This is a genomic window from Streptomyces sp. NPDC087420, assembly GCF_044744165.1.
GTDB lineage: Bacteria > Actinomycetota > Actinomycetes > Streptomycetales > Streptomycetaceae > Streptomyces.
Genome location: NZ_JBIUXU010000007.1, coordinates 172,216 through 228,658, shown reverse-complemented (window position 1 = coordinate 228,658; position 56,443 = coordinate 172,216). Strand labels below are relative to the sequence as shown.

The 56,443-nt window shown below is 71.5% G+C and carries 49 protein-coding genes and 1 pseudogene (1 of these 50 cut by a window edge); 18 read left to right on the top strand and 32 right to left on the bottom strand.

Annotated features, from left to right (window positions below; genetic code table 11):
- The first annotated feature begins 11 nt into the window (after positions 1-11).
- A complete protein-coding gene (locus tag ACIO1C_RS16380) occupies positions 12-1,088 on the top strand; it encodes a cytochrome P450 (protein ID WP_401863630.1) in 1,077 nt (358 codons plus the stop codon).
- Positions 1,089-1,131: 43 nt separating this feature from the next.
- Here ACIO1C_RS16380 and treY read toward each other — a convergent pair whose 3' ends face one another.
- From treY to glgX, 3 genes are all read right to left on the bottom strand, one after another.
- Entirely contained in the window at positions 1,132-3,582 is a 2,451-nt protein-coding gene (gene treY / locus ACIO1C_RS16375; RefSeq protein WP_401863627.1) for a malto-oligosyltrehalose synthase, read from the bottom strand.
- Positions 3,583-3,696: 114 nt separating this feature from the next.
- Positions 3,697-4,473 carry a GNAT family N-acetyltransferase gene (locus ACIO1C_RS16370; RefSeq protein ID WP_401863624.1) on the bottom strand — a complete coding sequence of 259 codons (777 nt, stop codon included), beginning with the start codon at positions 4,471-4,473 and terminating at the stop codon, positions 3,697-3,699.
- A 66-nt stretch (positions 4,474-4,539) separates the two neighbouring features.
- Complete coding sequence (glgX, locus tag ACIO1C_RS16365; protein ID WP_401863621.1) at positions 4,540-6,660, bottom strand: glycogen debranching protein GlgX; 2,121 nt, start codon at positions 6,658-6,660, stop codon at positions 4,540-4,542.
- 364 nt (positions 6,661-7,024) lie between these two features.
- Here glgX and ACIO1C_RS16360 point away from each other — a divergent pair, with 364 nt between their 5' ends.
- The 3 genes from ACIO1C_RS16360 to ACIO1C_RS16350 all read left to right on the top strand — a co-directional run bounded on the left by ACIO1C_RS16360 (position 7,025) and on the right by ACIO1C_RS16350 (position 10,670).
- On the top strand, positions 7,025-8,257 hold the full coding sequence (locus ACIO1C_RS16360; protein WP_401863619.1) for an SAV2148 family HEPN domain-containing protein: 1,233 nt from the start codon (positions 7,025-7,027) through the stop codon (positions 8,255-8,257).
- Between the two features lie 915 nt (positions 8,258-9,172).
- Positions 9,173-9,730, top strand: coding sequence for a DUF6932 family protein (locus tag ACIO1C_RS16355; RefSeq protein ID WP_401863616.1), 558 nt, complete (start codon positions 9,173-9,175; stop codon positions 9,728-9,730).
- Positions 9,717-10,670, top strand: a complete 954-nt coding sequence (locus ACIO1C_RS16350; protein WP_401863613.1) for a hypothetical protein — start codon at positions 9,717-9,719, stop codon at positions 10,668-10,670. Before ACIO1C_RS16355 ends, ACIO1C_RS16350 begins: the two co-directional genes overlap by 14 nt.
- Before the next feature lie 506 nt (positions 10,671-11,176).
- Here the strand turns inward: ACIO1C_RS16350 and ACIO1C_RS16345 are convergent.
- Together ACIO1C_RS16345 and ACIO1C_RS16340 are read right to left on the bottom strand one after the other, a co-directional pair.
- Positions 11,177-11,626 (bottom strand): ATP-binding protein, encoded by a 450-nt coding sequence (locus ACIO1C_RS16345; protein ID WP_401863611.1) that lies wholly within the window; start codon positions 11,624-11,626, stop codon positions 11,177-11,179.
- Between the two features lie 510 nt (positions 11,627-12,136).
- On the bottom strand, positions 12,137-13,348 hold the full coding sequence (locus ACIO1C_RS16340; protein ID WP_401863608.1) for a helix-turn-helix domain-containing protein: 1,212 nt from the start codon (positions 13,346-13,348) through the stop codon (positions 12,137-12,139).
- A gap of 99 nt (positions 13,349-13,447) precedes the next feature.
- On the opposite strand from ACIO1C_RS16340, the gene ACIO1C_RS16335 reads away from it, so the two are divergent.
- The gene (locus ACIO1C_RS16335) at positions 13,448-14,122 is read left to right on the top strand and encodes an HAD family hydrolase (RefSeq protein ID WP_401863606.1); all 675 of its coding nucleotides are present in this window, start codon (positions 13,448-13,450) and stop codon (positions 14,120-14,122) included.
- Positions 14,123-14,228: 106 nt separating this feature from the next.
- Positions 14,229-14,951, top strand: a complete 723-nt coding sequence (locus tag ACIO1C_RS16330) for a 3'-5' exonuclease (RefSeq protein ID WP_401863603.1) — start codon at positions 14,229-14,231, stop codon at positions 14,949-14,951.
- A 7-nt stretch (positions 14,952-14,958) separates the two neighbouring features.
- Here ACIO1C_RS16330 and ACIO1C_RS16325 read toward each other — a convergent pair whose 3' ends face one another.
- On the bottom strand, positions 14,959-15,822 hold the full coding sequence (locus tag ACIO1C_RS16325) for a phosphotransferase enzyme family protein (RefSeq protein ID WP_401863600.1): 864 nt from the start codon (positions 15,820-15,822) through the stop codon (positions 14,959-14,961).
- Positions 15,823-15,987: 165 nt separating this feature from the next.
- Here ACIO1C_RS16325 and ACIO1C_RS16320 point away from each other — a divergent pair, with 165 nt between their 5' ends.
- The 4 genes and pseudogenes from ACIO1C_RS16320 to mgt all read left to right on the top strand — a co-directional run bounded on the left by ACIO1C_RS16320 (position 15,988) and on the right by mgt (position 20,380).
- Positions 15,988-16,944: a carbohydrate ABC transporter permease gene (locus tag ACIO1C_RS16320; protein ID WP_401863597.1), complete on the top strand. Its 957-nt coding sequence runs from the start codon at positions 15,988-15,990 to the stop codon at positions 16,942-16,944.
- Positions 16,941-17,780: a carbohydrate ABC transporter permease gene (locus ACIO1C_RS16315; RefSeq protein WP_401863594.1), complete on the top strand. Its 840-nt coding sequence runs from the start codon at positions 16,941-16,943 to the stop codon at positions 17,778-17,780. Before ACIO1C_RS16320 ends, ACIO1C_RS16315 begins: the two co-directional genes overlap by 4 nt.
- Positions 17,780-19,081 carry an ABC transporter substrate-binding protein gene (locus ACIO1C_RS16310; RefSeq protein WP_401863591.1) on the top strand — a complete coding sequence of 434 codons (1,302 nt, stop codon included), beginning with the start codon at positions 17,780-17,782 and terminating at the stop codon, positions 19,079-19,081. The genes ACIO1C_RS16315 and ACIO1C_RS16310 overlap by 1 nt, the downstream gene beginning before the upstream one ends.
- 14 nt (positions 19,082-19,095) lie before the next feature.
- Positions 19,096-20,380 (top strand): annotated as a pseudogene (gene mgt / locus ACIO1C_RS16305) (macrolide-inactivating glycosyltransferase).
- A gap of 684 nt (positions 20,381-21,064) precedes the next feature.
- On the opposite strand, the gene ACIO1C_RS16300 reads toward mgt, so the two are convergent.
- From ACIO1C_RS16300 to ACIO1C_RS16275, 6 genes are all read right to left on the bottom strand, one after another.
- On the bottom strand, positions 21,065-21,448 hold the full coding sequence (locus tag ACIO1C_RS16300) for a CBS domain-containing protein (RefSeq protein WP_401863588.1): 384 nt from the start codon (positions 21,446-21,448) through the stop codon (positions 21,065-21,067).
- A 96-nt stretch (positions 21,449-21,544) separates the two neighbouring features.
- Positions 21,545-21,703 (bottom strand): hypothetical protein, encoded by a 159-nt coding sequence (locus ACIO1C_RS16295; RefSeq protein WP_401863585.1) that lies wholly within the window; start codon positions 21,701-21,703, stop codon positions 21,545-21,547.
- A 217-nt stretch (positions 21,704-21,920) separates the two neighbouring features.
- A complete protein-coding gene (locus ACIO1C_RS16290; RefSeq protein ID WP_401864141.1) occupies positions 21,921-23,585 on the bottom strand; it encodes a SulP family inorganic anion transporter in 1,665 nt (554 codons plus the stop codon).
- Positions 23,586-23,671: 86 nt separating this feature from the next.
- Positions 23,672-24,025 (bottom strand): ArsR/SmtB family transcription factor, encoded by a 354-nt coding sequence (locus tag ACIO1C_RS16285; RefSeq protein WP_401864139.1) that lies wholly within the window; start codon positions 24,023-24,025, stop codon positions 23,672-23,674.
- Between the two features lie 84 nt (positions 24,026-24,109).
- Complete coding sequence (locus ACIO1C_RS16280; protein ID WP_401863582.1) at positions 24,110-24,238, bottom strand: DUF6126 family protein; 129 nt, start codon at positions 24,236-24,238, stop codon at positions 24,110-24,112.
- Positions 24,239-24,697: 459 nt separating this feature from the next.
- Positions 24,698-27,097, bottom strand: coding sequence for an MMPL family transporter (locus ACIO1C_RS16275; RefSeq protein ID WP_401863579.1), 2,400 nt, complete (start codon positions 27,095-27,097; stop codon positions 24,698-24,700).
- Positions 27,098-27,358: 261 nt separating this feature from the next.
- On the opposite strand from ACIO1C_RS16275, the gene ACIO1C_RS16270 reads away from it, so the two are divergent.
- The 4 genes from ACIO1C_RS16270 to ACIO1C_RS16255 all read left to right on the top strand — a co-directional run bounded on the left by ACIO1C_RS16270 (position 27,359) and on the right by ACIO1C_RS16255 (position 30,135).
- Entirely contained in the window at positions 27,359-27,907 is a 549-nt protein-coding gene (locus ACIO1C_RS16270; protein ID WP_401863576.1) for a DUF1697 domain-containing protein, read from the top strand.
- Positions 27,900-28,298, top strand: coding sequence for a DUF4440 domain-containing protein (locus tag ACIO1C_RS16265; RefSeq protein ID WP_401863573.1), 399 nt, complete (start codon positions 27,900-27,902; stop codon positions 28,296-28,298). Before ACIO1C_RS16270 ends, ACIO1C_RS16265 begins: the two co-directional genes overlap by 8 nt.
- Positions 28,299-28,405: 107 nt before the next feature.
- Positions 28,406-29,422 (top strand): ketopantoate reductase family protein, encoded by a 1,017-nt coding sequence (locus tag ACIO1C_RS16260; RefSeq protein WP_401863570.1) that lies wholly within the window; start codon positions 28,406-28,408, stop codon positions 29,420-29,422.
- Positions 29,423-29,496: 74 nt separating this feature from the next.
- The gene (locus ACIO1C_RS16255) at positions 29,497-30,135 is read left to right on the top strand and encodes a DsbA family protein (protein WP_401863567.1); all 639 of its coding nucleotides are present in this window, start codon (positions 29,497-29,499) and stop codon (positions 30,133-30,135) included.
- A gap of 13 nt (positions 30,136-30,148) precedes the next feature.
- On the opposite strand, the gene ACIO1C_RS16250 is transcribed toward ACIO1C_RS16255, so the two are convergent.
- From ACIO1C_RS16250 to ACIO1C_RS16185, 14 genes are all read right to left on the bottom strand, one after another.
- Positions 30,149-30,967 (bottom strand): sirohydrochlorin chelatase, encoded by an 819-nt coding sequence (locus ACIO1C_RS16250; protein WP_401863564.1) that lies wholly within the window; start codon positions 30,965-30,967, stop codon positions 30,149-30,151.
- A 5-nt stretch (positions 30,968-30,972) separates the two neighbouring features.
- The gene (locus ACIO1C_RS16245; protein WP_401863561.1) at positions 30,973-31,938 is read right to left on the bottom strand and encodes an ABC transporter permease; all 966 of its coding nucleotides are present in this window, start codon (positions 31,936-31,938) and stop codon (positions 30,973-30,975) included.
- Positions 31,925-32,716, bottom strand: coding sequence for an ABC transporter ATP-binding protein (locus tag ACIO1C_RS16240; RefSeq protein ID WP_327233791.1), 792 nt, complete (start codon positions 32,714-32,716; stop codon positions 31,925-31,927). The genes ACIO1C_RS16245 and ACIO1C_RS16240 overlap by 14 nt, the downstream gene beginning before the upstream one ends.
- An 80-nt stretch (positions 32,717-32,796) precedes the next feature.
- Entirely contained in the window at positions 32,797-33,909 is a 1,113-nt protein-coding gene (locus tag ACIO1C_RS16235; protein ID WP_401863558.1) for an aliphatic sulfonate ABC transporter substrate-binding protein, read from the bottom strand.
- A 253-nt stretch (positions 33,910-34,162) separates the two neighbouring features.
- Entirely contained in the window at positions 34,163-35,521 is a 1,359-nt protein-coding gene (locus ACIO1C_RS16230) for a sulfate adenylyltransferase subunit 1 (RefSeq protein ID WP_401863555.1), read from the bottom strand.
- A gap of 2 nt (positions 35,522-35,523) precedes the next feature.
- The gene (gene cysD / locus ACIO1C_RS16225; protein ID WP_401863553.1) at positions 35,524-36,462 is read right to left on the bottom strand and encodes a sulfate adenylyltransferase subunit CysD; all 939 of its coding nucleotides are present in this window, start codon (positions 36,460-36,462) and stop codon (positions 35,524-35,526) included.
- On the bottom strand, positions 36,459-37,040 hold the full coding sequence (cysC, locus tag ACIO1C_RS16220; RefSeq protein WP_401864136.1) for an adenylyl-sulfate kinase: 582 nt from the start codon (positions 37,038-37,040) through the stop codon (positions 36,459-36,461). The genes cysD and cysC overlap by 4 nt, the downstream gene beginning before the upstream one ends.
- Before the next feature lie 54 nt (positions 37,041-37,094).
- Complete coding sequence (locus ACIO1C_RS16215) at positions 37,095-37,796, bottom strand: phosphoadenylyl-sulfate reductase (RefSeq protein ID WP_401863550.1); 702 nt, start codon at positions 37,794-37,796, stop codon at positions 37,095-37,097.
- Positions 37,793-37,969 (bottom strand): hypothetical protein, encoded by a 177-nt coding sequence (locus tag ACIO1C_RS16210; RefSeq protein WP_202532202.1) that lies wholly within the window; start codon positions 37,967-37,969, stop codon positions 37,793-37,795. The genes ACIO1C_RS16215 and ACIO1C_RS16210 overlap by 4 nt, the downstream gene beginning before the upstream one ends.
- Complete coding sequence (locus tag ACIO1C_RS16205; protein ID WP_401863547.1) at positions 37,966-39,663, bottom strand: nitrite/sulfite reductase; 1,698 nt, start codon at positions 39,661-39,663, stop codon at positions 37,966-37,968. The genes ACIO1C_RS16210 and ACIO1C_RS16205 overlap by 4 nt, the downstream gene beginning before the upstream one ends.
- Positions 39,664-39,790: 127 nt before the next feature.
- Positions 39,791-39,874 (bottom strand): putative leader peptide, encoded by an 84-nt coding sequence (locus ACIO1C_RS16200; RefSeq protein ID WP_356425652.1) that lies wholly within the window; start codon positions 39,872-39,874, stop codon positions 39,791-39,793.
- 120 nt (positions 39,875-39,994) lie between these two features.
- Positions 39,995-40,561, bottom strand: coding sequence for a GNAT family N-acetyltransferase (locus ACIO1C_RS16195; protein WP_401863545.1), 567 nt, complete (start codon positions 40,559-40,561; stop codon positions 39,995-39,997).
- Positions 40,562-40,666: 105 nt separating this feature from the next.
- Positions 40,667-41,962 (bottom strand): GAF domain-containing protein, encoded by a 1,296-nt coding sequence (locus ACIO1C_RS16190; protein WP_401863542.1) that lies wholly within the window; start codon positions 41,960-41,962, stop codon positions 40,667-40,669.
- A 171-nt stretch (positions 41,963-42,133) separates the two neighbouring features.
- Complete coding sequence (locus ACIO1C_RS16185; RefSeq protein WP_401863540.1) at positions 42,134-43,801, bottom strand: acyl-CoA dehydrogenase family protein; 1,668 nt, start codon at positions 43,799-43,801, stop codon at positions 42,134-42,136.
- A 17-nt stretch (positions 43,802-43,818) separates the two neighbouring features.
- On the opposite strand from ACIO1C_RS16185, the gene ACIO1C_RS16180 reads away from it, so the two are divergent.
- Positions 43,819-45,027: a YihY/virulence factor BrkB family protein gene (locus tag ACIO1C_RS16180; RefSeq protein WP_401863538.1), complete on the top strand. Its 1,209-nt coding sequence runs from the start codon at positions 43,819-43,821 to the stop codon at positions 45,025-45,027.
- Between the two features lie 171 nt (positions 45,028-45,198).
- Here ACIO1C_RS16180 and ACIO1C_RS16175 read toward each other — a convergent pair whose 3' ends face one another.
- Genes ACIO1C_RS16175 through ACIO1C_RS16160 form a run of 4 tightly spaced genes read right to left on the bottom strand, consistent with a single transcriptional unit; the run spans position 45,199 to position 52,428 of the window.
- Positions 45,199-49,044, bottom strand: coding sequence for an SAV_2336 N-terminal domain-related protein (locus tag ACIO1C_RS16175; protein WP_401863536.1), 3,846 nt, complete (start codon positions 49,042-49,044; stop codon positions 45,199-45,201).
- Positions 49,034-50,026 carry an AAA family ATPase gene (locus tag ACIO1C_RS16170; RefSeq protein WP_401863534.1) on the bottom strand — a complete coding sequence of 331 codons (993 nt, stop codon included), beginning with the start codon at positions 50,024-50,026 and terminating at the stop codon, positions 49,034-49,036. Before ACIO1C_RS16170 ends, ACIO1C_RS16175 begins: the two co-directional genes overlap by 11 nt.
- A gap of 33 nt (positions 50,027-50,059) precedes the next feature.
- Entirely contained in the window at positions 50,060-51,997 is a 1,938-nt protein-coding gene (locus ACIO1C_RS16165) for a trypsin-like peptidase domain-containing protein (protein ID WP_401863531.1), read from the bottom strand.
- On the bottom strand, positions 51,994-52,428 hold the full coding sequence (locus tag ACIO1C_RS16160; protein WP_401863528.1) for a CU044_2847 family protein: 435 nt from the start codon (positions 52,426-52,428) through the stop codon (positions 51,994-51,996). The genes ACIO1C_RS16165 and ACIO1C_RS16160 overlap by 4 nt, the downstream gene beginning before the upstream one ends.
- Before the next feature lie 83 nt (positions 52,429-52,511).
- On the opposite strand from ACIO1C_RS16160, the gene ACIO1C_RS16155 reads away from it, so the two are divergent.
- Positions 52,512-53,339, top strand: coding sequence for a DUF6597 domain-containing transcriptional factor (locus tag ACIO1C_RS16155; protein ID WP_401863525.1), 828 nt, complete (start codon positions 52,512-52,514; stop codon positions 53,337-53,339).
- On the opposite strand, the gene ACIO1C_RS16150 is transcribed toward ACIO1C_RS16155, so the two are convergent.
- Positions 53,279-53,671 carry a VOC family protein gene (locus ACIO1C_RS16150; protein ID WP_401863522.1) on the bottom strand — a complete coding sequence of 131 codons (393 nt, stop codon included), beginning with the start codon at positions 53,669-53,671 and terminating at the stop codon, positions 53,279-53,281. The genes ACIO1C_RS16155 and ACIO1C_RS16150 overlap by 61 nt on opposite strands.
- Before the next feature lie 110 nt (positions 53,672-53,781).
- Here ACIO1C_RS16150 and ACIO1C_RS16145 point away from each other — a divergent pair, with 110 nt between their 5' ends.
- Entirely contained in the window at positions 53,782-54,609 is an 828-nt protein-coding gene (locus ACIO1C_RS16145; RefSeq protein ID WP_401863520.1) for a response regulator transcription factor, read from the top strand.
- Between the two features lie 8 nt (positions 54,610-54,617).
- A complete protein-coding gene (locus ACIO1C_RS16140) occupies positions 54,618-55,736 on the top strand; it encodes a sensor histidine kinase (RefSeq protein ID WP_401863517.1) in 1,119 nt (372 codons plus the stop codon).
- Between the two features lie 105 nt (positions 55,737-55,841).
- Here ACIO1C_RS16140 and ACIO1C_RS16135 read toward each other — a convergent pair whose 3' ends face one another.
- Positions 55,842-56,443: the 3' portion of a S1 family peptidase gene (locus ACIO1C_RS16135; RefSeq protein WP_401863514.1), read on the bottom strand. It continues 307 nt past the right edge of the window; the window shows 602 of its 909 coding nt (coding positions 308-909); its start codon lies beyond the right edge, outside the window — the gene reads right to left on this strand; it ends in the stop codon at positions 55,842-55,844.

Here is a 56,443-nt window from a genome sequence, read left to right as displayed (position 1 = left end):
AGGGAGCCCACATGCCGGTCGAGCCGTCCGCCCGCACCAGCGCGACGACCGGGGTGGATCCGGCCGCCGGGCGGCCGTTGTCCGGGGATGTCGCGGCCGAGTGCCCGGGAGCCTCTCGCGTCGCTCTGCCCGGTGGGGGTGGTGGGAGCGGGGTGCGCCCGGCGGTGGGCGGGGGCGGGCGGGTGCCCCGGGTGTTGTTGCGAGGGGCCGTGCCCGATCCGTACCCCTTTTACCGCACCCTTCGTGAGCGTTCCCCCCTCGCCTACGAGCCCGTCCTCGGGGTCTGGCTCGTCAGCCGGTACGACGACGTCTCCCTCGCGCTCACCGACCCCCGGTTCACCCAGGGCCACCGGCCGGGCGACCCGGACTGCGCCGCCCATCCCGTACTGCCGGAGCGCGGGCTCGGGGAGGTGGTCGAGCGCACCGCGTACGTGCTCGCGCGGCGCATCGCGGGGCGGGGGCGGGCCGACCTCGTCGAGGAGTTCTGCCGGTGGCTGCCCGCCGGGGCGCTCGCGACCGCCGTCGGCGGGGCCTGCCGGGACGGCCGCGATCTGTCCCGGCTCGTACGCCGCCGCGCCGAGACCGCCCCCGCAGGACCGTGCGCCTCCCGCACCGCCGTCCGCGAGACGGCCCTCGCCTCGTTCCTCGCCAACGTCCTCGGCGAGCCGGGCCTCTCCGCGCTCCTGCGCGAACGGCCCGGGCTGATCCCGCAGGCCTGGGCCGAGTCCCTGAGGCGCGACCCGCCCGTGCAGGTCGTGCTGCGCCGTACCTCCACCGGGGTCGAGGTGACCGGCGGCACCCTCCCGGCCGGTGCCCAGGTCGCCTGCCTCATCGGGGCGGCCGGCCGGGACCCCGCCCGGTTCCGGGACCCCGACCGCTTCGACCTGGCACGGACCGACCCCGGCCAGCTCACCTTCGGCACCGGCGCCTGCCCCGCCGTACTGCTCGCGGGCCTGGAGGCGGAACACGGCCTGCGGGCCCTGCTGGCGGCGATGCCCGCCCTGCGCTGGGCCGACGGCTTCCGGCCCGTCCCGGCCGGACTGATCGTCAGAGCCCCACGCACGCTCCTCGTCAGCCCGAACGGCTAGGGCGCGTTCCAGACGTCCCGCGTAGCCCCTTCGCCGACCCGCCCTAGGAGCGGACCGTCCTGAGCAGCGCCACCGGACGGTCCGCGAACAGCTCCGCCAGAGGCACCGGTACGCCGCCCTCGAACTCCCGGGCGGGAGACGCCAGCGCGTCCGACCAGCGGCCGGGCGGCAGGACCAGTTCCGTGTCGGACCAGCCGCCCGCCTCCGCCAGCCGCAGCGGCAGCCGCGTCACCGCCGTGACCACCTCGCCCGAGCGGCAGAACGCCAGGCAGTGATCGGCGGCCTGGCCGCTCGCCGCCAGGGGGATGTACGTCCCCGACGCGCCGAACACCTCGGGGCGCTCCCGGCGCAGCCCCAGCGCCGCCGTCGTGACCACCGTCTTCTCGTCCGGCGGGCCGGTCCTGAACGGCGCCCGGTTGTCCGGGTCCACCAGGGCCACGTACTCCCGTTCCGTGCCCTGGTACAGGTCGGGCACGCCCGGCATCGTCAGGTGCACCAGCGCCGCGCCCAGCGCGCTCGCCCGTACGTACGGGCCGAGCGTGCGCGTGAACGCCGCGACCGTCCGCCGCGCCGGACCGGCCGGCCCCGCCTCCACGAATTCCGTCACGGCGCGCTCGTACAGCGGGTCGCCCTCCGTCCAGTTGGTGTGCAGCCCCGCCTCCCGTACGGACTTGAGCAGCGCGGGGGCCATTCGCGATCCGTCCGGCCAGGACGCCTCCGCCGCCTCCGCGTCCCCGGCGGCCGCCGTCTCCGGGTCGGTGCCGAAGCCGCGCCCCCCGCCCCCGTCGCTCTCCTCAAGGAGTTCGCCCGCCGGCGTGAAACCCACCGCCGTCTGCCACGCCTGCCACGCCAGCTGCGGATCCGGCGCCGCCACGCCCGTCACCCGCTCCAGCAGGTCGCCCCACCGCTCGGGGCACTCGGACAGGACCGCGATCCCGGCCCGTACGTCCGCGCTGCGCTTGGTGTCGTGTGTGGTCAGTACGGTCCCGGTCGTCGGCCAGTCCCGCGCCAGCCGGGCGCAGTACGCGTGGAACCGCTCCGGGCTCACCGCCGGGTCGCCCGGGTCACCGCCCACCTCGTTCGCCGAGATCAGCGGCACATAGCGGTAGAACGCCGTGTCCTCCACGGACTTGGCGCGCAACGCCGACGACGTCTGGGCGAAGCGCGCGCAGAACGCCACGTGGTCGGGGCCCGTACCGAGCCGGCCGAGCGCCAGTTCCCGCACCACGTCCACGGCCGACGACTCCCTCGGCACCACGAACGCCGCCTTCACCTGCCGTACCGCCTCGTCGGAGACCGCCGCCTCCGCCGCGTCGGGGCTCGGGCCGCCCGCCGTCGTGTAGGGGCGGTAGACCGGGACCCGTACGAGCAGCTCCCGGATCGCGGTGCGCAGCGCCCACGGCGCGTGGTCGCGCAGGGCCGGGTCCGCCGCGCAGATTCGTTCCGCCGCCCGGCCGAGGAACGCCGTCTCGGCGGCCAGTTCATGGATGACCACCTTGTACGCGGCCCGGCGCACCGTACCTTCCCAGTACCCGCCCCGGTCGCCGGCCGGCGCGGCCACCGTGCGGTACAGGTCCTCCAGCGCCCGCGCGCCCACCGGGTCGGTGAAGACGCCATCGATCCGGTGCAGCGCGTCGTAGCCGGTGGTCCCGGCGACCGGCCAGCTCGCGGGGAGCGGCTCCTCGCCGGTGAGGATCTTCTCCACGACCGTCCAGCAGTCGCCGCCCGTCGCCTCGTCCAGCCGGCGCAGGTACTCCTCCGGGTCGGCGAGCCCGTCCGGGTGGTCGATCCGCAGCCCGTCCACGACGCCGTCCCGTACCAGCTCCAGGATCTTCGCGTGGGTCGCGTCGAAGACCTCCGGGTCCTCGACCCGCACCCCGATCAGCTCGGAGATGGTGAAGAAACGCCGGTAGTTGAGTTCCGTACGGGCCAGCCGCCACCACGCGAGCCGGTAGTGCTGACGGTCCAGCAACTCGGGCAGCGGCAGCCCCTCGGTGCCCGCCGCGAGCGGGAAACGCTGGTCGCCGTGGCACAGCCGCCCGTCCTCGACGCGCAGCTCGCCCGAGTCCAGCTCGTCGCCGACCGGGCCCGGCAGGACGGGCATCAGCACCTTGCCGTCCCCGGCGTCCCAGTCGATGTCGAACCAGCGCGCGTACGGCGAGTCGCGGCCCTCGCGCAACACCTCCCACAGGGCCTTGTTGTGCCGGGGCGCGGTGGCCATGTGGTTGGGGACGATGTCGAGGACGATCCCGAGGCCGTACTCATGGGCCCGGCCGGCCAGGCGCCGGAGACCGTCCTCACCGCCCAGCTCCGCGCGTACGGTCGAGTGGTCGACGACGTCGTAGCCGTGCGCAGAGCCGGGAACGGCCTCCAGCACCGGCGAGAGGTGCAGGTGCGAGACGCCGAGCGCGGCGAGGTAGGGCACGGCTTTGGCCGCCGCCGAGAAGGGGAAGTCCGGCTGGAGCTGGAGCCGGTAGGTCGCGGTGGGCGTCATACGATCGTACGTACCCCGGTTCTGGGCTTCTGTGTCATCACCGTCACCGGCTCATGCGTACGGCCGGACAACGGGCCCGGTGGGGTCTCCGCGATCACCCGGCCGCCGTAGAGCCTACGGCTTGTGGACGTACGGCGTGGTGATGCTCAGCTGTACGAATCCCAACCGGTGAAGGATCGGGCGGCTGTCGTCGGAGGCGTCGACCTGGAGGAAGGGGTAGCCGCGCGCGGCGGCGATCCTGGCCCGGTGGGCCACCAGCGCCCGGTAGACGCCCTTCCCGCGCCACGCCTCGGCCGTACCGCCGCCCCACAGCCCGGCGAACTCCTTGCCGGGCGGCAGCTCCATGCGCGCCGCGCTCACCGGTACGTCCCCGGCCATCGCGACCACCGCGACCACCTCGTCGGGGGTCTCGGTGAGCTGGGCGAGGAGCCGCTGCCTGAGCCATCCGCCGCCCGAGCCGAACGCCTGCTCGTGGACGGTCGCCACCAGCTCCACCCCGGCCGCGTCGGTCACCGGGACGAGTCGTACGCCTTCGGGCAGCTCGACGGGGGCGGTCAGTCCCGCGGTCTCCGCGACCATCAGGGCCTCCGGGGGCTCGGGGACAAAACCGGCCCCCAGGAGCAGGTCGGGCAGGGCGGCCGGCCGGTCGTGGCTGTAGTGCTTCCACTCGAACTCGCGCCCGAGCGCGGTGAAGTGCGCCACCTGCGCGGCGACGGCCGCCGGAGCCGACTCCTCGTCCAGGTCCGACCAGAGGATCCCGTTCCAGTCGTGCGGGCCGCCGCTGCGCCGTACCACCCCGCCGGTGTGCTCGACGACGGCACCGGTGTTGTCGGGGGCCGCGTCCCGGCGCATCCGCCGGTCGAACAGAGTCAGTACCTCTTCGTGATCCATCCGGCCACGAGAACACCGCGGGGCGGCAGGGGCAACCGCATTAAGCCCCCACCGCCCCGCCGGGCGTCACGCCGGGCGCATCAGGACCGTCAGGCTGCGGCCGATCATCGTGATCCGCTCACCGCCGTCGACCTTCTCGCCCTGCCCCGGAGGCACTCCCTCCGGCCGGCCCGTGTCGACCATGACCTGCCACTGGCGCCCGTGGTTCACCGGAACCACGAACTCCAGCTCCTCCGCGCTCGCGTTGAACATCAGCAGGAACGAGTCGTCCGAGATCCGCTCACCGCGCGGCCCCGGCTCCGAGATCGCGTGCCCGTTCAGGAAGACCGTCATGGCCTTGGCGTGGGCCGCCTGCCAGTCCTCCTGCGTCATCTCGCCGCCCTCCGGCGTGAACCACGAGATGTCGGAGAGGTCGTCGTGCGTGCCCTCCACCGGACGGCCGTGGAAGAAGCGCCGCCGCCGGAAGACCGGATGGTCGCGCCGCAGCCACACCATGGCCTGGGTGAATTCGAGCATCGTACGGTCGGTCTCGGCGCCCGGCTCCGGCCAGCGGACCCAGGAGACCTCGTTGTCCTGGCAGTACGCGTTGTTGTTGCCGCCCTGCGTCCGGGAGAACTCGTCACCGTGGCTCAGCATCGGCACGCCCTGCGACAGCATCAGCGTCGCGATGAAGTTGCGCATCTGGCGGTTGCGCAGCTCGATGATCTCCGGATCGTCGGTCTCGCCCTCCACGCCACAGTTCCAGGACCGGTTATGGCTCTCGCCGTCCCGGTTGTCCTCACCGTTGGCCTCGTTGTGCTTGTCGTTGTACGACACCATGTCGTGCAGGGTGAAGCCGTCGTGGCACGTGGTGAAGTTGATGGAGGCCAGCGGCCGGCGCCCGTCGTCCTGGTAGAGGTCGGAGGACCCGGTGAGCCGGCCGGCGAACTCCGCCAGCGTCCTCGGCTCGCCCCGCCACAGGTCCCGTACGGTGTCGCGGTACTTGCCGTTCCACTCCGTCCACAGCGGCGGGAAGTTCCCCACCTGGTAGCCGCCCTCGCCGACGTCCCAGGGCTCGGCGATCAGCTTCACCTGGCTCACCACCGGGTCCTGCTGCACCAGGTCGAAGAACGACGACAGCCGGTCCACCTCGTGGAACTGGCGGGCCAGGGTAGCCGCCAGGTCGAAGCGGAAACCGTCGACGTGCATCTCGGTCACCCAGTACCGCAGCGAGTCCATGATCAGCTGGAGCACGTGCGGACTGCGCATCAGCAGGGAGTTCCCGGTCCCCGTGGTGTCCGTGTAGTAGCGCTGGTCCTCGGAGAGCCGGTAGTACTGCGCGTTGTCCAGGCCCCGGAAGGAGAGCGTCGGGCCGAGGTGGTTGCCCTCCGCCGTGTGGTTGTAGACGACGTCGAGGATGACCTCGATGCCCGCCCGGTGGAGCGCCTTGACCGCCTGCTTGAACTCCAGGACCTGTTCGCCCCGGTCGCCCCAGGAGGCGTAGGTGTTGTGCGGGGCGAAGAAGCCGATCGTGTTGTAGCCCCAGTAGTTCGCGAGGCCGGCGTCCACAAGACGGTGGTCGTTGACGAACTGGTGGACCGGCATCAGCTCCAGCGCCGTCACGCCCAGTTCCGTCAGGTGCTCGATCACCGCCGGGTGGGCCAGCCCCGCGTACGTGCCGCGCAGTTCCTCGGGCAGCTCCGGGTGGAGCATCGTGAGGCCCTTCACATGGGCCTCGTACAGGACCGTCTTGTGGTACTCGGTCCTCGGGAGCCGGTCGTCGCCCCAGTCGAAGTACGGGTTGACGACGACGGAGGTCATCGTGTGGGGGGCGGAGTCCATGTCGTTGCGCGAGTCGGGCTTCCCGAAGTGGTAGCCGTACACCGACTCGTCCCACTCGACGGCCCCGCTGATCGCACGGGCGTACGGGTCGAGGAGCAGCTTGGCGGAGTTGCAGCGCTGCCCCCGCTCCGGTTCGTACGGTCCGTGGACCCGGAAGCCGTACCGCTGGCCGGGCATGATGCCCGGCAGGTAGGCGTGCCGGACGAAGGCGTCGCTCTCGCGCAGTTCCACCGCCGTTTCTGAACCGTCGTCGTGCAACAGGCACAACTCGATCCGGTCGGCGGCCTCGGAGTAGACCGCGAAGTTGGTGCCGGCGCCGTCGTACGTGGCGCCGAGGGGATACGTCTGTCCCGGCCAGACCTGCATAGATACAACTCTTCCATTTCTGATCCGGGTGCTGCGGGTCACTTGAAGACAGATCTTCCCCGAAAGTGGCGTCACCACCTAGGAACCGGGTGGATTCTTGCCCGAGTCAACGTGGCGTTCCGCGCCGTCGCCCGGATCGCGGACCCGGGTTCCGGGGCGTGGCGGTCCCGCCAGGGCGGTGACGGGGGAGGTGCGCACCGGGCGCAATCCCTATGAATCATCTCACTCCGTCAGATCTTGCCGCTGGGAACGGCCTTCCTGATCACGGGAGTTGGCAAACCGGCCTGCCCATCGGGCTGCACCGGCTCCCATCGGCGGAGTACCCTTCCTTGATCGTTGAAGGGGAGATGAAGGCGGTGCGCGGGTGAGCTCGGGAGGCCTGGAGCTACCCCCCGGTGACGCGAGTCACGAGGGGGATTCCGGCGACATCCCGCCCGGGGCGGTCTCCCTCGCGCGACCGATGGAGATCGGGGCGGAGCTGGACTGGGGCGCGGACGCCTGGAGTGAGGTCCGCACCCGCGCACAGCGGGCGGGGCGCGCCTACATCTGGCTGAACCTGGTCGAGCAGCGGCTGCGGTCCGTCGTGGCCGCGGTGCTGAGACCCATCTACGAACCGGTGCACGGCGAGGAATGGGTGGTCGCCGCCGCGGGCCCCGCCGGGCAGGAATGGGTGCAGCGGGCCGTGGCCGTACGGGAGGTCTCGCGGCGCAAGGGCTACCTCCTGGACCCGGCCGACGACAACGTCCTGAGCTTCCTCACGCTCCCGCAGCTGCGGGAGCTGATGGTCCAGCACTGGCCCTGCTTCGAGCCGTACTTCGACGACCGGCGCGATGTGGAGCTGGCGCTGGACGAGCTGGAGGTCGCGCGGAACGTCGTCTCACGCAATCGGGCGCTCTCCGAGACGGTCCTCGCGCAGGCGGAGCGGGCCTCGGCCCGGCTGCTGGAGATCCTGGGCGGGGGCGCCGGGATCCCCTCGACGGCGCGGCTGCGGGTCGACGCGGTGGAGGACCTGGTCGGCGACCGGTACGCGGACGTGGTCTCCGTCCATCCCGACCGGGTCAGGCTCCAGCGCCAGATCCCGGCGGAGGACCTGTTCGGCGGGGCCCGGCGCGTCGACGCCATCGGGATAGGCCTGAACCTGCTGGTGCAGAACTTCTCCGGGCGCCGGCTGATCCGGCTCGCCGAGTCGGGCTGCCGGATACGGCTGGTCTTCCTCAACCCGGCGAGCAGCGCGGTCAAGCGGCGCGAACGCGAACTGGGCCTGCGGAAGGGCGAGCTGAGCCGCACGGTCGAGATGAACATCCTGCACATGCGGCGGGTGCGCTCCAAGCTGCGCGACCCGGGCGCCTTCGAGATCCACGTCTTCGACGAGACCCCGCGCTTCACCGCCTACCTGGTGGACGGCGACGGCCCCGACGGCCTCGCCGTGGTCCAGTCGTACCTGCGCCGGGCCCGCGGCATGGAGGCCCCGGTCCTGGTGCTGCGGGGCGGCGGCCGCGAGGTGGTCCGCGCGGGCCAGGAACAGGAACACGGCCTCTTCCAGACGTACCGCGAGGAGTTCGAGTCGGTCTGGACGGATTCACGACCGGTGTCCTGAGCGTCCCGGGGCACCTCGGGGCCGCTGGCCGGCGTCACAGCTCACCGCGACCTTTTCTCGATGTGAGGCGCGTCGGGCGAACTCGACCACGCTGCGGAGGATCGAATCGCCAAGCTGAGGGAGCGCAGCCAAGGCCGTCACAGGATTGTCGGTGAGGCGGCCCAGGTACAAGCCTAGGTGTTCGCGGAGGCCTGGGTTCGCGAACGCTCAGCTACGAGATGCCGGATGCGCGGAACACCGCGTACTGCCGACCGCCCTAGGGAATGGGTGACCGAAGTAGTGCTCCCGAATGATCACGGGGAGTGAGTTAAAGATGTGCGTATCCTAAGCGGATCAGTCCCTTGACTTGGAACTTCACTATCGGGGCGGCGGAACTTAAGCCACGACCTCTTCGTCCCGAACGCGATTAGACGGTGCCCTGACGTCTGGCCACATGCTGCCGACCTGGTCGTTCCGCTGCGCAAGCGCCCATCAGTGTCCACGACCGTTCGATCGTGTTCACTCCGGGTGGCTCCCTGTTTGGCTCCCCAAGGCGAGTGGGGTCTTGAGAGCCAGGGCGATGGACCACGACTGACCCTTCGCGCTTTTCGACTCCGCGTTGCCCGTTCGTCCCCGTTGGCTTTGGTCCGTCGGCCAGCTCAACGGGAAGCTGAACAGCCATCAACGCCAGCGGATTGGACTGAGGGCTGGACCGCTCACGCAACGGCTTGATCTAGAGGAGTTGTGGCGCGGAGCTTGCGGCCAGCCCGGAACATGTACTTGCCATAACGGCAGTGCGCCTCCCAGCCGGACGATCATGAATGTGGCGGAACGCTGGTAAGTCGGGGTTCGCAAGGCGGTAAAACCATGTTCCCGGGCTGTCTGGCCGGGTAGCCTTCAGGGCCGGCGCGACGCAGTATAGGGGTGGGGGGTCGTGTGCCTGTACCGGAACTGACACATGTAAGAGGGATGCTTCCAGTCGGTCGCTACGAGTGCACTGAGGAGGAAGTGGAAAGCGCGTTCGTATCGCATGAACGGTACGTCGCTTCGACAACACGACAAAGCATCTGGAACGATTGGGAGACGGCAAGGGACACTCTCCGATCCCTGGTAAGGGTACACGGTGTCTGGATAGCTGGAAGCTTCACAACGGACAAGCTAGACCCCGGGGATATAGATGTAGTTTTCATTGTGGGTGGCGAGGAATACGACCAACTAGATAACCGGGAAAAGGCGATGGTTAGTCTATTTGCTACAGGGGGGGCGGGTGCGGCTCACCATAATCTGCAAGTAGATTCGTATATGCTTCCCTGGAAATGCTTCCCGATTCCTGATCTGAGTGATGAAGGTCAAAGTGAGTATTTTTCCAGGAGGGGGTACTGGGACGACTTTTGGCTCCGGACGAGGAGTGGTGCAAAGGATGATCCTCCGGTGGGAATGGATGCTACTCCGAAGCGAGGGTATTTGGAGGTGAAGTTCGATGAATACCTCTAAAGAGCGTGCGGCGGCATTGCGGGCTCGACTGAGTAAGGCGAAGCTGCCCACCCCGCCACAGGCCAGTGGGGAACTAGGCCGTGCGAGTATCCACGCCATGCTGGCCGAGGCTGGCCTGAAACCGCGAGAGGTAGACCCTCGGCTTGATGTCCGGCTTCACGGCCGTGCCATTGGCGGCCACGAGGTGCCCGTAAGGCAAGCAACTTCCATCCTCGGCTCCTTGCAAGACGTTGTCTCTGCATGTGGTCAGGCAGTGGCCAGGAAGATCACTGCTGCGGGGAGCATGCCCGGAGCAATCCTTAGAGCTACGGAACTACGAATGTCTCCGGCCCTCGGCTTCGGATCCGTCGTATTCCATCTCGGCGGAGCCTCTGAAGTGGTAACGGGTGATGAGTTCCCAGGTACGACCGGGACCGAAACGTTGCTAGATCGTGTTTTCGGTGAGCTTTTTGCTGTCCTAGACTTTGTCGCAAAGAATCAAATTCCGGACTCAGTGACCGTGGAGCATCTCCGGAAGCTGGGACCCAGATTTGCTAAGCATCTCAATGAACTCGCAAAGGAAGTGATGGATTCTGAAATCGACATCGATTTGGCTTGGAGAAGTAGTTCCTCTTCGGCTGATTCGACGTTGAAGCGCCCTGGCGCCCTAGCGCTGAAAGATGCTATCGAGCGCAACCGTGAGGAAGTTTCTAGTGAATACTTCCAGGGTGTTCTGAGTACGGTGAGTATGCTGGTCCGTCCTCAGCTGGTGATGTTCGATGGTCGCCGAATTGATATGGCTGTCGATGTCCAGGTGGCTGCGAATCTTGGAATGTATTACAACCGGCAAGTCGCGGTTGAGGTGGAACAACGTCGACTGTGGTCTATTGCCACCGAACGGGAAACGTTGAGCTACAAGCTGCTTCATATTGAGCTTGCGGAGCCGGAACTTGGCCCCTAAGGAGAAAGCTCGCTGGCTGGCAGGCTACCTACGACCCATTACTCACTCCAACTCTCATCCCATTCGCCGTCGACCCACATGTCTGTGGGTCGGGCGCGGTTCATGGCGTCCAGGTGGAGCACGCCGCTGTGTGAACAACCTGGACGCCATGGGCCGCCTCTCCTCGGTTCCGGTGCCGATCGCCCCTACCGCCGGAGGCATCGTCTCTGACCATCGCACGCTGTGGGCTCTACCTCGCGGGCCGGTGCCTTGCTGCGATCCCATGGGCCGAACCCGGCGTCGAAGGCACAGGGGTGGCCGTGCCCGCGACCACCCCGGCCAGTGAGGTGCCCAAGGGAGGGCTCCAGCCTGCGGTGGGTTCTACTGGGCGGTGACCACGTACGCGAGCACGCCGAGGAGAGCCAGGAGCGCGAGCATGTAGAGCACTTGGCCGGTGCAGGAGGTTGCTGGGTCAGTGTCAGGGTGAGGCTCGGTTGTCGGGCGGGGGCTGTCCGTCGGGGTGATCACTACACGTCCTCTACGTCTGCCCAGACGCGCTTTCCCCACCGCAGTGGGTCGACGCCCCATTCGGCGGACAATCCGGCGACGATGGTCAAGCCCCGGCCATGCTCCTCGTCGGGGCCAGCCTCGTGCGGCGTCGGCAGCTTGTGGTCCTTGTCCACGACAGCGACTCGTACGGTGCGCTCTGCGGTGCGGGTGATGGTGACGCGGATTGACTTCGCCCGCGCGTGCTGGGCGGCATTGGCCACCAGCTCGTCCACGATCAGCGTCGCGGAGTAGCAGAATTCCTGGAGGTGCCAGGTGTCCAGGGCCGCCCTCACCAGATTCCTGGCCGGTACCACAGACTCGGGCAGCCGCGGGAATGTCTCGCTGTACGCCGGGGCACCGACGGCGCTCGCGATCGTCAGTACTCTCCGGCGTGTGGTTGTGCGGGTTTCCGCTCGGGGATCACTCATGAGTGACGTTCTCCTGGGCGTACGACGGCGAACAGAGCAGGCAGGATGCCGGACAGTGTTGTACGTAGCAGGTGCTCGCACGTGATGCTGATCGCTCCTCGACGCGGCGGCACCAGCCAGTAGGCGCCGGGCGGCCGGCACCGATCCTCGGGTGGCAGCTCCAGTTCCGTCGTCTCGCTTATCATGCTCAGCGGCCCACCGACGGGCATCGTCGGCCATGCGCCGGTGGCGCCGGACTTGACGAAGAAGCAGATGCTGGGCGCCGTCGGGTCAACCGCCACGGTGCCTGGGAAACCAATCCGCGCCAGTACCTGGAGGCCGTAGTACCGCCTGACCCGAAGCATTTCCCAGTCCGGAGGCGCTAACGCGCCGCCGACGCAGGGAAGAGCAGGGGAATGATCTGTCACCACCGGATCTCATCTCGTAGACACTGCTGTGAGCAGGAAGCTACGGCGAGCGCGCGGTGACAACCCGAACTCTCAGTTCGGGTGAACTGTCAGTTCCGGTCGGTCAGGTGAACCCCAGGCGCTCCACGAGGCCGGTTACCTGGCGTCGGTAGGTAGGACGTACACGCTGGAGGAGGCTCGTTGCCATGTCTGCTGCGACGGTGCTCCGGGTCATGTCTTCGGCACTCAGCTTCTCCAGGTCCAAGAGGTGAACCAGGACCGCAGCGTCGTCACGCCGCTGGTAGTAGCCGCGGGCGAGTTCCAGAGTGAACGTGAACTGCCGCTCTCTGCTTGGAAGGTGGGAGATGTCCATCTCGTCAGCCAGGCGTAGCCCCTCCGCGCTCTGGCCGGCGAGCATCTCGATACTCAAGGCGTGGAGGTTGACATTCGTAGGCCCGAACACGGTCCACATAGTGTTCGATTCCCCGGCTCTTTTGCCGAGAGGGGCCGCTTTCTGGTCCAGACGCGCGCGCGCGTCCCACCACTTTTTGCGCTGCGCTTCCGCTACGACACAGACGAGTTCGAGTGCCCCTTGGATGGCAGCCTTCTCGTTGCTTTCGGGGACGGAGCGGAGTTCTTCGATCGCGATGCGGGCGACCTCGTGCGCTTCCTGAGCACCGCCGTCCTGCGACAGAAGGCAGTGCCCGAGATTCCAGTGCGCGGCAGCGAGCCGGATGGGATCGTCCGCGTCCTCTGCGGCTCGACGGGCCCGGTCCGCGACCATCAGAGACAAGTCGAGCCGGCCGGACCGGCGACAGTAGGACCGTAGGAGACCGTACAAGTCCGCTGCCGCGCGGAGCACATCGCGCCGAGTTGCCGTGCTGCTCGATCCACGGTGCACTCGGACGGAGTACTCAGCGTCCGCGACGAGCGCGGGGAGCACCGCCTCGATCTCCGTGAATCGCTCCGTGCTTGTCTGCCACGTGCACCACGCTTCTTCAACGCGCGTGCGTAACGCCGCCGGCCCTAAGGGGGAGCCCGTTCGGGTCGAGCCGTATCCCAGCAAGGCGTGGGCGACGTCTGGCGCGGTCGTCCGTGATGCGGCGGCCTTGGCAGGTGATTTGTCGGCAAGGAGCGCGGCAACCGGTACATCAAGTTCGGCTGCGATCCGGGTCAGCAGCTTGGGTGAGGGGACGCGCTTTCCGTTCTCGATCATCGAGAAGTACCGCTCTGTGACTCCGCACAGCCCGGCTACCGCGGCCATCGACCGATTGCCGTGCTTTCGCCGGTGGTACCTGATCCGTGCCCCGACGGGCAGTCTTGGTGTTTCTTCCATCTACCCTCCCGATTACGCCAGAGTAGGGCGGACGGCTCTGTCATGGGAGCCCTCCGCGACGTGGTGGATGGTGTGATCAGATTTGGGGAGGGGCGACACATGCCTCAACTGCTCCTGTGGGACATCGACCACACACTCATCGAGACACACGGTGTCGGACGTGAACTGTCAGCGGCGGCGTTCGCGGAGGTGACTGGTCAGCCCATGCGGCGACAAGCCACGATCGACGGGATCACGGAAGCTGTGATCTTCCGGGAGACCGCCAAACTGCACGGTCTCACCACCGACCGTCGGGACTTTGAACGGTTCGCGCGTGCGCTTACCGAACAGCACGTATCGCGGGTAGGGGAGTTGAGGAACCGAGGCTCTGCGCTTGTCGGCGCCGCAGCGGCCTTGGACGCTCTCGCCACGGCGAACGTGCGGCAGACCGTGGTGACAGGGAATGTACGCCCGGTTGCTGAGATCAAGCTGAACGCCTTCGGCCTGGACACCCATATCGAATGGGACGCGGGTGCCTACGGAGAGGACGCGGACCTCCGGCCGGCCCTTGTTGCCCTCGCCCTTGACCGTTCGTCCACTGCCGCGGCGGATGCCGTACTGATCGGCGACACTCCTGCGGACATTGAAGGCGGACACGAGAACGGAGTGCGGGTGATCGCCGTTGCGACGGGCCGCAGCTCCGCGACCGAGCTGCGTGAAGCGGGCGCTGAATTCGTCCTCGACGATCTGACTGACGTTGCTCTGCTCCTCAAGCTCGTCACCGGCCGTACGTAGCCTGCCCGGTGGGACCCGCTGTCAGTGGCGGGTGGCAGGGTGGTGATTCAACGGGGAAAGCGCCGACCTGGGGGACGCGCCACCGCTTGACGAGGGAGGGATCACGATGACTTGGCATGGGGAGCCGCTGGTCGCGTTCGACCTGGAGACCACCGGCACGGACATCGAGAGTGATCGCATTGTCACCGCCGCGCTGGTGAGGCTGGAGCCGGACGGGCGCGTCGGTGAGGAGCGGACGTGGCTGCTCGACCCGGGGATCTCCATCCCCGAGCAGGCGTCGGCGATCCACGGCATCTCCACGGACCGGGCGCGCGCGCACGGGGCGCCGGCCGCGCCGGCGGTCGAGGAGATCACGGAGGCGGTGGCGCGGGTGTTCCGCTCGGGCGTACCGCTGGTGGTGATGAACGCGCGGTACGACCTGTCGCTGCTGGACCGGGAGTGCCGGAGGTACGGGATCGAGCCGCTCGCGGCGCGGTTGGGCGCGGATCCCTCGCCGGTCATCGACCCGCTGGTGCTCGACAAACACGCGGACCAGTACCGCAAGGGCAAGCGCACGCTCCAGGCGCTCTGCGCGCACTACGGCGTGGAGCTGGCGGACGCGCACGATGCCCGGGCGGACGCGGTGGCGGCGGCGCGCGCGGCCCGCCGTATGGGCGAGAGGCACCCCTCCATAGGAAGCGTTCCGCTCGCGGACCTGCACGCGCTCCAAGTGCGCGCGGCGGCCGAGCAGTCCGCCTCGCTCCAGAGCTATCTGCGGCGTACGTCGAATCCCTCGGCGTACATCGAGCCGGCCTGGCCGCTCGTCCCGCACGGCGCGCGGGTCGGCTGACCGGCCGTCAGAAGGGGTACCAGCGGACTTCCGGGTCGCCCTCCCGCAGCGAGGCGACCCGGCGCCGGAATTCCTCCGCCGCCTTGGGGTTGGCCGGGGCGTGCTGCGCCACCCACGCGCAGCTGGCCGTCTCGCGGGCACCGCGCAGGACCGTGCAGCCCGGCCAGTCGCGTACGTCCCAGCCGTACGTGGCGGTGAAGGTGTCGTACGCGTCGGGGGCCAGGCCGTACCGGTCCCTGGACAGGGCCATCACCACCAGGTCGTGCTCCCGCAGGTCCGCCGAGAAGGTCTCCAGGTCCACCAGGACAGGGCCTTCCGGGCCGACATGGACGTTGCGCGGCAGCGCGTCGCCGTGGATCGGGCCCGGCGGGAGATGCGGGGTGAGGGCCGCCGCCGCGCCGGCGAAGCCGTCCCTGCGCTCCCGCAGGAAGGCGGCGTCGGCGGGGTCGACGGCGTCGCCGGCGAGCCGCAGCCACCGTTCGACCCCGCCGAGCAACTCACGGCGGGGGAGGGCGAAGGCGGGCGCGGGCAGGGCGTGGACCGCGCGCAGCAGGGACGCCAGATCGGCGGGGCCCGCCGGGCGTACGGCGTCGGGCAGCCGGTGCCAGAGGGTCACCGGGTGGCCGTCGGCGGTACGGGCCTCCGGCTCCGCCGCCCGTACCGCCGGAATGCCGCACTCCGCGAGCCAGGACGCGAGGGAGACCTCCCGCCGCGCCCGCTCCAGCAGTTCGGGCTCGCGCGTGGCGTCCCGGCCGACCTTGACGACCAGGCCGCCCGTCGCGAACACCGCGTTCTCGCCGAAGGCCAGCAGTTCCGCGTCGCGGGCCAGCCCCGCCGTGACCAGGAGGTCCCGCGCCCGTGCCTCGTCCATGGATCTTCCGATCTCCTCGCCCCGGTCACTGTTCCGATCGCTCCGACCGGCAAGTCTCGCATCCGCGCAGGCCACCTTGACGAACGGAAAGCCCGTCAGCACGATGACGGAGGCTGCCGGGGCACCCCCCACCGCACTCCCGAGCCGCCCGAAGGAGTCAAATCCGTGACATCGGCGAGCGCGACCGCGCCCGGGACGACGCGGTCCGGCAAAAAGCCCGGTAAGAAGACCGGCAGGAAGAGACCCGCGCCCGGTGCCGGCCACGGAGCCTGGTTCCTGGTCCTGCCCGCGCTGATCCCGATCCTGGTGCTGAGCGTCGGACCGCTCCTGTACGGGATCGCGCTCGCCTTCACCGACGCCCAGTCCGGCCGCACCGAACCCACCGAGTGGATCGGGACGCTGAACTTCCAGGACCTCCTCCACGACACGCTGTTCTGGGACTCGTTCCGGATCGGGCTGTTATGGGCGGTCGGCGTCACCGTGCCGCAGTTCGCGCTTGCCCTGGGGCTGGCCCTGCTGCTCAACCAGAACCTCCGCTTCCGCTGGCTGGCCCGCGCCCTCGCGATCATCCCCTGGGCCATGCCCGAAGTGGTCGTCGGCATCATGTGGCGGCTCGTCTACAACGCCGACGCGGGCATCCTCAACGAGACGCTCCGCGACACCGGTCTGGGCGACGGGCGGGACTGGCTGACCGGCCTCGCCACCGCCCTGCCCGCCGTGATCGTCGTCGGGATCTGGGCCGGGATGCCCCAGACCACGGTCGCGCTCCTCGCCGGCCTCCAGAACACCCCGCACGAACTGCACGAGGCCGCCGCGCTCGACGGCGCGGGCGCGTGGCGCCGGTTTCGTACCGTCACCTGGCCCGCACTGCGCCCGGTGGCCCTGGCCATCACCGCGCTCAATTTCATCTGGAACTTCAATTCCTTCGCCCTGGTCTACGTGCTCACCAGTGGCGGACCCGGCGGCCGCACCCGGCTGCCGATGCTCTTCGCGTACGAGGAGGCCTTCCGCTACGGCCAGTTCGGCTACGCGGCCGCCATGGGCTGCGTCATGGTCGCCGTGATCTCGGTGATCCTCGCGCTCCATCTGGTCGGCCGGCTCCGAGAAGGGGAGAACGGATGAACGTCCGCACCCGTGGGCCCGCGCGCGCCGGGCAGTACGCCGCGCTCCTCTGTTATCTCGTCTTCCTCGCCTTCCCCTTCCTCTGGCTGATCTCCACCGCGTTCAAACCGGCCCGGGAGCTGGCGAGCCTCCACCCCACCTGGATCCCCGACCACCCGACCCTCGACAACTTCCGCCAGGCCTTCGACGAACAGCCGCTCGTACGGGCCGCCGGCAACAGCCTGGTCGCCGCGCTGTCCGCCGCCGTGATCGCCGTGGTGATCGCGACCCCCATGGCGTACGTGATGGCCCGCACACGCGGCAGACTCGCGGCGGCGGCGACGGGCTGGGTGGTCGTCAGCCAGGCGTTCCCGTTCGTCCTGCTGATCATTCCGCTGTTCCTGGTCCTCAAGAACCTCCACCTGATCAACTCCGTGCCCGGCCTGGTCATGGTGTACGTCGTGTGGTCGCTGCCGTTCGCCCTCTGGATGCTGGTCGGGTACGTCAGGGCCGTACCGGTCGAGCTGGAGGAGGCCGCGTCCGTGGACGGCGCCGGCCGACTCCGTACGCTCGTCTCGGTCACCGCGCCCCTGCTGGTGCCCGGCATCGTCGCCACGGCGCTCTTCGCGTTCATCACCGCGTGGAACGAGTTCTTCTTCGCGCTCGTCCTGCTCAAGTCCCCGGAGAAACAGACCCTGCCGGTGGTCCTCACCCACTTCCTGGGCGCGGAAGGGGTCGCCGACCTCGGCCCGCTCGCCGCCGCCGCGTTCCTCGCCACCCTTCCCTCGCTCGTCGTCTTCGCCGTCATCCAGCGGCGGATCACGGGCGGGATGCTCGCCGGGGCGGTGAAGAGCTGATGCTGATGCGCAGAGCCGCCGTCGCCGTTGTGGTCCTGACGCTGCTCCTCACGGGCTGTTCCGGCGGGGGCGGCTCCCGCGACGGCCGGATCACCCTGCGTTTCCAGTCCTTGGCCTGGCAGGACGAGTCGGTCCGGGTCAACAAGGAGCTGGTGGAGGAGTGGAACGCCGCCCACCCGGACATCCGGGTCGAGTACGTGCAGGGCAGCTGGGACAGCGTCCACGACCAACTGCTCACCTCCTTCGAGGGCGGTGAGGCGCCGGACATCATCCACGACGCCTCGGACGACCTCGCCGACTTCGCGTACGGCGGCTATCTCGCCGATCTGGGCCCGCTGCTGCCAGCCCGGCTGCGGGAGGACATCCCCGGGAGCAGCTGGGACACGACGACGTTCGGGGACGGCGGCGGTGTTTACGGGGTGCCGTTCCTCCAGGAGCCACGGGTCCTGATCGCCGACAAGAAGGTCCTCGACGCGTCCGGGGTGCGGATTCCGACGCCGGACAAGCCCTGGAGCTGGCCCGAGTTCCGGCGGATCAGCAAGGAGCTGACCGCGCGGATGGGCCCGGGGAAGTACGCCGTGGCGTGGCCGCTCAAGGACCCGGTGTCCGCGACGCTCAACCTGGGGCTGTCCACCGGGGGCCGGCTCTTCCACCGGGGCGCGGACGGGAAGGTGACGGTCCGTTTCACCGACGGCGACGCGGTGGTCCCCGAGACCGTCCACGCCCAGGTGAACACCGACGGGAGCGCGTCGGGGGCCACGCTCGGGATGGGCGGGTCCGACACCCTGCCGGGGCTGTTCGGCGGCGTCTACGCGATGGTCCCGCTGGGGTTCTCGTACCGCCAGCAGATCATTCAGCAGGCGCCGGAGGGCTTCGAGTGGACGGTGCTGCCCGCGCCGGCTGGGGACAGCGAGGGGCTGGCCCAGGGGGTGAGCCCGCAGACGCTCTCGGTCGCCGAGGACAGCCCGTACAAGAAGGAGGCAGTGCGGTTCATCGACTTCCTGCTCCAGCCGTCGAACATGGTGCGGCTCGCGAAGGGCGACTGGATGCTGCCGACGGGGACCCGCGCGCTCGCGGACCCCTCGCTGCACACCGCGAAGGACGGCTGGGCGACGGGTGCGGCGCTGGCGCGGGATCTGCGGTCCGCCCCGGCTCAGTCGGTGCGCGGGTATCCGGAGTGGAAGGACAAGGTGGCGACGCCGGCGCTCCAGGAGTACTACAGCGGGGCGATCGGCCGGGAGGAGCTGGAGAAGCGGCTGGTCGAGGACGGGAATCTGGTGCTGGCGCGCTATCAGAGGTGAGGCAGGCGCGCGGAATTGAGTTGTACGAGACGTCTCGTCTCGCCTAGAGTCCGGCCCATGACCTCACCCAGGCCCGCCCATGTCGCCATGTTCTCCATCGCCGCCCACGGGCACGTGAACCCGAGTCTGGAAGTGATCCGTGAGCTGGTCGCCCGGGGGCACCGGGTCAGTTACGCGATCCCCGCCGTCTTCGCCGACAAGGTCGCCGCGACCGGAGCCCGGCCGGTGATCTACACCTCCCTCCTGCCGCCGCCCGACGCGGACCCCGAGGACTGGGGCACGGAACTGATCGACAACGTCGAGCCGTTCCTGGACGACGCGATCCAGGCGCTGCCGCAGCTGGCCGAGGCGTTCGAGGACGACCTCCCCGACCTGGTCCTGAGCGACATCACGTCCTACCCCGCGCCGGTCCTCGCGCACCGCTGGGGCGTGCCGTACGTCCAGCTCTCGCCGAACATGGTCGCCTGGGACGGGTACGAGGAGGTCGCCGCGCCGATGACCGCCGAGCTGGAGTCGACGGAGCGGGGGCGGGCGTACCTGGCCCGGTTCACGGCGTGGCTCGACGCGCACCACATGGACCACACCGACCGGGACCGGCTGGTCGCCCGGCCCGGCCGGTCCCTCGTCCTCATCCCCCGGGTGCTCCAGCCGTACGCGGAGAAGGTGGACGAGTCCGTCTTCACCTTTGTCGGCGCCTGCCAGGGGGACCGGACGGAACAGGGGGAGTGGCGGCGGCCCGAGGGGGGCGGGAAGGTGCTTCTGGTGTCGCTGGGCTCGGCGTTCACCAAGCAGCCGGCGTTCTACCGGACGTGTGTGGAGGCGTTCGGGGGGCTGCCGGGGTGGCACGTCGTCCTCCAGATCGGCGCGTTCGTGGACGACGCCGAGCTGGGTGACGTACCGGCGAACGTAGAGGTCCACCGCTGGGTTCCGCAGCTGTCGGTCCTGCGGCAGGCCGACGCGTTTGTCACTCACGCGGGCGCGGGCGGCAGCCAGGAGGGGCTGGCGACGGGCACCCCGATGGTCGCGGTCCCGCAGGCGGTGGACCAGTTCGGCAACGCCGACACACTGGTCTCCCTGGGGGTGGCCCGGCGCCTCGACACGGCGGACGTGACGCCGGAGAGGCTGCGGGAGGCGGTCCTCGCCGTGGCCTCGGATCCGGAGGTGGCGCGCGGACTACGGTCGATCCGGGCGGAGATGGCGGCGGAGGGCGGCACGCGGCGGGCGGCGGACCTGATCGAGGACATGCTGCCGCCGGACGGGCCCGGAGGCGCGCCCGGCGGCGGGGAGCGGGACGTGTGACGCGTGTGCTGTACGGCTCTTGTAGGGCCATGACCCAGGTAAGCGCATAAGGGGCCATGGGATGATCTTGAAGCTCTGAAGGCCCGCTCAACGGCATGGTGTTGCTGGATGCCCGGTGTTTCCAGTATCACCGTGGGCTGCTTGACGTCCCGAGTACGCCGCTTCCGCCCGGCAGTAAGAAGGCGATCACCGACGACGCCTTCGAGTGGGAGCGGTGCCCCGCGGGCCCGATCGGTCCGGCTCGGCGGGTGGGTAGACCACAGCGAAGGGCTCTCTCCGCCGCTACGGGCGGCGGATTCCAGCGGTCGTCGCAACACAGAGTGTGTGGCGGTGATCCTATGGGGCGGAGTTGAGGGCCCGGACGAGTTGGCCGGTGGTGGGCGAACCGGCCCGCCCGTCCGGCGTCGCGTGGACGTGGCGGGTGAGCCCGTAGGTTTCGGCCGTGGGCGGGAAAAGATCGCGTCCATCGATTCGGATGGCGGGGGCGGCCGTTCAGCTCAGCGGCCACGGCCGCGCGCGTCCGGTTCGCGGGGCCTTGGCCAGTTCCCGGCGGCTGATCATCACCATGCGGTGCCACAGGGTTGAGTATCCGCGGTACAGCGGTTGACGATGAGAATGATCATGGTCTCGCCGGGGGCCGGCGTCGGCTGCGGGTGCCGGGATTCACGCGGGAACCGTGCGTGGTCACTCCGTGGTGATGATGCCCAGTGCGAAGCCTTCCGGGTCGATGACGGGCCAGGCCGTCACGCCGTGTGCGCGCATCGTGGTGGCGACGGTCGAGGCGGGCATGTCGGCGCCGGCGAACGGACTGCCGGCAGGGGGAAGGTCGCGTAAGCGGGTCTGCTGGGTGTACCAGGGCTGGGTGCGGTAGAGGTCGAGATCGGCGGGGGTGACAAGGCCGGTGCACCGGCCGTCCTCGCCTCGTACGAGCAGGTGGTCCGCATGCGCGCTGTGCAGGATCGACAGCGTCTTGTCCACGGTGGTGTGGTCGCTGACCTGAAGGTCCGCGGGGGTCATGACGTCTGCGGCGGTGGGTTCCTGAGCCCGGGCGATCCGGATGGGTGTCATGGGGCACTTCCTTCCTGGTGGGGGTCATTTCCCCGGCCGGGAGTGGCGGACACTCGTGTCGGTCGGGGGATGGTGCGGACGAAGCGGCGCTGGTGGTCAGTCCCGGGCGGCTTCCAAATGCTGGTCCAGGCGCTGGTCGATCCAAACCGTCAACCGGTCGACCTCGGTGGTGTCGCCCGCCGCGCGGGCCTTGCGCAGCAGGTCGGCGGCCTCGGCCAACTGGTGGTCGTTGTTGCTGGAACGCTTGTAGGGCACAGGTGCCTCCGGTTCGGGGTGTGCGGGACGGGCCGGAGACGGGGACTGCTGGGTACGGCGTTGGTGGCGGTGACGCCACGAAGTGCCAGCAGGGCCCCGACTCCGGCGGCGTCGGTCGGGGTGCTGGTGGGGGCGTCGTGACCGGACAGGTAATGCGTGGCTTCGAATCGCACCCGTGTCCTCCTTCATCATCGTCGCGGGCAGGGCTGGGGTGGGCTCACCGGCCCGCTTTCGCGGCCTCCGGGGCGGTGGCGCCGTTGGTGGGCTGGTGGGGCAGCAGTCCGGCGCCGTGCAGATGGGCGCGGGCATAGGCGATGGCCTGGGGGGTGGAGGCGAAGACCCTGCCGTCGGCGCGCAGAGTGTCCAGGATCCCCAGGGCGTCCAGGCGCGGGCCGTGTACGTCGCGGATGTCGGAGACGAGGACCAGCGCACCGCGCTGGGTGAGTTTGTCGATCGCGTCGCCGAGTACCCGGGCGCCGGAGGCGTCCATCGCGCTGACCCTCGACATCCGCAGGATCACCACCTTGAAGTGTGTGGTTTCGGTCAGCTCCAGCAGGAAACGGTGGGCCGCGGCGAACAGCAGCGGTCCGTCCAGGCGGTACGCCACGATGTGCTCCGCCAGCAGATCCCGCTCCTCCCGGTGGTTGTCGGCCGGTACCAGACCCTCGTGCAGGGGCACTTCCTCGATCCGGGCGGCCTGTGACACCGCGCGCAGCGCCAGCACACCGGACACGACCAGTCCCGCGATTACCGCGGTGACCAGGTTGAACGCCAGGGTGGCGACAGCGGTAAGGGCCAGGATCAGGGCCTCGCCCCGGCCGCTGCGGGCCAGCGCGCGCAGCGAGCCGACCTCGACCATGCGGACCGCAGTGGCGATCAGCACACCGGCCAGCGCGGCCAGCGGGATCCCGCCGACGAGCGGGGCGGCGGCGAAGACGATCACTGCGAGTACAGCGGCGTGGATGAGCGCGGCGAGTCGGGAGGCGGCTCCGGAGCGGACGTTGACGGCCGTACGCGCGATTGCCCCGGTCGCCGCGACTCCGCCGAACAGCGGGGCAACCAGGTTGGCCAGGCCCTGGCCGAACAGCTCCCGGTCCGAGTCGTGCCGCTCCGAGACACTCATGGCATCGGCGGCGGTCGCTGCCATCAGCGACTCCAGCGCGGCGAGCGCGGCCACGGCCAGCGCAGAGGGCAGCAGCGAGGGAACGGTCGAGGGGGCCAGGAATTCCAGGGAGGGCGCCGGGATGCCGGCGGGCAGATGCCCGATCGTGGCCACGTGCAGATGCAGCAGCGGTACGGCCGCGGTGGCGGCGGCGACCGCGAGCAGCGAGAAGGGGATCGCCGGCCGGCGGCGCGCGCCCACCAGCATCACCGCGACCACGGCGACCGTGATCGCGAGCGCGGCCCCGTCCGGGTGGGTGGCGAAGTCACCGGCCGCGGCGAACGCGACCACGGCCGGATTGTCACCCGGTGGCGCCTTGACGCCGAGAGCTCCGGGGATCTGCTGTAGAGCGATCACGCCGGCGATGCCCAGGGTGAAGCCCTCCACCACCGGGACCGGAACGTACGCCATGAAGCGGCCCGTACGCAGCAGAGCCAGCAACACCAGGACCGCTCCGGCCAGCAGCCCGACCGTCAGCACGCCCTTGACGCCGTACTGGTGGACGATCGGGACCAGGACCACGGTCATCGCGCCGGTGGGGCCGGACACCTGGAGGTGGGATCCGCCGAAGACCGCCGCGATCGCGCCGGCGACGACCGCGGTGACCAGCCCCGCCTCAGCCCCGGCCCCCGAGGAGATCCCGAACCCCAGAGCCAGGGGCAAGGCCACAATGGCGACCGTCAGACCCGCGAGGAGGTCCTTGCGCGGGGAGCGGCCCATGGTCGCGAGGATCCGCCGGTCGGGCAGCACGGCCCGCAGCCGGTCACGCACCAGGAGAGCGGCCCGGCCGGCGGCACCGGAAGCGCTCACGCGCTTTTCACCGCAACGTCGCGGTCCGCCTCGCGCAGTTCGGCCAGCAGGTCCTGCTGTCCCGACAGCAACTCCGTCAGGATCCGTCGCGCGGCCCGCATCAGCTCCGCGACGTCCCCGCCGGCCAGGGCGTAGACCACCGTGTCGCCCTCCCGGGTGGCCGTCACAATGCCCGAGCGCCGCAGCACCGCCAGCTGCTGGGACAGATTGGAGCGCTCCACCTCGATCCGGGCCAGCAGGTCACGCACCGGCATCGGCCCGTCCTGCAACAGCTCCAGCACCCGGATCCGCACCGGATGACCCAGCATCCGGAAAAACTCCGCCTTCGCCTGATACAGCGGAATCGGCACCGCCACCAGCCCCTCTCCCACTCAGCCCCGACCTGGCCCGCCCCCGGACAGACAGACCTCGATACCGCTCTCCCGCAGCACCACTCACTTGTTTGCGTGCTGCCCCACGTAAAAGAGCACCCAGACGAACCCGGCGAAGAGATGGGTCCCGAAGAGGTAGATCAGGAACCGGAACTTCACCCCGCGTTCCTTCCAGCCTTCGCTCTCACTCACCGCACGCCTCCACTCAGTGGCCCACACGTCCGACCCCCTCGATGCGTGATGCATCATGTGGTCAATTGAAGAATACTTCAACTGGCCTGTGAGCGGCCCGGAGTGCCGGGTGATCTTCACGGTGTACGAGATGAAGCGTCCGGGAGCTGATGGCGAGCCGTGTTGCGGCCCGGCGGAGCGACCGCGAGGCCCGTCGCTCCGGTGCCGAGGGTTCCGGCCGTGGCACCGAGCAGAGCGGCGAGTCCTGAGTCCGTCGCGCCGCGCCACTGTGACGGATCGGCGACGGCCACGCGAGATGATGATCAGCCATCTGCCGACGCTGTTCCGCAGGTCGGCGCCTTCAAGGCTTCAAGATCATCCCATGGCCCCCTTTGGGCCTATCCGGGTCATGCCCCTTGTACGGCGGCCGGGACCAAGGCGCGTGACGCGTCCTGATCCCGGCCGCCGTACAACAGGGCGTCAGGTCCGCGCCGGGACCTGCGTGTCCGTGTCCCGCGTGTCCGTGTCCGTGTCCTTCCGCGCCGGGCCCTCCGGCGCCGGGATCTCGTCGTGCGTCAGGTCGGGGAGCCAGGACAGCCACCGGGGGAAGTACCAGTTCCGGTCGTCCAGCAGCGCCATCACCGCCGGGAGCAGCACTCCCCGGATGATCGTCGCGTCGATCAGGACCGCCGCCGCCAGGCCCACGCCCATCTGCTTCATGGACTGCATCGACAGCGTGCCGAAGATCGCGAAGACCGCCACCATGATGACCGCCGCACTGGTCACCACCCCCGCTGTCGTCACCACGCCGTGGGTGATGGCGTCCCGGGTCGTACGGCCCTGCATCCGGGCCTCACGGATCCGGGAGACCACGAAGACGTGGTAGTCCATCGAGAGCCCGAACAGGATCACGAACAGGAACAGCGGCAGCCACGAGATGATCGCGCCGACGCCCTCCGCCCCCACCAGCGAGGCGCCCCAGCCGTGCTGGAAGACGATCGTCAGGATCCCGTACGCGGCGCCCACCGACAGCAGGTTGAGCACGATCGACGTCACCGCGATCGTCAGTGACCGGAAGCAGAGCAGCATCAGCAGGAACGCGAAGGCCACCACGAAGGCGAACACCGGGGTGACCGCCCCCACGATCTGGTCGTTGAAGTCCTTCGAGCCCGCGACCTGGCCGGTCACCGGCGCCGAGACGCCGGACACCTTGCCGAACGTGTCGGGGCGGACCGTGTCCCGCAGCAGCGCCAGGCTCTTCTCCGCACGGTCCTGGTCGGACCCGCCGACCAGCGGCACGGTGATGATCGCGACGTTCTCCGCGTCGTGGGTCACCACCTCCACGGGCCCCCGCGAGGCGCCCGAACTCACCGCCTGGGAGCGGAAGTCCGCGATGGCGCTGCGGACCGGCTCCGCGTTGATGTCGGTGGCCTCGACCACCACCTCCGCCGGCTCCGCGCCGCCGGGGAACGCCTCGTTGACCAGTTCGTACGTACGGACGATGGGCAGCCGGTCGCCGAACTCCTGGTCCAGTGTGAGGTTCTGGGTGTTCATGCCCACGGCGGGCAGCGCGATCGCCGCGAGCGCGCCGGCCGCGATCACCAGCGAGACCTTCGGCCGGCGCAGCACCCGCTCCAGGACCGCCCGCCAGAAGCGGCTCTCGCCACCGGAGCCGGCGGAGCCGGCGGAGCCACCGGAGCCACCGGAGCCACCGGAGCCACCGGAGCCACCGGAGCCACCGGAGCCACCGGAGCCACCGGAGTCTCCGGAAGCACCAGGGCCACCGCCCTTGCCGCGCCGCCGCTTCGCCCGGTTCAGGAACGGCAGCCTGCCCCGCTCCACCCGGTGCCCGAGCAGCGAGAGCAGCGCCGGAAGCACCGTCACCGACCCGACCATCGCGACCGCGACGACCATCAGCGAGGCCAGGCCCATCGCCTGGAACTCCGCAAGACCGGTGAAGAGCATGCCCGCCATCGCGACACACACGGTCACCCCGGACACCACGATCGCGCGCCCGCTCGTCGCCGCCGCGATCCGCAGCGCCGTCTCCGGATCGCGCCCGGCCTCCCGCTCCTCCCGCTCGCGCCGCAGGTAGAACAGGCAGTAGTCGACCCCCACCGCCAGCCCCACCAGCAGCATCACCGAGTCCGCGGTGTCGCTCATCGGCTGGTAGTGACTGACGATCGCCATCAGCCCGGTTGTGGCCAGGATCGCCGTCAGGGCCAGCGCCACCGGCAGCAGCGCCGCGACCAGCGCGCCGAACGCGATCAGCAGGATGCCCAGCGCCACCGGCACCGCCGACAACTCCGCCTGCTTGAAGTCGTCCCCGAACGCGTCGTCGAAGGTCTTGCCCATGCTCGCCCCGCCGATCTCCGCGATCAGCAGGCGGCCCTCGTACTTCTCCTGGACCCCCGCGACCGCCTTGATCACCGGCTCGACCCGCTCGCTCGCCGTGTCCGGGTCCCCCCGGATGTCGAAGCGCACCAGCGCGCTGCGCCCATCCTTGGATATGGTCCCGGAGTCGTACGGCGAGGTCACCTCGGCCACCAGACCGGTACGGCCCACCGCCTCGACCACCGCGGCGACGGCCTCCCGGAACTCCGGGGCCTTCGAGGTCGTTGACCTGTCAGTGGCCCGGACGAGCACCGACTCGCCCACCGGCTCCTTGAGTCCCGCGTCCTCGATGATCCGCTGCGCCTGCCCGACCTCGCCGGAGAGCTGCTCGCTCTCCTTGACATCCACCCGGCCCGCCGCCGAGCCCAGCCCCATGGCGATCACGACGAACAGCACCCAGATGCCCACCGCCGCCCACCGGTGGCGTGCGCTCCAACTCCCGGCCCGGGCGGCGATGCCGCGCGGACCCTCCCCAGTTCTCCCCATGACGGGCCAGCCCCCTCGTACCTGAAGGCGGCACAGCGCCGCTTTCCTCCGGTTCCACGCTAGGGGCGCGTTCCGGCCGTCTCCTCCTGCTCTCCGGTGAGCGGGACGAGGGCGGTCTCCTCCCTGCGGACCGGGTCCATCCCTGACCCGCGCGATACGGGCCCCTTACAACGACCTTCGGTGACCCCTCCCGGACGCGGTGTCCGGCCCCGCCGGGCACGTTGCCCCACGGGGCGCCCCGGCCGCCTCTATCGTGGGTGGATGACCACGACGTACGCGGCTCTCCTGCGCGGAATCAATGTGAGCGGCCACAAGCGCGTCCCCATGGCCGACCTGCGCGCACTGCTCTCGGGGCTGGGCCACGGCGGCGTCGTCACCTACCTCCAGAGCGGCAACGCCGTCTTCACCAGCGCCTCCGACGACGAGAACGCCGTCGCCCGCGAGCTGGAACAGGCCATCGAGGAACGCTTCGGGTTCTCCGTGGAGTGTGTGGTGCGCGACGGCGCATATCTGCGTGCCGTCGTCGATGCCTGCCCCTTCCCCGCGGACACGCTGGAAGGCAAACAGCTCCATGTCACCTTCTTCTCCGCGCCGGTGGACCCCGGACGCCTCGCGTCCGTGGACCCGGCCGGCTACCTCCCGGAGGAGTTCCGGCTGGGCGACCGGGCGCTCTACCTGTACGCCCCCAACGGGCTCGGCCGTTCCAAGCTCGCGGAGGCCCTCGGCAGACCGGCCCTGTTCAAGGGCGTCACCGCCACCAGCCGCAACTGGAACACCGTCGTCAAACTGGTGGAGCTGACCCGTGACTGAGCTGACGTCCGCCGTCACCGGCGCCGTCGAGGCCGAACTGCGGTTCCTCGACCCGGCGGTGAACTCGTCCCCCGAACTCCTCGCGGAACTGCTCCACCCCGACTTCAGGGCGTTCGGCTCCTCGGGGCGGATCTGGGACCGCGACTCGTTCATCGACGTCCTGCGCACGCGCAGCCCGGTCCGCCCGGTCACCGCCTCCGCCATGCGGGGCGCCCAACTCGCCCCCGACCTGGTGCACCTGACCTTCGACACCGACTCCAACGGCCGCCGCGCCCACCGCAGCTCCCTGTGGCGGCTGACCGACGGCGCCTGGAAGCTCTACTTCCACCAGGGCACGGTCTTCGGCCACGAGACAGAGGACGACGTCCCCTGGGGCGCGCCTCCGCGGTGAGGACGAGCACCCCTCCACGCTCAAGCGGGGCCTCGCCTATGCTCGAAGCGCGGGGACCGCTCAGGTCAGTGCGGTTCTGACCTGCGGCAACACCGAACGGAGTCAGGATGCGCCACATCGTCATCGGGTCGGGAGCGGTCGGTGGCAGCATCGGCGGGCGGCTGGCCGAGACCGGGCAGGAAGTGGTCCTCGTCGCCCGGGGCGCCCACTACGAGGCGCTGCGCACCCACGGCCTGCGTCTCACCACCCCCGACGGCACCCGCGTGCACCGGCTGCCGGTCGTGGAGGGCCCCGAGGCGCTCGTCCTGTGCCCCGACGACGTGCTGCTGCTCTCCGTGAAGACCCAGGACAGCGCGGCGGCCCTGGACGCCTGGTCCGGCCGGCCGGTCGAGGGCGGCGGTACGGCGGGCGAACTGCTGCCCCTGGTCTGCGCGCAGAACGGCGTGGAGAACGAACGGCTCGCCCTGCGGCGCTTCCGCCACGTCTACGGGATGTGCGTCTGGCTGCCCTCGTCGCACGTCGACCCCGGCGAGGTCGTGGCCCCGTGCACGCCGTACACCGGCATGCTGCACGTCGGCCGGTACCCCTCGGGAATCGACGCCACCGCCCGCCGCATCTCCGCGAGCCTGGAGAAGGGCACGCTCCTCGCGCCGCTCGTCCCGGACGTGATGCGCTGGAAGTACACCAAGCTCCTCGCCAATCTCGCCAACTCCCTCGGGGCCCTCACCGGGCCGCTCGACACCGACGAGGCGAGGCTGATCCAGCGGCGCGCGTACGACGAGGGCCGGGCGGTTCTCACGGCGGCCGGGATCGACGCGGTGAGCCCGGAGGAGGCGGCCGAGGTCCGGGGCGATCACCTCCGTCTCGATCCGGACCTCGCCGCCGGGCGCGACGGGAGTTCGTCCTGGCAGAGCCTCAGCCGGGGCACCGGCTCGATCGAGGCGGACCATCTCAACGGGGAGATCGTCCTGTTGGGGCGGCTGCACGCCGTCCCCACCCCGGTCAACGAGACCCTGGCGCGCGTGGCCAACACCTTCGCCCGCGAACGCCGGCGGCCCGGCTCGCTGTCCGTCGCCGAACTGGCCGCGCTCATCGACGCGGCCTCGGGCGTGGCTGCGGAGTAGCGCGCAAATGGCCCAGCGGAACGGGGGAGAAATGGCCCGTGAGAGAGGGCCATCCGGTGGCTAGTCTTGTCCGTATGACCTCGCAGACGCCCTTGGGCGCGGACCAGGAAGCCCCCGCCACCGTCGACTTCTACTTCGATCCGGCCTGCCCGTTCGCCTGGATCACCTCTCGCTGGATGCTGGAGGTCGAGCGGGTGCGGCCCGTCGACCTGCGGTTCCGGGTGATGAGCCTCCACCTGCACAACACCGGCAACGAACTCCCCGACTGGTACCGGGATCTGGTCGACCGCTCGGTCGGTCCCGTACGGGTCGCGGTGGCCGCCGCCGAGCAGCGCGGTGAGGCCGTTCTGCGGGACCTGTACACCGCGTTCGGGACCCGGATCCACCAGCGCAAGGAAGCGGACTTCGACGTGGTGATCGGTGAGGCTCTCGCGGAGCTCGGGCTGCCGGCCGGCCTCGCGGGGGCCGCGCACGATCCGTCGTACGACGAGGCCGTGCGGCACAGTCACGACCGGGGCAAGGACCCCGCCGCCGACGCGTACGTGGGGACGCCGACGATGCACGTCGACGGGGCGGTGTGGTTCGGGCCGGTGCTGAACTCCGCGCCGCGCGGGGAGGCCGCCGGGCAACTCTTCGACAGTGTGCGGGTGCTGGCCGGATATCCGGACTTCTTCGAGCTCAAGCGGACTCGTACGGGCAGTCTCACGCCGTAGGGCCCGTCCGGCCTCAGCTCGCCCGGCCGTGCAGCAGGGTCAGCTCCGGTGACGGTGTCCCGCACGCCTCGTCGTAGCGCGTCAGGAGCAGTTTCGCCAGTTCCGGCGCCGGGCCCAGCACCTCCGCCAGGACATCGGCTCCCCCCTCCGCCGCCCCCGCCACGATCCGGTCCGGCAGCCTTCCGGGGGCGATCACGTACGGGGCGACCGCGACGCGGCGTACGCCCTCCGCGCGCAGCGCGCGCACCGCGTCCTCGGTGCGCGGCAGGGACGCCGACGCGAACGCGGGCCGTACCGCGTACCAGCCCGCCCGGCGCTCCCACTCCCGTGCGATCCCGGCGATCACCGCCGCCGCCTCCGGGTCGGAGGAGCCCGCAGAGGCCAGCACCACGCCCGTCGAAGGCCGGTCGGCGCGCGCCAGCCCCGCCTCGTACAGCCGCCGCTCCAGCGCCCCCACGAGCAGCCGCGACGGACCGAGGACCCCGGCCTGCCGGATCCGCAGACCGGGCAGGCGTTCCGACGCCTCCCGCAGGACGGCCGGGATGTCGGCCTTGGCGTGGAACGCCCGCGTCAGCAGCAGCGGTTGGGCCACCACCTCCACCACGTGCGGCGCGCCCTCCCGCGCCAGCCGTTCCAACACCTCAGGCACGGAAGGCGCGTTGAAGTCCAGGAAGCCGGTCTCCACCCGCAGCCCGGGCCGCTGCGCCCGCACCCGCCGGGTGAGGGCGTGCGCGGTCGCCGCGTGCCGGGGGTCACGGCTGCCGTGCGCGACGACGAGCAGGACCGGGGGCACGAAAGGGGGCACGAGCGGGGGCCGGTGGAGAGGGTGCACGGGAATCAGCTCTTCACGAGGAGACCGCGGTTGCGCAGGACCCACCGCTCCAGCGGACTGAAGATCAGCAGGTCGATCGCGATTCCGACGATCAGGATCAGGAGGATGGCGAGGAACACCATGGGCATGCTGCCGACGGTACGGCCGTTCTCCAGCAACTGGCCCAGACCGACACCCAGATCGGGCGAGGACGCGATGATCTCGGCGGCCATCAGGGAGCGCCAGGAGAACGCCCAGCCCTGCTTGAGCCCCGCCAAGTACCCCGGCAGCGCGGCCGGCATGATGATGTGCCAGGTGTTCCTGAGCCCGGTCGCGCCCAGCGTGCGCCCGGCCCGCAGGAAGAGCGGCGGCACCTGATCGACCCCGGACACCAGCCCGTTGGCGATCGAGGGGACCGCGCCCAGCAGGATCACGGCGTACATCATCGTGTCGTTGAGACCGAGCCAGATCACGGCCGGCGGCACCCACGCCACCGAAGGCAGCGACTGGAGCCCCGACAGGATCGGCCCGATCGCCGCCCGTACGAACTTCACCCGGGCGACCAGCAGCCCCAGCGGGGTGCCGATCAGCAGCGCCAGCAGGAAGCCCAGCAGGCCGCGCGAGACGCTCGTCCAGATGTAGCCGAGCAGCGTGCCCTGCGACCAGGCGTCGGACAGCTCGTCCCACACCGCGCCGGGCGAGGGCAGCTTGTAGTCGTCGGTGACCTTCGCCCAGATCAGGATCTGCCACACGAACAGCACGAGGAGGACGGCGACGGCGGGCGGCAGCACCTTCTGGACCAGGGTCTGGCGCAGGGGCGTCCGGCCCGTCTGTACGGTGTCCAGCGCGTCGAGCCCGGCCTCCAGGCCGGCCATGTCACCGGGACCGCCGCCGACCGGGCGCCGGGCGTCCGGGCCGTCGGCCGCCGCATCCCGTGCCGCCGGGCCCCCCGGCGCCGGGTCCTTCTGCGGCGTCGTGTCAGTGCTGGCCATGTCGGCGGATCTCCCCACGCAGTTCTTCGGTGATCTCGACGGACAGCTCCGCCACCTCGGCGTCCTCGATACGGCGCGGCTGCGGGATGTCCACCCGCCACTCGCGGGCGATCCGGCCGGGGCGCGAGGACAGCAGGACGACGCGCTCGGCGAGCCGTACCGCCTCCCGCACGTTGTGGGTGACGAACAGCACCGACAGGTTCGTCTCGCGCCAGATCCGCGTCAGCTCGTCGTGCAGCACGTCGCGGGTGATGGCGTCGAGCGCGGCGAACGGCTCGTCCATCAGCAGCAGTTGGCTGTCCTGGGCCAGCGCGCGCGCCAGCGCGACCCGCTGCCGCATCCCGCCGGACAGCTCGTGCACCCGCTTGCCGTACGCCCCTTCGAGCCGTACGAGGCCGAGCAGCCGCTCCGCCTCGGGCCTGCGGTCCTGCTTGGGCACCCCGCGCAGCCGCAGGGCCAGTTCGATGTTCTTGCCCGCCGTCAGCCACGGGAACAGCGCGTGCTCCTGGAACATCAGGGCCGGGCGCCCGCCCGGGGTCTCGATGGACCCGGCGGTCGGGCGGTCGAGCCCGGCCACCAGGTTGAGCAGCGTGGACTTGCCGCAGCCCGAGGCTCCCAGGAGGGTGACGAACTCACCCGGAGCGACATCGAGCGTGATGTCGTCCAGCACGAGCTGCCGCCCCGCGGGGGTCGCGAAGGTCTTGGAGACGTGCGCGATGCGCGCGGCGTGGTCCACCGACGTGGTGCCGTCGGCGGCCTTGGTGAGCGTCGTTGCCATGGTCGTCACCTCCTGGGAATCCTGAGAGTCCTGAGAATCCTGCGAATCCTGCGAACAGATCGGTCGCGAGGTCGCGGCGGTTACTTGACGCCGAGACCGGCGTCGGCGACCTCGGGCTCACCGGCGGCCTTGAGCACCTTGTTCAGGGGCCCCAGGTCGTAGATGCCGGCCAGGTCGGGCTTCTCCAGCAGACCGGCCTTGACCGCGTGGTCGGCCTCGGACTGGAGCGTGGAGGCCAGCGGGTCGTTGGTGACCTTGATGGACTCCCAGGCGGGGTCGAGGACCTCGGGCGGCAGGGCCTTGCCCGACAGGGTCTTGAGCGCCTCGTTGGCCGACGCCTTCGCCTGGTCCTCGTTGGCGTTGATCCAGGCGTTCGTCTTCACCGAGCCGCGCAGCACCGCCTCGACGACGTCCGGGTGCGCGGAGAGGAACTTCTGCGACACGATGATGTTCGTGATCACGAACTGCTTGTCCGGCCACAGGTCCGACTCGTTGAGCAGCACCTTCGCGCCCTCGGCGACCAGCTTGGACGCGGTCGGCTCCGGCACCCAGGCGCCGTCGATGGAACCGGCCTTGTAGGCGTCCGGGGTGATCTTGTTGTCCGTACGGACGACGGAGACGTCACCCTTGCCGGACTGGGCGTCGACCTTCCAGCCCTTCTCCGAGATCCAGTTGAGGAACGCCACGTCCTGCGTGTTGCCCAGCTGCGGGGTGGCTATCTTCTTGCCCTTGAGGTCGTCCAGGGTCTTGATCTTCTTCGGGTTGACCACCAGCTTCACGCCGCCGGAGGCGGAACCGCCGATGATCCGCAGGCTCTTGCCCTTGGTCTGGACGTAGCCGTTGATCGCGGGGGAGGGGCCGATGAAGCCGATGTCGATGCTGCCCGCGTTGAGCGCCTCGATCTCGGAGGGCCCGGCGTTGAAGGTGGAGGGGGCGACCTTCGTGCCGCCCAGCTCCTTCTGGAACAGACCGTCCTGGATACCCACCAGGGCCGTGGCGTGCGTGAGGTTCGGGAAGTACCCGATCTTCACGGTGTCGGCCGAGAGCTTCTTCGCTCCGGCGGCGACCGCCGGCTTCTTCTCGTCCTTCTCGGCGTCGGAGCCGTAACCGCAGGAGGTGACGACAACGGCGAGAAGGGGCACTGCGGCGAGCGTGGTGATACGGCGGCGCGACAGGATGCGCGTGGCAGGCACGGGAGGGGTTCCTCTCGTCGGCCCGGTGCGCACGCCCTACGGGAACGCGGGCGTGACCGGGAGATCGGCAGGTCTTCGACGGTGCGGGTGGGGCGGGTGGTGCGGGCGGTGCAGGGGGTGGGGGGTGCGGGCGCGCAGGCAGTGCGCGTACGTCATCACGCACATCGCGCCACCCCGCCCGTTCCCGCGCCGAGGAGGCCGCTGCCGACGCGGCCGCCCTCCTTCGCGAAGGTCGCGTACATGTCGATGGCCATCAGAAGTCCCAGCCTTCTTCGTCCGCGGGTACGACAGCGGCCGCTCCGGCGCCCTCGGCGAAGGCGTCGCCCGCCATGCCCGCGCTCAGCGTCGTGCCGTCGGCGGGGTCGATCAGCAGAAACGATCCGGTCCTGCGGGACTCGGCGTACGGGTCGAGCGCGAGCGGCTCGGCGGTACGGATCCTCACGCGTCCGATGTCGTTGGCGACGAGCTGCCCGGGTGCCGGGTGCTGGGACAGGTCGTCCAGCGTGAGCCGGGACGGGATGTCCTTCACGATCGCCTTGACCGTACGGGTCGTGTGCTTGAGCAGCACCCGCTGGCCGACGGTCAGCGGCCGGTCGGCGACATGGCAGACGGTCGCCTCCACGTCCTGCGTCGACGCGGGGAGCTGCGCGCTGGGGGCGATCAGGTCGCCGCGCGAGACGTCGATGTCGTCCGCCAGGCGGAGCGTCACGGACTGCGGCGCCCAGGCGATGTCCACGCTCTCGCCGAGCGCGTCGATGCCCTCGACCGTGCTCGTACGGCCGGACGGCAGGACCGTCACGGCGTCGCCGACCCGCAGCACACCGGACGAGATCTGGCCGGCGTAACCGCGGTAGTCCGGGTGGCTCGCCGACTGCGGGCGGATCACGTACTGCACGGGGAACCGCGCGGGGCAGTGGGCCAGGTCGTGGCTGGACGGCACGGTCTCCAGGTGCTCCAGCACCGTCGGGCCGCCGTACCAGTCCATGTGCGCGGACGGTTCCACGACGTTGTCCCCGGCGAGGGCCGAGATCGGGATCGCGGTGATCTCCGGGACGCCGAGGGAGGCCGCGTACGCCGTGAACTCCTCGGCTATCGCCGCGAATACGGGCTCCGCGTACGCGACGAGGTCCATCTTGTTGACGGCCAGCACCACGTGCGGGACCCGCAGGAGGGCGGCGACGGCGGCATGGCGGCGGGTCTGCTCGACCACGCCGTTCCGCGCGTCGACCAGGACGACCGCCAGCTCCGCGGTGGACGCGCCGGTGACCATGTTCCGGGTGTACTGCACATGCCCCGGGGTGTCGGCGAGGATGAACCGGCGCCGGGGAGTGGCGAAGTAGCGGTACGCGACGTCGATGGTGATGCCCTGCTCGCGCTCGGCGCGCAGTCCGTCGGTGAGCAGCGCGAGGTCCGGGGTGTCCTGGCCCCGGCTCAGCGACACCCGTTCCACGGCCTCCAGCTGGTCGGTGAGCACCGACTTCGAGTCGTGCAGCAGCCGCCCCACCAGGGTGGACTTGCCGTCGTCGACGGAACCGGCGGTCGCGAAGCGCAGCAGGGTGGTGGTGGCCAGCCGCTCGGCGAACTCGGCGTACGGCTCGGTGGCGCTCGTCATGGCTAGAAGTACCCTTCGCGCTTGCGGTCTTCCATCGCGGCCTCGGACATCTTGTCGTCGGCGCGGGTCGCGCCGCGCTCGGTGAGCCGGGAGGCCGCGATCTCGGTGATCACCGCGTCGAGCGTCGTGGCGTCGGAGTCGACGGCGCCGGTGCAGGACATGTCGCCGACGGTGCGGTAGCGCACCAGACGGGTCTCGACGCTCTCGTTCTCCTTGGGCCCGCCCCAGTCGCCCGCCGTCAGCCACATCCCGGCCCGCAGGAACACCTGGCGCTCATGGGCGAAGTAGATCTCCGGCAGCTCGATGCCCTCCCGGGCGATGTACTGCCAGACGTCCAGCTCGGTCCAGTTGGAGAGCGGGAAGACCCGGACGTGCTCCCCGGCGGCGTGCCGGCCGTTGTAGAGGTTCCACAGCTCGGGGCGCTGGCGGCGCGGGTCCCACTGGGAGAACTCGTCCCGCAGCGAGAACACCCGCTCCTTGGCCCGTGCCTTCTCCTCGTCCCGCCGCCCGCCGCCGAAGACCGCGTCGAACCGCTCGGCCTGGATCTTCTCGGTGAGCGGGACGGTCTGGAGGGGGTTACGGGTCCCGTCGGGGCGCTCGCGCAGCTTCCCCGCGTCGATGTACTCCTGTACGGAGGCGACGTGCAGGCGCAGGCCGTGCTCGGCGACCGTACGGTCCCGGTAGTCCAGCACCTCGGGGAAGTTGTGCCCGGTGTCGACGTGCAGCAGCGTGAAGGGCACCGGCGCGGGCGCGAACGCCTTGAGCGCCAGGTGCAGCATGACGATCGAGTCCTTGCCGCCGGAGAAGAGGATCACCGGCCGTTCGAACTCACCCGCCACCTCACGGAAGATGTGGACCGCCTCGGACTCCAGGGAGTCCAGGTGGCTCAGGGCGTAGGGGGCGTCGGTGCCCTCGGTGACGGACGCGACGGTCGTGCTCACGCGAGACCCCTTTCGGCGAGGAGCGCGTGGAGCGCGCCGGCGGACTCCCGTACGGACTGGGTGTGCGACTCGATCCGCAGGTCCGGGTCCTCCGGGGCCTCGTAGGGGTCGTCGACCCCGGTCAGCCCGGATATCTCGCCGGCCGCCTGCTTGGCGTACAGCCCCTTCACATCCCGTACGGAGCACACCTCGACGGGGGTGGCGACGTGGACCTCCAGGTAGGCCGTGCCCACGCTCTGGTGGCGTTTGCGCACGGCCTCGCGGCTGTCCGCGTACGGCGCGATCACCGGCACCAGCGCCTTGACGCCGTGGGACGCCAGCAGTTCGGCGACGAAGCCGATGCGCTGGACGTTGGTGTGCCGGTCCTCGCGGCTGAACCCGAGGCCCGCGGAGAGGAACTCGCGGATCTCGTCGCCGTCGAGGATCTCGACGCGGTGGCCCTCCGAGCGCAGCCGGCCGGCCAGCTCCCGCGCGATCGTGGTCTTGCCCGCGCTGGGCAGACCGGTGAGCCAGACGGTGGCGCCCTGCTCCGTCATGCTCAACTGTCCCTCCTCATGAGATCCCTGACTGCCCGTCACCGATGTGTACGTCACCGATGTGCTCGTAAAACCCTGCCGCCCCGGTGCTGATGGCTATCCGTGCAGCCCGCACTCGGTCTTGCCCCGGCCGGCCCAGCGGCCCGCGCGGGCGTCCTCGCCCTCCAGCACCCTGCGGGTGCAGGGGGCGCAGCCCACGGAGGCGTAACCGTCCATGAGGAGCGGATTGGTGAGGACGCCGTGCTCGGCGACGTACCGGTCCACGTCCTCCTGCGACCAGCGGGCGATCGGGGAGACCTTGACCTTCCCGCGCCGCTCGTCCCAGCCGACCACAGGGGTGTTCGCCCGCGTCGGGGACTCGTCGCGGCGCAGCCCGGTGGCCCAGGCCGCGTAGCCGGTCAGCCCCTCTTCGAGCGGCTTGACCTTGCGCAGGGAGCAGCACAGGTCGGGGTCGCGGTCGTGCAGCTCCGGCCCGTACTGGGCGTCCTGCTCGGCGACGCTCTGGCGCGGGGTCAGCGTGATGACGTTGACGTCCATCACGGCGTCCACGGCGTCGCGGGTGCCGATCGTCTCGGGGAAGTGGTAGCCGGTGTCGAGGAAGACCACGTCCACGCCGGGAAGGACGGTGGAGGCGAGGTGGGCGACCACCGCGTCCTCCATGGACGACGTCACGCAGAACGTGTCGCCGAACGTGTCGGCGGCCCACCGGAGGATCTCCGTCGCCGAAGCGTCTTCGAGCGCGCGGCCCGCGTGCTCGGCGAGGGCCTTCGGATCGTCCGTCCCGGCCAGCGTGGTCATGTCGATTCCCCTCCGTCGGGTGCCTGGAGCCCCCGGGTCAGCAACCCGAGGAACTTCAGTTGGAAGGCCCGGTTGCAGGCCGCGCATTCCCAGGCGCCGTGGCCCTGTTCGTTCGGGCGCAGGTCCTCGTCGCCGCAGTAGGGGCAGTAGAAGGGGGCGGCACGCTCGCTCATGAGAGGGCCTCCTCCGACGCGCGGGCCGCCCACGTCGCGAACCGCTCGCCTTCCTCGCGGTCCTTCTGGAAGCGGCCGAGCACCCGCTCGACGTAGTCGGGCAGGTCGTCCGAGGTGACCTTGAGGCCGCGGACCTTGCGGCCGAAACCGGCCTCCAGGCCCAGAGCGCCGCCCAGGTGCACCTGGAAGCCCTCGACCTGCTCACCGTTCTTGTCCAGCATGAGCTGGCCCTTGAGACCGATGTCGGCGGTCTGGATCCGCGCGCAGGCGTTCGGGCAGCCGTTGATGTTGATGGTGATCGGCTGGTCGAACTCGGGGATACGGCGCTCCAGTTCGTCGATCAGGGTGGCGCCGCGCCGCTTTGTCTCGACGATCGCGAGCTTGCAGTACTCGATGCCGGTGCACGCCATCGTCCCGCGCCGGAACGGCGACGGCTTGACCCGCAGGTCCAGCGCTTCGAGCCCGGCCACCAGCGAGTCGACCTGGTCCTCCGCGACGTCGAGCACGATCATCTTCTGCTCGACGGTGGTCCGCAGCCGGCCCGAGCCGTGCGCCGCCGCCACCTCGGCGATCCTGACGAGCTTGGGGCCGTCGACCCGGCCGACGCGCGGCGCGAACCCGACGTAGAACCGGCCGTCCTTCTGCCGGTGCACCCCGACGTGGTCGCGCCACACCTGGAGGGGCTGCGCGGGCGCGGGCCCGTCGATCAGCTCCCGCTTGAGGTACTCGTCCTGGAGGATCTGGCGGAACTTCTCCGCGCCCCAGTCGGCGACCAGGAACTTCAGGCGGGCACGGGTGCGCAGCCGCCGGTAGCCGTAGTCGCGGAAGATCCCGATGACCCCGGCCCACACGTCGGGCACCTCGTCCAGCGGCACCCAGGCACCGAGGCGCTGCCCGATCTTCGGGTTGGTCGACAGGCCGCCGCCGACCCACAGGTCGAAGCCGGGGCCGTGCTCGGGGTGCTCGACGCCGACAAAGGCGATGTCGTTGATCTCGTGCGCCACGTCCAGCAGCGGCGACCCGGAGATCGCCGTCTTGAACTTGCGCGGGAGGTTGGAGAACTCCTTGGTGCCGATGAACCGGGCGTTGATCTCGTCGATCGCCCACGTGCCGTCGATGATCTCGTTCTCGGCGACCCCGGCGACCGGCGAACCGAGGATCACGCGGGGCGTGTCACCGCAGGCCTCGGTGGTCGACAGGCCGACGGCCTCCAGACGCCGCCAGATCTCCGGGACGTCCTCGATCCTGATCCAGTGCAGCTGGATGTTCTGCCGGTCGGTGAGGTCGGCGCTGTCCCGGCCGAACTCGTGCGAGATCTCGCCGATCACACGCAGCTGCTCGGTGGTCAGCCGCCCGCCGTCGATCCGGACCCGCAGCATGAAGTACTTGTCGTCCAGCTCCTCCGGCTCCAGGATCGCGGTCTTGCCGCCGTCGATCCCGGGCTTGCGCTGGGTGTATAGCCCCCACCAGCGCATCCGGCCGCGCAGATCGTTCGGGTCGATCGAGTCGAAGCCCGCCTTGGAGTAGATGTTCTCGATGCGCGCCCGCACATTGAGACCGTCGTCGTCCTTCTTGAACTGCTCATTGCCGTTGAGCGGAGTGAAGTGGCCGACGGCCCACTGGCCCTCACCGCGGTGACGGCTCACCTTGCGGCGCGGTGTGGCGGGAGTCGGCTGGTCCGGGGTGGCGGCCATGGCGTTACGTCCTTCGAGACTGCGTGAGGGCGGCTCTCAGCCGCACACCCGCGCGAAGGCGCGGCGGTGCGCGGCAGGTGCAGAGGTCAGGGGCGGGCGGTGCGGAGTCGCGGCGGCGCGCGAGATCTCAGTTTGTCGGACAGATGGCGCTGGACATGCGGCCGAGGTCGACGTGTCGCCGACCTACCAAGGCAATTCCAGCTCTCGACATGACGGAAGCGTGTCACGCGGATCTCGGGGCAGTCCACCACTATCCACTATGTGGACGACAGTGTCCCGCTATATGAGACGGCAGGCGGCGGGGCGATGCGAGGTGAGGCGATACGGGTGGTCACGCCAGCGCGCCGGGCCAGGGTCCCGGCGTCGCCGTCTCCTCCTCCTCCGAGGTCTTCGTGTCGAAGAGGGTGAAGCCGCGCCGCTGGTAGTTGGCCATCGCGTGCTCGCCGTCCTTGGTGCACGTGTGCAGCCACACCCGCTCGGTCGGCTTGAGCCCGGGGTGGCGCTCCGCCAGCTCCCACGCCCTGGCGGTGCCGTACGACAGCAGGTGGCCGCCGATCCGGCGGCCCCGGAAGGCCGGGATCAGCCCGAAGTACACGATCTCCACCGCGCCGCCGTCCTGCGCCGCCAGCTCCAGGAAGCCGGCCGGGGTGCCCTTCTCGTACGCGACCCAGGTCTCCACGCCGGGCCGGTCCAGGTACTCCCGCCACCGCGCGTACGTGTGCGACAGCCGGTCCGTCCAGCGGACGTCCCCGCCGACGGCCGTGTACAGGAACCGGCTGAACTCGGGGGAGGGCACCTCGGCCCGTACGATCCGCACGTCGCCCGGCGGCGGGGCGGCGGGGCGCAGATCGGACGGCGAGGTCTGCTCCAGGGACCACGTGGTCACGGTGAGGGTCATGCCCGCCAGAAAATCACGCGGGGGGCCGTACGGTCACACCAGGGCCGGTCACCTCAGGGGAAGGCCGCCCCTCACGCAGGGGAAGGCCGCCCCGGACGCCGCCCCTCACGGACACGGCAGGCTCCGGGTGCTCAGCACCGCCGGGGCCGTCGAGTGCGGCAGCAGCTCGTCCGGATCCTCCGGCGTGACCACCTCCACCTCGACCTCCTCGCTGAAGCGGTACGGCCGGTGCGCCAGCACCCCCGACAGGTGCCGCCGCACCCGGGACATCTCCGCCCGTACGGTCACCGTGCGCGTCGCGTCCCCGAACACGTCCGCCGCCAGCTCCGCCGCGCTGCGCCCGTCCCGGTGCACGGCCAGCACGTACAGCAGCTCCGCGTGGCGCGGGGTCAGCTCCTGCACCCAGCTGCCCGCCGCCCCCGACACCGCCACCGACCAGCGCCGGGGCCGGCTCAGGTCCAGGACGACCCGGCTCACCGCCCCCGCCGAGGCCGGGTCGGGATCGTCCGCCACCTGGATCAGCCAGCCGCCCGGCAGCGGCTCGACCGCGCACAGGCCCAGCGTGGGGTGCCAGACCCGGCCCGCGCCGAACGACTTGGGCAGCGGGAGCCGGTCCACGGGCGGCATCCCCGTGACCGCCGCCGTCCAGCCGTAGCTGTCGACCGCCAGCGCGCGCCCGCCGATCCGGCACAGGATCGGCGCCGCCACCGAACGCAGCCGCTCCACGTTCCCCCGGTGCCGCTCCCGCATGTCGCTCTCCGCGAGCCGGGCCACCGATCTGACCAGCGCCAGCGTCGTCGGATGGAACCCGGCCGCCGGGCCGCTCACGTCGACCACCCCCAGCAGCCGCCCGTCGCGGGGGTCGTGCACCGGCGCGGCGGCGCAGGTCCACGAGTCCAGCGTCCTGACGAAGTGCTCCGCCGAGTGGACCCGTACCGGCCGCCGGACCGCCAGCGCCGTACCGATCGCGTTGGTGCCCGTGGCCCCCTCGGTCCAGGTCGCCCCCTCTTCGAGCCAGATCCCGCCCGCCCGCCGCAGCACGGACGGACTGCCGTCCCGCCACAGCACCCGCCCCTCGTCGTCCGTGACGACCGTGATCTGGAGGGACGCGTCCGCCACATCGGTCAGCGAGTCCACGAGGGTCCGCAGGGCCTCGCCGAGCACGGACGTACGCCGCCGGTGCTCCAGCTCGTCCCGCTCCAGCAGCACCGGGCGCGTGGTCCTGTCGGGATCGAGCCCCATCCGGGACATCCGCCGCCACGACGCGTCGATCACCGGGCGCGGCGCGACCGGGGGGCGCTCACCGGCGAGGGCCGCCTCCCTGACCCGATGGAGGAGCCGGTTGGCCTGCACGCCGTCCACGGTGCTGAGCCGGGCCAGGTCGAGCGGTATGTCCTTCATCAGCCCATCGTGCCGTTCCGGCCAAGGCCCGGAGGGGCAGTTCCGGATTCTGCTGCAACCGGTTGCAACTCTGGCATCTCGGGTGCGGGTGCCCGAGAGTGACAGGGAATCAGAGGTGGTGCCGTGTCGGCGCAGCACCACCTCTGATGACCTCCCCCCGCGGTGACCGCCTCACGCCTCCGGCCGCGCCCGGTCCACGACCGACGCCAGGTCCAGCGTGTGCGGCAGGGTGCCGAAGGCCGTACCCCAGTCCCCGCCGAGCCGTGAGGCGCAGAACGCGTCCGCCACCTCGGGCGGTGCCCAGCGCACCAGCAGCGAGCCCTGGAGCACCAGCGCCATCCGCTCCACCAGCCGCCGCGCCCGCGCCTCGATCCCGGTCAGGTCGGCCAGTTCGGTGAGCAGGTCCTTGATCGCCCGGTCCAGCCGGTGGTCGGCGCCGCGCGCCAGGCCCACCTCCTGGAGGAAGGCGTTCAGCGCGCCCGGCTCCCGCTGGAGCGCCCGCAGCACGTCCAGTGCCTGGACGTTCCCCGAGCCCTCCCAGATCGAGTTCAGCGGCGCCTCACGCAGCAGCCGGGGCATCCCGGACTCCTCCACGTACCCGTTGCCGCCCAGGCACTCCAGGGCCTCCGCCACGGCCGGTGTGCACCGCTTGGTCACCCAGTACTTGGCGACGGGCACCGCGAGCCGCAGGAACGCCCGCTCCCGGTCACGCCCGTCCTCGGGACCGCTCTGGACCGCGTCGTACGCCGCCGCCAGCCGCAGCGCGAGCGTGGTCGCCGCCTCCGACTCCAGGGCCAGGTCGGCCAGGACGTTGACCATCAGCGGCTTGTCGATCAGCTCGGCGCCGAACGCCCTGCGGTACGTGGCGTGATGGACCGCCTGCGCCACCGCCTGCCGCGTCAGCGCGGCCGAACCGACCACACAGTCCAGCCGGGTCGCCGCCACCATCTCGATGATGGTGCGCACCCCGTGCCCCTCCTCGCCGACCCGGCGCCCCCAGGTCTCGTCGAACTCGACCTCGCTCGACGCGTTGGAGCGGTTGCCCAGCTTGTCCTTGAGGCGCTGGATCCGGAAGACGTTGCGTGTACCGTCCGGCAGCACACGCGGGACGAGGAAACAGGTCAGCCCGCCCGGCGCCTGCGCCAGGACGAGGAATCCGTCGCACATCGGCGCGGAACAGAACCACTTGTGCCCGGTGAGCAGGTACTCGTCGCCCGCGCCCGTCTCGGTGTCCACCCGCCGCGCGCCGGTGGTGTTGGTACGGACGTCACTGCCGCCCTGCTTCTCCGTCATGCCCATCCCGAAGAGCACCCCGGACTTCTCCCCGGCGGGCCGCAGTCCGGGGTCGTACACCCGGGAGGTGAGCCGCGGCTCCCAGTCGGCGGCGAGCGCCGGCTCGACCCGCAGCGCCGGGACCGCCGCGTGGGTCATCGAGAGCGGGCAGGTGTTCCCGGCCTCCACCTGCCCCCACACGAGGAGCCCGGCCGAGCGCCGCACATGGCCCGCCGGGCGGCCCCAGGCGTCGGTCAGCCCGGCCGTGACGGCCTGTCCGAGCAACTGGTGCCAGGCCGGGTGGAAGTCGACCTCGTCGACACGGTTGCCGTACCGGTCGTGCGTACGGAGGCGGGGCGGGTTCTCGTTGGCCAGTGTGCCCAGGAGCTGCACCTCCGCGGACCCGGCGGAGCGGCCGAGCGCGGTCAGTTCCGCGCGGGTCTCGTCGAGGAGGCCGGCGGTGACGTGCCGTTCCACCCCCTCGGTGAGGGCCCGGTCGGCGCTGAAGACGTCGTACCCCACCAGGGGCGGAACCTGGTTGGTCACTGTGTGGGTGGTGGCTGCCATGCCGCTACGGTAAGGACGTGCAGGCAGCAAATGAAACACCCGAGCGGCCGTCGGGCCGACTTCACCGGGCCAGAGTCCTCTATCGCAACGTCTCCATGCGGAGGATGGCCTGGCTGCTGCTGAAGGACACCGTCAATTCGTGCATCGAGTACCGCATCCTCGGACTCGCGGCCGAGGCGGCGTTCTTCACCCTGTTGTCGCTGCCGCCGCTGCTGCTCGGGCTGATCGGGCTGCTCGGTTACGTGGACGACTGGACCAGCACCACCACGGTCGCCTCGATCGAGAAGAACATCCTCTCGGCCGTCGGCACGGTCCTCTCCGACCGAGGCGTCAACCAGATCGCCAAGCCGCTGCTGGCGAGCGTCACCCACGGGGGGCGGCCCGACGTCATCTCGCTGGGCTTCGCGATCGCGCTCTGGTCGGGCTCGCGGGCGGTGAACGTCTTCGTGGACACGATCACCGTGATGTACGGCCTGGACGGGCGGCGCGGCATCGTCGCGACCCGGCTCCTCGCCTTCCTGCTCTACCTCGTGGCGCTGCTGATCGGCGCGGTGGTGCTGCCGCTCGCGGTGGTCGGCCCCGACCGGGTGGTGGAGCTCATCCCGTGGGGCACGGAAGTGGTCTCCGTCCTCTACTGGCCGGTGGTGAGCCTCCTCTCGATCGCCTTCCTGACCACGCTCTACCACGTCTCCGTGCCGGCCAGGTCCCGCTGGATCGAAGACGTCCCGGGCGCGCTGGTCGCGCTCGGCATGTGGGTCCTGGGGAGCTTCCTGCTCCGCATCTACCTGACCAGTACGGTCGAGGGCCCGACGATCTACGGCTCCCTCGCGGCGCCCATCGCCGTGCTCCTCTGGATCGGCATCTCGGCGTTCGCGGTCCTGGTCGGCGCGGCCGTCAACGCGGCGATCGACCGCGTCTGGCCCTCGCTGGCCACGGCGGCGGCCCGCGCGGCCAACGAACGCCTGCGCACGGCCCACGCGGCGGAACTGCTGGCCCGCGCGGCGGCCGAGACGGAACTCCGCAGGGCCCGGGGCGACTTCGACGACCTGGACGACTCCGACGACGAGGCGGACGACGGCGGCGACCTGGGCATGCCGTCGGAGTTTCCCGAACGCTGGTCGCGCTTCCTGCCCCCGGACGACCTGCGGTCGCGGCTGCACTCGGGGCGGGAGAGCCGCGAGAACAAGGAGCTGAGGGAGAGCAGGGAGAAGGACCAGCGGCCCTGAGGTTCCCGGTGGGCCGGCGCGGGCGCCCCGGGGCGGGGGCTGTGGGCCTGGGGCCGATGGCCCTGGGCGCGGTGGCCCGGGTCGGGCGGGCGGGTGACGGTCCGGGATCCGTGGTCTGCGGACGCGTCCGGGGCCGGCCCTGTGCCGGTTCGTGGGCGCGGGCCCGCCCGGTCAGCGGCCCAGCAGGCGGCGGAGCCAGGCGCGGGGGGACCTCGGGTTCCGGGGCGGTGGGCCGACCGTGCGGTACCAGACGGTGATGTCGGCGCCGTACTCCGTCGCTTCCGCCCGGCGGTAGCCCGGCGGGCTTCCGGCCAGGCTGTACAGCGGGCCCGACAGGCCGATGACCACGGCGCCGGCCCCGCTCTCCGCGGCTCCCCTCGGCGCCAGCATCCGTGCCACGGCCCGCGTCTCGTCGCGGGCCGTGCCCGCGTGGACGACGAGGACGACGAGCGGGCCGCCGGGCCCCGTGGGACGCGGGGCGAAGCGGCTGCCGAGCCGTTCCACCACCCTGGCCGCGGTGAGTTTCCGTCCGGCCGTCACCCGGATCGTCCCGTCCGTGTCCGGCCGCGCGGCTCTGCCCACGGTGCGCCGCAGCGCCCTGCGCACCCCGGGGAGGTACGCGGGCAGGCCCCGGCGGCCGGGGACCGTACCGCCGTGCACGATGACGTGGATGTAGTGGGGGCCGGACCGGGGCGCGAGGCGCCCGCCCACGCCGTACGCCGGTGGCGGGCGCCGGATCGGCGCCGGCGCCGGCGCCGGGGACGCGGCGTAGACCGGGAGGCGCATGTCGCCCTGCCCCGTGTGGACCGGCCCTGCGCTGCCCGCCGCCGGTGTCCAGGGTCCCCGGCCCTCCGGCCGGTCCCGCATCCGTGCGACCGCGCGTCCGTTCTCCAGGGAGCGCCGCCACTCCCGCAGCGCGCCCCGCCGGCCGTCCGCCCACAGGCCGTCGACCCCGGTCAGCGGGGTGGCGGACCAGAGGGCGAGGGCCGAGTCGTACAGCGCGGCGGCGGTCGCGTGGTCGCCGGACTCCGTGGCCCGCGCCGCCTCGGCGGCTCGCTGCCGTGCCGTACGGACGTCCAGCTCGTGGGTGTCGAGGCGCAGCCGGTAGCCCGTACCGGTGTCCTCGACAGGATGCCCCTGGAGACGCAGCGCGGCGGCGGCCCGGGCCACCGCCTCCTCCGGGGTCCCGTCCCGCGCGGCGCCATCGAGGCCCCGGGCCAGCTCGCCCGTGGACACGCTGTCACCGTAGGACAGCAGGAGTTGGGCGAGCAGACACCGTTCCGCGTGGCCGGCCGGCGTACCGTCCTGCCGCCCGCGCACCGCGCGCAGCGGCCCGAGGACGCTGTACTGCCAGGCGTCCAGGGGCAGTACGGGCTCCACCAGCAGCTTCGCGGCGCCCCGCGCGCGGCGGTCGGCGTCCGGGGCCAGCAGGTCCATGATCACGGTCTCCAGACGCGGCGGCAGATCCGGCCGCAACTGCCGCGGCGGGACGAACTGTTCGTCGCCGGGGCCCGGCGCGTGGAGCCGTCGCGGGGCGAAGGGGACCCTGCCGGTGGCGAGTTCGAACAGCACCCGGCCGAGGCCGTGGAGATCCTCCGCCGCGGCGGCGGCGTCGGCCACCGCCTCCGCCTGTCCCGCCGGATCCGGGCCGTGCCCCGCCCCGGCCGGCCGGCCGAAGCCGCCCACCTTCACCCGGCCGTCCGGCAGCCGCACGATCTCTTTCCCCGTCAGGTGACGGTGGGTCACCCCGTGCTGATGGGCGTGCAGGAGCGCGTCGAGCACCTGTCGGCCGACGCTCACCAGATCCGGCACGGAGGTGGAGGCGGTCCGGAAGGCCGACACCGTGGGGGAGTTCGCGGAGGACCGGCCCGCATCCGTCCGCCCCGGCCTCGCCACCGGCTCGCCCGCCACCGGCTCCTCGACGAAGTAGAGAACGCCGTCGTCCCACCCGAAGTCGTGGATCGTGACGATGCCGGGATGGCGCAGCGCCCGGACCGCCTTCGCCTCCCGCCGCGCCGCGGCCTTGGCGCCGGACGGTACGGGGCCCGCGTACCGTACGACCACCTCGCGGCCCGCCTCGTCCCGCGCACGCCACCGCCCGTGGGCGCGCGAGCCGGGGTCCGGGCCGATGCGGTCGAGCAGCCGGTACGGCCCCGCCGACGGCGGCGCGGGGAAGGACGGCGCCGGCCCGGACCCGTGGCGGTCCCGTGTGACGGGGAGACTCTCCTGGCTCACCAGCGTGACGGGCGCGCCCGCCTCCCGCCCGTCCCCGCGCGCGCCGTCCAGCAGCCTGCGGAACTCGCCCGGCACCGAGCCGCCGAGCAGCGAGATCTCGGCCGCCACCCGGTGCAGCAGCGCGGTCGTCCGGCCCAGCTCGTGGGACGGCAGGGTGGCCAGCAGCAACTCCCGTACCCCGGGACGGAATTCGTACGACCCCGCCGGTCCCGGCGCGACCGTGAGCAGACCGCTCAGCACCACCTCCGCCAGGTGCTGCGCGCGCGGCTGCTTCTCCACCGCCGTCTGCACGATCCGCATCACCGGCAGATACGCGAGCCCCACCGCCAGGTGCGCCGCCAGCCGGACCGCCTGCTGGGAGGCCGCGGAACGGAAACGCCGGACCAGCTCCTCGGCCGGGGTGTCCCGGGGGGCGAGTCCGTCCTCACCGTCCTGGGCGGCGAGCGGCGGGCCCGCCGTCAGCTGCGCGGCGGACCCGGGGAACACCGTCCCGCCGGGCGAGGCCAGCAGGCCGGCCCAGTTGCCGAACCACTCGGCGTTCGGTTCGAGGACCGGCACCGGAATGCCCCGGGCCAGGCCGTCGTACGGCGCGAAGTGCAGCGAGGCGTTGGGCGCGCCGGGACCGGGGGCGGTGAACAGGCCGGGGACGGGGGCGAGCGGGGTGTCCTGCCACATCCGTTCCGGCAGGGGCTGCACGACGGCCACCGGGAGCGTACGGGCCCAGCCGCGCAGGGTCCGGTACCACCGCCGGCCGGCCGCCCCGTCGCGCCACTGCGGGCCCATCGTGTCGCTGATGACCAGCGCGACCGTCCGCCCGGCCGGCCACTTCCGTACCGGCACGGTCCCGTCCGCGTCGAGCCGCACCAGCTCCACCGTACGGAACGCGCCCAACTGGCCGAAGGCCTTGTGCAGATCACGGGCGAGCGGCTGCCACATCGCCATCGTGGGGCCCGAGTCGACCACCAGCCGCAGATGGAGCCTCTGCTCCGGCCCCGGCCGGAGCCGGGGCAGCCACCGGCCGCGCGCGGCCCCGAGCGCGGCCATGCGGTGGGCGGTGCCGTCCTTGTCCCACTCCGTGGGCCGGGCGGGGGGCGCGGTGCCGCGCAGCGGGCGCAGCGCCCGCTGGAGGGCGAGCGGGCGGGAGATCATCGGGCGGGTGGGGGCCAGTATCGCGGGCGCCTCGTCCCCGGCGGGGACCTCGGAACGGCTGTACCAGCCGGGCAGTTCCCCCAGGGGGTCGAAGTCCGCCTCGCCGCCGGGCTCGTCGTCCGCGCGGGGCGCGCCCGTGGCGGGTGACTGGTGGGCCGGGCGCAACCGGTACGAGGCGGGGTCGGTCTCCGCTTCCCGCGCTTCTGAGCCGGCGGCCGGGGCGTGGTCGGCGGGTTCGGCTCGTTCGGCGGGTGGGGGCGGCTCGGCCGGCGGGGGCGCCCCGGTGGGCCGGCCGGGCCGGTGTCGGCGGACGGGCTCGGCGTGTTGCCCGGGCGGGGTCCGCCGGCCCGCCGAAGACTGCGGGCTCCACCGGCCGGGCTCGCCCGGGTAGCCGTACGTGACGGGCGGCTCCGGCCGGCCCGGCTGAACCGGCGGGACCTGCCGGAGCTGCATGAACGGGGGCCGGTCCGGGATCCCGCCGGCCGCCGGCCGGGGTGACGCCTCCCGGCCGGGCGGCGGCCCGGGGCGCGACTGGGCCGCGAGCCAGATCAGTTCGGCCAGCTCGCGGCCGGTCGGCGGGTCACCGCCCGCCGCCGTCAACACGTCCCGTAGTCGGGCCAGATCAGAATTCATCGGGTTCCGGTGTCCGGCTCAGATAGCGCATCAGATGGTCCGCCAGCTCGGTCCTGGACTCGCCGGCCAGTCCGGAAGTCCTGGTGAGGTAGATCGCGTTGAGCAGTTGGTCGGTCGCCAGCTCGCCGTTCCTGCCCCGTGCCAGAAACGTTCGTACCAAGTCGTGGGCCTGTCCGTCGAGAGGGCCCAGGTGCGCCCGGACGATCGCGGCCAGGTGTTCGGCGGCGGGCTGCTTCAGTTCCAGGGTCACACATCGCCGCAGGAACGCGGGCGGGAAGTCCCGTTCGCCGTTGCTGGTGAGGACGGTGAAGGGGAACGCCCGGCAGCGCACCCGGCCGCGCTCCACCCGTACCAGCCGGTCGGAGTCCGCCATCAGCACCTCGGCCGAGGAGCGGGTCCTGGCGGCGCGGACCAGTTCGGGGATCTCGTACTGCCCCTCCTCCATCACGTTCAGGAGGTCGTTCGGGAGGTCCAGGTCGCTCTTGTCGATCTCGTCGATCAGCAGGACGCGGGGGCGTTCGTACGGGAGGAGGGCCGTGCCCAGCGGGCCGAGCCGCAGATGGTCCTCGATGGTGCCGTTCCCCGGGGCCTGGCCCGCGGCGTAGAGCCGGGAGAGCGGGTCGTACTGGTAGAGCCCGTCACCGAGCGCCGTCCTGCTGGTGATGTTCCACCGCAGGACCGGCCCGAGCCGCAACTCGCGGGCCACGGCGTACGCCAGGCTGGACTTCCCGCTGCCCGGCGGTCCCGTCACCAGCAGCGGCCGGCGCAAGTACAGCGCGGCGTTGACGAGTTGCACGCTCTCGGGGGTCGCCCGGTACGCCTGGGCCCGGTGCACCCGGTCGGGTGACGGGGACGGGTCGTCCGCGGGCGGTTCGACCACGGGGCCGCCGTTGAAGGCACGCCAGGGCGGCGGCGCGGGCAACTGCCCGACACCGTCGTGCGGTTCGTCGGTTCCGGTGTACACCGGCCACAGGGACGACATGTCGGACCTCCAGGTCAGTCGACGGGCGACAGATCAGTCGACGGGCGACCGGGTCAGCCGCGGGACGTCGGGGAACCACCGTGGATCGTCCCAGACGAAGGACAGGCCGGCGGCCCAGTGCGGCTCGGGCCCCTCGTGGCCGAAGGCGTGCTTGCGCAGGGTGAAGACGTGCTCGGGCAGTTCGCCCGGCGCGAGCAGCGACAGCCGCTCGGCCAGGGAGTTCAGGAACACCGTGCCGCGGCACGAGTCCCCGCACGCCTCCCCGCCGCCCCCCGGGCAGCCGGTGCGCGGCCACAGCACGATCGGGGCCGGCGCGTCCAGGACGGCGCGGTGGGTCGCGCGGTCGTCCGGCGCCGTCGGCGGCCTGGTGAGCGCCACCGGGCCCACCACGTCCTGGAGTTGGACGGCGAGCAGGCCGGGCGCCGGGGCGCCCTCGCAGGCGATCGGGTAGATCCGCGACTCGCGCTGCCCGTCCAGGACGTCCCACACCTTCTTCAGCCGGAACTGGAGCCGGGGATTGGTCCTGCGGTCGTGGTCCATCACCACCACCGGCGCCACACAACCGAGTGGTGTCCGGGTGCCCTTGCGCGCCGACCACTGGTCCACGGGGTGGTTGAGCCAGTCCCTGGGGAGGGCGAACGCGATCAACTCGTCCCCCTCCGTGTCGAGTTCGGCGTAGGCGTCGTCGATCCGGTCCAATACCCAATCGCGCAGGTCCCGTTTGGCCAGCCGCTGCTCGCCGACCAGCCGCCGGTGGCCGTGCCGGTACGCGGACACCTCGACCAGCAGCGCGTTCCTGTCGGCGCCGCTGCGCCGGATCTCGACCAGGATCGGCGACCAGTGGCGGGTGCCGGGGTGGGCGGGCGGGGCGGGTTCAGGGGCGGGGGCGGCAGCGGGGTTCGGGACGGGCGCAGGCCCGGGCGCGGGTTCGGGATGCTCGATGGGCGACGGGGCGAAGCGGAGCGACGGGCCGGGGGCCGGTTCCGGGCCCGGCGCTGGGGCCGGAGCCGGAGCCGGGGCGACGTGGGGCGGCGGTACGACGGGCGGGGCGATTTCGAAGAACTCGGGTGTACGGAGGGACTGCCGGTGGCCCTGTGCCCAGGCGCGCAGCTCGTTCCCCAGCTTCTCGTCGTCCACATACGAGACCAGGTGCACGGCCAGGTCCGCCAAGGGCAGCCAGTCGGGCTGCGGGTCCGTCTCGGTCAGCAGGTACCAGACCGCCGCCCACAAGGTGCCAGGCTCCCCCGCCGGCAGGACGAGGTCCTGCGTACCGGACACCTTCCGCAAGAGCGCCCCCGGCGTGCCGGGTGCCACGCGGGCCCGCTCGATCAGTTCGCGCAGCCGCCGCTTCTCCTCCCGCCGGTAGCCGCGGGTCGGGACCCGGTCGGCCAGCGGTGCCCAGTGGCGGGCGAGCACCCGCGCCGGAATCATCCGGCAGTTGCGGGTGACCGCGTCCTGCGCGACGACCATCCCGGCCACCTCACCGGTCGTCTCCATCATCACGGCGGCCCCGCTGAACCCCCGGTCCGCCTGCTGTCCGTACCCCCGCCAGTACTCCAGCTGCGCCCACTCGTCCTGGATCAACAGGTGCGAGGTGGCGCGTAGTTCGGTCTGCACGCCCTCTTCCCCGTAGCCGTGGGGGAAGCCGTACGCGACCAGCTTCGGCGGCGGCGTGGCGTACGGCTCGCCGAGCCGGGCGAAGACGGCGGGGGCGATCCCCACCGGCCGGTCGAGCCGGAGCACCGCGAGATCGCCCGGGTCCGTGTCACCGCCCGCCCACGCCCCGCGCGCGACCACCTCGGCCGTCACCGGGCCGAGCCCCCGCGCACCGGGGAAGACCACCTCCGCGCGCGGCCACCGGCCCACCACATGGGCACAGGTCAGGACCGTGTCCTCGGTGACGAGGAAGCCGGAACCCTCCACCGCGCCCTCGACGTCGATCCGCGCGTGCCAGGCGGGAGAGGTCCTCACGGCCCGGTCGGTCCGGTGGGCCCGGCCGGTCCGGGCGGTCCGGGCGCGGTCGGGCCGGCCACGGCGGGCGGCACGGCCCCGCCGTCCGGCGCTCCGTCCGGTCCCGGCACCCCGCCCGGTCCCGGCGCCCAGGACAGCTTCACCGTCAGATGGCCCTCGGCCGAGCTCTTGGCGATCACCGCGCCGGCCTCCGCCATCAGCTTCACACCGAACTCCAGCTCCACGGAGTCCGGTTTGAGCGGCCCGTCCCGGAACACCGCCAGGGCCGATTCGGCCGCCGCGCGGATCCCGGCCAGCGCCTCGTCGAACGTACGGCCCGCCTGCGCGAGGGAGTTACCACGGCTGACAGGCCTCGCGCCCGGCGCGTCACGGTCGACCTCGACCATCACCCGCGCCCCGCTGTCGGTGGTGAACTCCATCAGTGCCGTCATCGTCGCCCCCGCGGTAGGAAATGCGTAGGAGCGACCATTGTGGATCAGCGCCGCCCGGCAGGAGACGGTTTAGCCTCATCGGTATGTACGACGAAAGGGCCTCGCGGCTGGACGGCGCCGTCGTCTGGACGAAGACGACGCAGGCCACGCAGGTCACGCAGACCACGCAGACCACGCAGACCGTGAAGTCCGCGAGAGGCGCGGGCGGTACGGCGGGGCGGGACACGGCCGACACCACCCCGGCCGACGCCCCGTACCCCGTACTCCCCGACGGGTGCATGGACCTGCTGTGGATCGGGGGCCGGCTGCTCGTCGCCGGGCCCGACACCCGGGCCCACCACTCCACCGTTCCCGGAACGGGCTGCGCCGGGATGCGGTTCGCGCCCGGCACCGCGCCCGCCCTGCTCGGGGTGCCCGCCCACGAGCTGCGCGACCGGCGCGTCGAGCTGGCCGACCTGTGGTCCCCCGCGGAGGTACGGCGGCTCACCGCGCGCCTCGCGGCCGCCCGGGACCCGGCCGCCGCGCTGGAGGCGGTCGCGCTGCGCCGCGCGGCCGTCGCGCCCGCGCCCGACCCGCTGCTGCGGGCCGTGGTCGCCGGGCTTGAGGCGGGCCGCGGCGTGGCCGCGACCGCCGACGCCGTCGGGCTCGGCGCCCGCCAGCTGCACCGCCGCTCGCTGGACGCCTTCGGGTACGGGCCCAAGACCCTCGCCCGCGTGCTCCGGTTCCAGCGCGCGCTGGGTTTCGTACGGGCGGGGATGCCGTACGCGGCGGCGGCCACCGCCGCCGGGTGCGCGGACCAGGCGCATCTCGCGCGTGAGACCCGCGAGCTGGCGGGTCTCACCCTGGGCGCCTACACCGCGCTGGCGAAGAGCGAGACCTCACAGCCGTCCGGGTCGAGGACGATCGCGTAACGCTGCCCCCAGACCGCGTCCCACGGCTTGAGGTGCCCCCGGTGCCCGGCGGCGGTCAGCGACGCGTACGTGGCGTCCACCTCGGCGGGACTCGCACAGAGGAAGGCGAGCCCGATCCGCCCACCCCCCTTCGGTGCCGTGAAGCCCGGGTCGAAGGACCGGACCGTGTCCTCCGTGTCCCAGAGGACCCGCGTACCGCCCGGCAGCTGGACCTCCACGTGGGGCGCGGTGTCCGCGCCGGCCGGGATGTCCAGGCCGAGGAGGCGGTAGAAGGCGAGCGAGGCCGCCATGTCGGAGACGACCAGGGAGGTCGCGTCGAGTCGAGGAGTCATGCACCCACCGTAGGCACCCGCCGCCCCATGGTCTTGAAGGAATCGGACGTCATGGTTTCGTAAGAGGTGAGGGGCGGTGCACCGGTCACCGTCCGAGGAGACTTGCCGTCATGCACACCATCCTGGTCGTCGACGACGATCCCACCGTCGCCGAGGTCGTCACCGGCTATCTGGAGCGCGCGGGCTTCGCCGTCGACCGGGCCGCCGACGGGCCGCAGGCGCTGCGGCTCGCCGCCGGGAAACCGCCCTCGCTGGTGCTGCTCGACCTGATGCTGCCCGGTATGGACGGCCTGGAGGTGTGCCGCAGGCTGCGCGCGGCGGGACCCGTACCGGTGATCATGCTCACCGCGCGCGGTGACGAGGACGACCGGATCCTCGGGCTGGAGATCGGCGCGGACGACTACGTCACCAAGCCGTTCAGCCCCCGTGAGCTGGTGCTGCGCGTCGAGTCCGTCCTGCGGCGCGGCCGCGCCGACCGGGGCGCCACGGCCGGGCCCGAGCTGACCGTGGCCGGGATCACCCTGGATCCGGCGGCCCGCCGGGTGACCAAGGACGGCCGGGTGCTCGCGCTGACTCTCCGGGAGTTCGACCTGCTCGCCCACCTCATGCGCCACCCCGGGCAGGCCATCGCCCGGGAGCAGCTGATGCACGACGTGTGGGGGTGGGAGTTCGGCGATCTGTCGACGGTCACCGTGCACGTACGGCGGCTGCGCGGCAAGGTCGAGGACGATCCGGCGGCCCCGCGGCTGATCCGTACGGTCTGGGGGGTCGGCTACCGCTTCGACGTACCGGCGGAGGCGCCGGTGGCCTCGGTGGAGGCTCCGGTGGAGGCACCCCCCGCCCCGGCACCTCCCGCCCCGGCGCTCCCCGCGTCCGTGACGTCGTCCGTCACTGTGACGTCCCCGACGCCCGCCCCCGTACCGTCCGACGGCAGCTGAGGCGCACCATGTCGGACATGCTCCTCATCGCCCTGTACGCGTTCCTCGGCGCCGGCGCCGCCGGGCTGCTCGGCGCCGTCGTACTGCGGCTGCTGCGCCACCGCTCGGTGCTCGTCTCGCTGACCGTCGTCGCCGCCGCCACGGTGGTCGCGATGCTCGGGGGGACGCTCGCGGTCGCCTGGGCGATGTTCCTGTCGACCCACGACCTGACGGTCGTCACCACGGTCGCGGCGATGGCCGCGGTCGTCTCGCTCGCCACCGCGATGCTGCTGGGCCGCTGGGTGGTGGCACGGAGCCACGACCTGGCGCTCGCCGCGCGTTCCTTCGGGAACGGGGGCAGCTTCGCCGCGCCGGACGGGGACTCCACCGCCGAACTGTCCGAGCTGGGCAGGGAGCTGGCCGCGACCAGCGCCAAGCTCGCCGCCTCCCGGGAGCGGGAGCGCGCCCTGGAGACCTCCCGCCGTGAGCTGGTCGCCTGGATCTCGCACGACCTGCGGACCCCGCTCGCGGGCCTGCGCGCGATGTCGGAGGCGCTGGAGGACGGGGTGGTCCAGGACCCGGACCGCTACTTCCGGCAGATCAGGGCCGAGGTCGAGCGGCTGAACTCGATGGTCGGCGATCTCTTCGAGCTGTCCCGTATCCACGCGGGGGCGCTGGCCCTCGCACCGACCCGGATGTCGGTCTACGACCTGGTGGGGGAGGCGCTGGCGGGCGTGGACCCGCTCGCCAGGGAGCACGGTGTCCGCCTGGTCGGCGGGAGCATCGAGGCCGTACCGGTCGAGGTGGACGGCAAGGAGATGACCCGCGTCCTCGCCAACCTGCTCGTCAACGCCATCCACCGGACCCCCGCCGACGGCACGGTCGCGGTGGCGGCGGTACGGCGCGCGGACTCCGTCGTGCTGTCCGTCACGGACGGCTGCGGGGGGATCCCGGCGGAGGACCTGCCCCGGGTCTTCGACACCGGCTGGCGGGGCACCCAGGCCCGTACGCCCCCGGCGGGCGCGGGGCTCGGGCTGGCGATCGTCCGGGGCATCGTGGAGGCCCACGCGGGCCGTACCGCTGTCCACAACGTCACGGGCGGCTGCCGCTTCGAGGTCACGCTGCCCGCGGCGGCGGCCCTGGGCTGAGCCCCCCGTGCCCCCGAACAGCCGTGTCCCCGGCCGCCGGCCGGGCGCGATGCCCGCCCGGCGACCGGGGACGTTCCGTCCAGCGGGCGCTGACGCCGTAGACGACTAGAAGATGCTGACCCCGTAGGCGCTCAGGGCCTCCGTGACCGGCTGGAAGAACGTGGTGCCGCCGGAGGAGCAGTTGCCGCTGCCGCCCGAGGTCAGGCCCAGGGCCACGGTGCCGGCGAAGAGCGGGCCACCGCTGTCGCCCGGCTCGGCGCAGACGTTGGTCTGGATCAGACCGGAGACCGTGCCCTGCGAGTACTGGACGGTCGCGTTGGTGGCCTGGACCGTACCGGTGTGGACCCCGGTGGTGGAACCGCTGCGGGTCACACGCTGCCCGACGGTGGCGTTACCGGCGGACGAGATCTCCTGGTACGAGCCGTTGTAGAGGTAGACGCGGCCGTCGGCGTTGGCGGCGTTGGAGTGGCGGATGATGCCGTAGTCGTTGCCCGGGAAGCTGGTTCCCGTGCGGGTGCCGAGCACCGCGGTGCTCGCCGAGTTGGTGTACCAGTTGGCGCTGATGTTGGTGCAGTGCCCGGCGGTCAGCGCGTAGTACGTGCTGCCGCTACGGACGTTGAAGCCGAGGGAGCAGCGGCTGCCCCCGGCGTAGATGGCCTGGCCGCCGGCGATGAGGGGGGTGAACGTGCCGGGGGTCTTCTTGATCG

Excerpts from the sequence above, each read along its gene's own strand:
- ACIO1C_RS16145 (WP_401863520.1), top strand. The coding sequence starts at position 53,782 with ATGCACACCATCCTGGTCGTCGACGACGATCCCACCGTCGCCGAGGTC.
- ACIO1C_RS16340 (WP_401863608.1), bottom strand. The coding sequence starts at position 13,348 with ATGGAAGAAACACCAAGACTGCCCGTCGGGGCACGGATCAGGTACCAC.
- ACIO1C_RS16195 (WP_401863545.1), bottom strand. The coding sequence starts at position 40,561 with ATGACCCTCACCGTGACCACGTGGTCCCTGGAGCAGACCTCGCCGTCC.
- ACIO1C_RS16270 (WP_401863576.1), top strand. The coding sequence starts at position 27,359 with ATGACCACGACGTACGCGGCTCTCCTGCGCGGAATCAATGTGAGCGGC.
- ACIO1C_RS16200 (WP_356425652.1), bottom strand. The coding sequence starts at position 39,874 with ATGTCGAGAGCTGGAATTGCCTTGGTAGGTCGGCGACACGTCGACCTC.
- ACIO1C_RS16380 (WP_401863630.1), top strand. The coding sequence starts at position 12 with ATGCCGGTCGAGCCGTCCGCCCGCACCAGCGCGACGACCGGGGTGGAT.
- ACIO1C_RS16255 (WP_401863567.1), top strand. The coding sequence starts at position 29,497 with ATGACCTCGCAGACGCCCTTGGGCGCGGACCAGGAAGCCCCCGCCACC.
- ACIO1C_RS16245 (WP_401863561.1), bottom strand. The coding sequence starts at position 31,938 with ATGGCCAGCACTGACACGACGCCGCAGAAGGACCCGGCGCCGGGGGGC.
- ACIO1C_RS16335 (WP_401863606.1), top strand. The coding sequence starts at position 13,448 with ATGCCTCAACTGCTCCTGTGGGACATCGACCACACACTCATCGAGACA.
- ACIO1C_RS16315 (WP_401863594.1), top strand. The coding sequence starts at position 16,941 with ATGAACGTCCGCACCCGTGGGCCCGCGCGCGCCGGGCAGTACGCCGCG.
- ACIO1C_RS16310 (WP_401863591.1), top strand. The coding sequence starts at position 17,780 with ATGCTGATGCGCAGAGCCGCCGTCGCCGTTGTGGTCCTGACGCTGCTC.
- ACIO1C_RS16345 (WP_401863611.1), bottom strand. The coding sequence starts at position 11,626 with ATGAGTGATCCCCGAGCGGAAACCCGCACAACCACACGCCGGAGAGTA.
- glgX (WP_401863621.1), bottom strand. The coding sequence starts at position 6,660 with ATGCAGGTCTGGCCGGGACAGACGTATCCCCTCGGCGCCACGTACGAC.
- ACIO1C_RS16230 (WP_401863555.1), bottom strand. The coding sequence starts at position 35,521 with ATGACGAGCGCCACCGAGCCGTACGCCGAGTTCGCCGAGCGGCTGGCC.
- ACIO1C_RS16160 (WP_401863528.1), bottom strand. The coding sequence starts at position 52,428 with ATGACGGCACTGATGGAGTTCACCACCGACAGCGGGGCGCGGGTGATG.
- ACIO1C_RS16150 (WP_401863522.1), bottom strand. The coding sequence starts at position 53,671 with ATGACTCCTCGACTCGACGCGACCTCCCTGGTCGTCTCCGACATGGCG.
- ACIO1C_RS16350 (WP_401863613.1), top strand. The coding sequence starts at position 9,717 with ATGAATACCTCTAAAGAGCGTGCGGCGGCATTGCGGGCTCGACTGAGT.
- ACIO1C_RS16170 (WP_401863534.1), bottom strand. The coding sequence starts at position 50,026 with ATGTCGTCCCTGTGGCCGGTGTACACCGGAACCGACGAACCGCACGAC.
- ACIO1C_RS16370 (WP_401863624.1), bottom strand. The coding sequence starts at position 4,473 with ATGGATCACGAAGAGGTACTGACTCTGTTCGACCGGCGGATGCGCCGG.
- ACIO1C_RS16240 (WP_327233791.1), bottom strand. The coding sequence starts at position 32,716 with ATGGCAACGACGCTCACCAAGGCCGCCGACGGCACCACGTCGGTGGAC.
- ACIO1C_RS16300 (WP_401863588.1), bottom strand. The coding sequence starts at position 21,448 with ATGACACCCATCCGGATCGCCCGGGCTCAGGAACCCACCGCCGCAGAC.
- ACIO1C_RS16175 (WP_401863536.1), bottom strand. The coding sequence starts at position 49,044 with ATGAATTCTGATCTGGCCCGACTACGGGACGTGTTGACGGCGGCGGGC.
- ACIO1C_RS16210 (WP_202532202.1), bottom strand. The coding sequence starts at position 37,969 with ATGAGCGAGCGTGCCGCCCCCTTCTACTGCCCCTACTGCGGCGACGAG.
- ACIO1C_RS16275 (WP_401863579.1), bottom strand. The coding sequence starts at position 27,097 with ATGGGGAGAACTGGGGAGGGTCCGCGCGGCATCGCCGCCCGGGCCGGG.
- ACIO1C_RS16325 (WP_401863600.1), bottom strand. The coding sequence starts at position 15,822 with ATGGACGAGGCACGGGCGCGGGACCTCCTGGTCACGGCGGGGCTGGCC.
- treY (WP_401863627.1), bottom strand. The coding sequence starts at position 3,582 with ATGACGCCCACCGCGACCTACCGGCTCCAGCTCCAGCCGGACTTCCCC.
- ACIO1C_RS16330 (WP_401863603.1), top strand. The coding sequence starts at position 14,229 with ATGACTTGGCATGGGGAGCCGCTGGTCGCGTTCGACCTGGAGACCACC.
- ACIO1C_RS16205 (WP_401863547.1), bottom strand. The coding sequence starts at position 39,663 with ATGGCCGCCACCCCGGACCAGCCGACTCCCGCCACACCGCGCCGCAAG.
- ACIO1C_RS16140 (WP_401863517.1), top strand. The coding sequence starts at position 54,618 with ATGTCGGACATGCTCCTCATCGCCCTGTACGCGTTCCTCGGCGCCGGC.
- ACIO1C_RS16215 (WP_401863550.1), bottom strand. The coding sequence starts at position 37,796 with ATGACCACGCTGGCCGGGACGGACGATCCGAAGGCCCTCGCCGAGCAC.
- ACIO1C_RS16185 (WP_401863540.1), bottom strand. The coding sequence starts at position 43,801 with ATGGCAGCCACCACCCACACAGTGACCAACCAGGTTCCGCCCCTGGTG.
- ACIO1C_RS16260 (WP_401863570.1), top strand. The coding sequence starts at position 28,406 with ATGCGCCACATCGTCATCGGGTCGGGAGCGGTCGGTGGCAGCATCGGC.
- ACIO1C_RS16190 (WP_401863542.1), bottom strand. The coding sequence starts at position 41,962 with ATGAAGGACATACCGCTCGACCTGGCCCGGCTCAGCACCGTGGACGGC.
- ACIO1C_RS16155 (WP_401863525.1), top strand. The coding sequence starts at position 52,512 with ATGTACGACGAAAGGGCCTCGCGGCTGGACGGCGCCGTCGTCTGGACG.
- ACIO1C_RS16290 (WP_401864141.1), bottom strand. The coding sequence starts at position 23,585 with ATGGGCCGCTCCCCGCGCAAGGACCTCCTCGCGGGTCTGACGGTCGCC.